The sequence below is a fragment of the Stenotrophomonas sp. TWI169 genome (assembly GCF_039674705.1).
Classification (GTDB): domain Bacteria; phylum Pseudomonadota; class Gammaproteobacteria; order Xanthomonadales; family Xanthomonadaceae; genus Stenotrophomonas; species Stenotrophomonas maltophilia_P.
Genome location: NZ_JBDJOB010000029.1, coordinates 1 through 44,710 on the forward strand (window position 1 = coordinate 1; position 44,710 = coordinate 44,710).

Consider the following 44,710-nt stretch of genomic DNA (forward strand, 5'->3'; position numbering starts at 1 on the left):
GCCAAGCCTACAGGGACGTACTTGCGGCGTCCCCCGCGAACCCAACCCGCCTGGCCAAACCCATGACACGCTCTACGCGGCCAACCCACGAGGGGCTGCGCCGTTGGCCGGAACTCACACCAGCGCGCGCAGCACCAGCGCCAGGATCGCCGGCAGCGCCTGGATCATGAAGATCCGGCGGCTCACGCTGTACGCGCCATAGCACCCCGCCACGACCACGCAGACCAGCGAGAACGTCACCAGCACCGGCTGTGCCATCACCAGCCCCGCCACGATGCCGGCCGCCAGGAAGCCGTTGTACAGCCCCTGGTTGGCCGCCAGCACCTGTGTGGTCTGCGCCTTCTCCGGCGTGTTGCGGAACGTTTTCAGCCCCAGTGGCCGCGTCCACAGGAACATCTCCAGCACCAGGAAGTAGACGTGCAGCAGGGCGACCAGCAGAGTCAGGGCGAGTGCGATCCAGTACATGGGCGGTTCCTTGAACAGGGATGGAGAATGGGGTCAGATCCCTTTCCTGCCGGAAAAGGATCTGACCCCGGAAAATCAGCGGTCGCGGGGCAGCTTCTTCTCTTCGCGCAGCACGCCGAACGCGGCCAGCGTCATGAACGCGGCCACCGCAACGCCTCCGATGAACACCACGTGCGAACCGAACAATGCCAGTCCCTTGTGCACCCAGGTGAAGCTCAGGTCGGCACCACGATAGACCACCGTGTCGATGGCCGCACCGGCCTTGTAGCGCCATTGCCGGTCGACACGGGTATAGATCGTCTCGCGTGCCGGCTTGGCCAGGGCGAACTCGCTGGCCCGGGTCATCACCTGCACCACCGCCACCATCAGCGGCATCGGCGACGCTGCCAGCACCGAGAAGCCGATCAGGATCGCGAAGCCGGGAATCAACAGCGCCGGAGCGATGCCGTGGCGCGACAGCAGCCAGCGGGTCAGGCCCAGCTGCATCAGCAGGGCCAGCGCGTTCACCGCCAGATCGATGCGCGAGAAAAATGCGGTGCTCGCCGCAGGGTCGGTGAACGACGCGCGCACGATGCTGGCCTGCTGGTTGTACAGCAGCGTTCCCACGCCGACGCCAAACACCACCATGATGGCCAGCCAGCGCAGCAGGGGCTCGCGCGCGATCAGCTTCAGGCCATCAAGCACGCTGCCGCCCATCGGCTGCTCGCCGGAGACCAGTTGCTGCTCGCGTTCACGCAGCACCGCCCAGTGCCGCAGGCGCCAGATGCACAGCAGGCACACGATCAGGAAGCCGGCCGAGACCAGCATCAGGTTGGCGATACCCACCCGCTGCACCAGCGCACTGGTGATGATCGGGCCGAGGAACGCGCCGAGCGTGCCGGCCGCGCCGATGTAGCCGTAGTACGCACGGGCCTGCACGTTGGAGAACACATCCGCCATGAAGCTCCAGAACACGGCGACGGCGAACAGGTTGAACACCATGACCCAGAAGAAGAAGGCCATGCCCCGCCCCGGCACGCCACTGTCGAACAGTGCGTAGAAGCCCAGCAGGGTCGCGATGAAGAAGCCATACACGGCCGGCAGGAATACCCGCCGCGGAAAGCGGCTGACCAGCCAGCCATAGACCGGCTGCAGCACCAGCATGATCACGAACACGCAGGAAAACAGGAACTGCAGGACGAAATCCTTCAGTGCGATGCCGTGGCTGGCGAACCAGGCGATCAGCACCGGCGGGAACACCGTCTCCAGGTCGGCCGAAGCCGCCATCGCCTCGCGTACCGGTCGCAGCACGTAGTAGCCGCTCAGCAGGCAGAAGAAGTAGAGGAACGACCACCACAGTGCCGGGGACTCGCGCAGCGCTGCCAGCAGCCCGCGCAACGGCCTCCCGTCCTGCACCGAACTCATGCGGCGCCCCACGCCAGCAGGCAGCGGTTGGACAGCGGCATGGCAGGCTCCGGGGGGCGGCAAAGCGCGTACGTTAGCCAATGCTCTGCAACATCGCCAGCGCGGCACGCAGGTGGCACCGCAGGGGACTCGCACGGGCGACCGCCGACACGTTCGGATACACAATCCGGCAGCGTCAAAATTCCAACTTTTTCAACGAGATGCGCATTCATCTTCGCTTTGTTTGTGCACAGGCGAAAAGCGGCGCTAGAATCGCCATCAGCAGTCGCGCACGGGTCCAACCGATGAAAAAGAACAGCCTGCGTCGTCCGATCCGTTCGGCGGCCACCGGTTTGCTGGGCATGCTGATGCCCGTTGCCTTGTCCACCACCGCGCAGACCCCGCCGGCCTTGCCGCCGATGCCGGCCAACATCGAGACCGCGGCCGCGCCGGCCGTCGCTCATACCCAGCCGGCCGCTTACCGTACCGGCCTGATGCCGCAGGTGCAGGCACCCGCCCCCGGCTTCAACGTTGCCAACATCGAATCGATGGCGCAGCAGCTCACCTATGGCGAGCGCGTGCCGGGCATGGCGGTGGCGATCGTGCAGGGTGGACGCGTGCTGAGTGCGCGCGGTTACGGCGTCACCGACGTCAACAATCCGCTGCCGGTCGATGCCCATACCGTGTTCCGGCTGGCCTCGCTGTCCAAGGCCTTCGCCGGCACCATGGCCGGCCTGCTGGTCAATGACGGAACGCTGCGCTGGGACAGCAAGGTCACCGACTATGTGCCCGGCTTCCGCCTCAACTCGCCGGAAGCCACCGAGCGTCTGACCGTCGCCGACGTGCTCAGCCACCGCGTCGGCCTGCCCTACAACGCCTACGACCGTGACATCGAAGGCAACGCCGAGTACTACGCACTGACCCAGAAGCTGGCCAACACCAGCCTCAAGTGCCTGCCAGGCGACTGCTACGCCTACCAGAACGTGGCCTTCAGCCTGATCGGCGACGTCGTCTACGCCGCCTCCGGCAGCTTCTACGAGCAGGCGGTCGAGCGCCGCATCTTCAAGCCGCTGGGCATGAACGATGCCAGCCTCGGCCTGGCCGGCATCCAGGCCAGTTCGCGGTGGGCACGTCCGCATGTGCGCAGCCGTAATGGCTGGGTGTCGCTGACGCCGAAACCGACCTACTACCGGGTCGCGCCCGCGGCCGGCGTCAACGCCAGTGCCAGCGACATGGCACAGTGGCTGCTGGCCCACACCGGTCATCGCCCCGACGTGCTGCCGGCACCGCTGCTGGCCACCCTGCATTCGAGCCTGATCAACACGCCGGGCGAAATGCGGTCGGGCTGGCGCCGCGAGCGTCTGCATTCGGCCGGCTACGCGCTCGGCTGGCGCACCTTCGATTACGCCGGTCATGACGTGGTGTTCCACGCCGGCGCCGTGCAGGGCTACCGTGGCCTTGTCGCTCTGGTCCCGGAGCGTGATCTCGGCATCGCGATCATGTGGAACGGCGAAAGTGGCCTGCCCAGCGGCCTGCTGCCGACCGTGCTCGACTCCGCGCTTGGCCTTCCCTCGCAACGCTGGCTGGACGTGGATACCGACTTCGGCAGCGACAACCTGATGGCCGAGGGCGCAAGCCCGGCGCAGCAGGACAAGCGCAAGGGCAAGGGTGCATCCAGCAACCGCGCGGTCGCCTCGCCGCGCTGAACCGGCACTCCCTGGCATCACCGGAAGGGCGGCCCATCGGTCGCCCTTTTTTCTTGCGGGCTGCAGGCAGGGGATAAAAAAACCCCCTCCTCGCTGGGCAGCCGAGGAAGGGGTTTCAGGGTACGGCTATCGGGAAGTACTTAGATCAGCGGCGCCGGGGTTGCCGGCAGAGCGACCGGAGCGGCCTTCTTCTTGCGGGCGGCCGGCTTGCGCTTGGCGACCTTCTTCGCTGCCTTCTTCGGGGCAGCCTTCTTGGTCGCCTTCTTGGTCGCCTTCTTCGCAACCTTCTTTACGGCCTTCTTGGTCGCCTTCTTGGCGACCTTCTTGGCCGGCTTGCGGGCAGTGGTCTTCTTGGCGGCCTTCTTTGCAGTCTTCTTCGCTGCCTTCTTGGCGACCTTCTTCACTGCCTTCTTCGCGGTCTTCTTCGCCGGCTTCTTGGCTACCTTCTTTGCCGCCTTCTTCACTGCCTTCTTCGCAGTGGTCTTCTTGGCGACCTTCTTCGCAGCCTTCTTCACCGCCTTCTTGGCGGTCGCCTTCTTTGCGACCTTCTTCACTGCCTTCTTGGCAGCGGCCTTCTTAGCGACCTTCTTCACCGCCTTCTTGGCGGCGGGCTTTTTCTTCGCAGCTTTCTTGGTTGCCATGGGATGGCTCCTCGTCAGTGATAGGGAGTTGAAACGCCCAGGTGGATCAAACCCGCGGATGCTGCGTGCGGGGACCGCCGGCGCGTCAGGCGCGCCGTTACGGATGCGGCAATGCCTGCCTCGATCGGCGGAGCAGGCATCGGAACGGGAGTTGCCTTGCATTTCTCCGGGGGAAGCGGGGCCATGTCCACCGTCTTGGGGATCGCGGTGGCTTTCGAGGGGCTGCTTCGCATCGGACGATTGATTCTGCGCACTCGGTTGGGCAGGCAAGGTCTGCTGAGGCGAAACCTAATCACGCTTTTTTTTACTGTCAACAACCCCCGCGAAAAATTTTCACATTGGCGCCGTCCCGGACACCGCCTCCAGCGTCCTCGTTTCGCTTCCGCAGACACCGCTGGCGTGCACAACACGACCGCCACGCGCGCCACTGCGTGCGCGCGCGCTCAAGAAAAAACACTTGAAATAAGCACTCTGCGTAGATGCGTGCCATTCCTGCGCCACCTCGCGCGCGCACCCGGGCTACGTATCGCAGCGGCCTGCCGCGCCACCACAACGGGGCCGCAACGAGGCAGGAAAAGTTTTCACATTCGAACGCGCCGGCGCGGGGTGGAAACGCGGATTTGCGCAAAACTGCGCGCGTCCGAAGACACCCTTCCGAAGCGTCTGATGCCGCGTCGTGGGTGTGCAGCGAACCGGGCGTCATGAGTCCGGCGCGGTCGCCAGAACGAAAACGGCCACCCGAAGGTGGCCGTTTTCAAACCAGGAAACAACGACTCAGTGGTCGTCGTTCTCCAGGACTTCGGCGTAAGCGTCCGGGTCCAGCAGCTCGTTGATCTCCTCGGCGTTGGACAGTTCGACCACGAACATCCAGCCCTCGCCGTAGGCATCTTCGTTGATGGTTTCCGGCTTGTCGGACAGCGCCGAGTTGACCTCGACGACCTTGCCGCTGATCGGGCTGTAGACGTCCGAGGCCGCCTTCACCGACTCGACGACAGCAATCTGCTCGCCGGCCTTGGCGTCGGCGCCGACCTCCGGCAGTTCGACGTAGACCAGGTCACCCAGCAGGCCCTGGGCGTGGTCGGAAATACCGACGGTAACGCGGCCATTGCCTTCGACACGGGCCCACTCGTGGGACTTGAGGAACTTGAGGTCGCCGGGGATCTCGCTCATGGGACTGCTCCAGGATTTGCAGGGGGTGGAAAAAACGGGGCTAGTGTAACCAACCGGCCGCCACTGCTGTCAGTGACGTCCGGCACGTTCGGATCAGGCGTCGGCGAGCACGCCGGGCTGGGCCTGGCCTTCGCGCACGAAGGGGAACTTGACCACGCGCACCGGCACCTGCCGGCCACGGATATCGACCGTGACCTGGCCGAGGTCACCTGCCGGCACGCGGGCAAAGGCGATGCCCTTGGCCAGCGTCGGCGAGAAGGTGCCGGACAGGATTTCGCCCTGGCCGCCGGCCGTGGTGACTACCTGGCCGTGGCGCAGGACACCCTTCTCGTCCATCACCACGCCGATCATCTGCCGCGCATTGCCGGCGGCCTTCTGCGCTTCCAGCACGTCGCGACCGATGAAGTCACGGCCTTCGTCCAGCGACACCGTCCAGGCCAGTGCGGCTTCGTACGGGCTGATGGCTTCGTCCATGTCCTGGCCGTACAGATTCATGCCGGCCTCCAGGCGCAGGGTGTCGCGGGCACCGAGGCCAGCCGGCTTCACGCCTGCAGACAGCAGGCGGTTCCAGAACCCGACCACGGCCTCCTGCGGCAGCAGGATCTCGAAACCGTCCTCACCGGTGTAACCGGTACGGGCAACGAACAGTTCGACGCCCTCATCGGACCGCACCTGCAGCGCGGCGAAGCGGCCGAGCTTGCCCAGCGCCTCGCGGTCGGCGGCGCCGACCAGACCAATGACGAGCTCGCGCGCCTGCGGCCCCTGCACGGCGAGGATGGCCAGGTCAGGGCGCTGTTCAACGGACACGTTGAACGGAGCGGCCTGCGTACGCAGCCAGGCCAGATCCTTCTCGCGGGTGGAGGCGTTGACCACCATGCGGAAGAAGTCCTCGCCCAGGTAATAGACGATGAGGTCATCGATGACGCCGCCTTCGGCATTGAGCATGCACGAGTACAGCGCCTTGCCCGGCACCTTCAGCTTGTCGATGGAATTGGCCAGCAGGCGGCGCAGGAACGGCTTGACCTGCTCGCCGCGCAGGTCCACCACGGTCATGTGGCTGACATCGAACACGCCGGCCTCGCGACGCACCAGATGGTGCTCGTCCAGCTGCGAGCCGTAGTGGATGGGCATGTCCCAACCCCCGAAATCGACCATCTTGGCGCCGAGGGCGCGGTGGGTATCGTTGAGCAGCGTCTTCTGGGTCATGACCGTTCCGGCAGCAGAGGAAACAAGAACCCCCATTATCCCAGATCGATCGCCCACGGGCGTGCCGCACCGCAGCGGTTCGCGCACGTACCGCCCGCAGGCTCAGCTGGCCGCTTCAACCACCAGCGTGCTGCCCTGCACCGCGACCACCCGCACCCGTGCCCCGGCCGGCAGTTCCGGACCGCTGACCTGCCAGTACGCATCGTCGATGCTGACCCGACCCTGCCCGTCCGTGATGCCCTGCTGCAATGGCACCACCCGACCGATCAGCTGCTCGGCGCGGCGGTTCAGCAACGGCTTGTCGCTGGCGCGTGCCCGCGACCTGCCCCAGCGCCGGTAGCACTGGATCGAAAGCACGCTCAGCACGACGAAGGCGACCACCTGCCACAGCAGCGGGATGCCGGCAAAGATCGCCACCAGCACGAACACCGCTGCAGCGCCGATGCCGATCCACAGCATGAACGCGCCGGGCAGCAGAGCCTCCGCAGCGAACAGGAGCAGGGCCAGCGCCCCCCAGGCGACGACGTCCCAGCGCATGTCAGCCTCCGATCGGCGGCGGTCGCTTGCCGGCCGCCTTGTTGTCCTGGCTGGCCAGTGCCTGCTTGGCCAGCTCGGCCACGCCGGCGATGGAGCCGATCACCCCACTGGCCTCCATCGGCATCAGCACCAGCTTCTGGTTCGGCGAGCTGGCCAGTTCCTTGAACGCTTCCACGTACTTCTGGGCGACGAAGTAGTTGATCGCCTGCACATCGCCCTCGGCGATCGCCGCCGACACCACCTTGGTCGCCATCGCTTCGGCTTCCGCCAGGCGCTCGCGTGCCTCCGCATCGCGGAACGCTGCCTCGCGCCGCCCTTCCGCCTCCAGCACCGTGGCCTGCTTCTCGCCATCGGCGCGCAGGATCTCCGACTGCCGCGAGCCTTCCGCCTCCAGGATCTGCGCACGCTTCTCGCGCTCGGCCTTCATCTGCCGCGCCATCGCGTCGAGCAGATCGCGGGGCGGCTGGATGTCGCGGATCTCGATGCGGTTCACCTTCACGCCCCACGGGTTGGTGGCATGGTCGACCACGCTGAGCAGCTGGGCATTGATCACCTCGCGCTGGCTCAGCGATTCGTCCAGGTCCATCGAGCCGATCACGGTACGGATGTTGGTCTGGACCAGAGCGATCATGGCCACTTCCAGGTTGGCCACCTCATAGGCGGCCTTGGCGGCGTCCAGCACCTGGAAGAACACCACCCCGTCGACGCGCACGGCGGCGTTGTCCTTGGTGATCACTTCCTGGCTGGGTACATCCAGCACCTGCTCCATCATGTTCACCTTGCGCCCCACGCCGTACACGATGGGGATCAGGAAGTGCAGGCCGGGGGTCATGGTGTGGGTGTAGCGGCCGAACCGCTCGACAGTCCATTCATATCCCTGCGGCACCATGCGCACGGCCTTGAACAGGATGACCACGGCCACGAAGGCCAGTACCACGGTAAAGAACATGGTCGGGAACATCAGGCTTTCCTTATCGGTAGACGTCCAACCCCGAGCATAGCGTGTGAATGCGGCGTGCACACGTTCTCACCACCGCACCCGCCCGCGCAGGATGTCGATGAACATCACCCAGTCCCCCAGGAACGAGTACAGCGGATGGCGGAACGTGGCCGGGCGGTTCTTCTCGAAGAAGAAGTGCCCCACCCAAGCGAACCCGTACCCACAGACCAATGCCGTCAACAGCAGCAGCGGCTGGCCGCGCAGGATCGCCGCAGCGACCAGCAGCAGTACGCCGCAGCTGCCGATGAAGTGCAGGCGCCGCGACACCGGATGGCGGTGCTCGCTGAGATAGAACGGATAGAAGTCACGGAAGCTGGAGAAACGGGACATGTGCGCACTCCCAACGCCACGATCCGCCCCATCATGCCCCTTTCCGGCGGGCCTGGCACTGCCGGCGGTCAGCCCGGCTGGCGCGGCCCGAACATGATCACCGCCATGCCCGCCAGGCACAGTGCAGCACCCAGCAGATCCCAGCGGCTGGGCCGGACGCCATCGACCAGCCACAGCCAGAACAGCGCGGTGCCGATGTACACGCCACCGTAAGCGGCATAGACACGGCCACTGGCGGTCGGATGCAGGGTCAGCAGCCAGGCGAACAGGGCCAGACTGGCCGCCGCCGGCAGCAGCAGCCAGACGCTGCCTCCTTTGCGCAGCCACAGCCACGGCAGGTAGCAGCCGACGATCTCGGCCAGCGCGGTCAGCAGGAACAGGCCGAGTGTCTTCATTCCTTCTCGGCGGCCTTGGCGTGCTGCCAGAGCGCTTCCTGCGCGTCCAGGTCCAGCGAGGCGAGGGATGTGCCCTGTGCCTCGGCCTGTGCCTCCATGGCCCGGAAGCGACGCTCGAACTTGTGGTTCGCACCGCGCAGCGCGGCGCCCAGGTCGATGTCGGCGTGGCGGGCCAGATTGGCGCAGACGAACAACAGGTCGCCCAGTTCCTCCTGCAGCCGCGCCTTGTTGCCGGCGATGTCGCCGCGCTCGAACTCCTCGCGCAGTTCCTGCAGTTCCTCGGCGGCCTTGTCCAGGACCGGCAGCGGGCCCGGCCAGTCGAAGCCCACCTTGGCCGCGCGCGACTGCAGCTTCACCGCGCGTTGCCACTCCGGCAGGCCCCGCGAGATTCCAGCCAGGGCGGAATGGTCCTGTTCGCCTTTGGCTGCCCGCTCCGCGCGCTTGATCGCATCCCAGTTGCGCATGACCCCATCGGCATCATCGACGCTGACATCGGCGAAGACATGCGGATGGCGGCGCTGCATCTTGTCGCTGATCGCGCGGGCAACCTCTGCGAAAGCGAACGCCCCCTGCTCTTCGGCCATGCGAGCATGGAATACCACCTGCAGCAGCAGGTCGCCGAGCTCGTCGCAGAGATCATCGAGGTCGCCGCGATCGATCGCATCGGCGACTTCGTAGGCTTCCTCGATGGTGTACGGGGCAATGGTCGCAAAGTCCTGCTCCAGGTCCCATGGGCAGCCGCCCTGCGGATCACGCAGGCGGGCCATGATCGCCAGCAGGCGTTCCAGTTCGGTGCTGGCGGCACTGCCGGCGGTGGGGGTGTCATGCGCGCTCATGCGGCCTCCAGGTCAGTCGGACAACCAGTCGCGCCACGGCAGGCTGGTATCGCCAAGGGCGATGAAATCGCCGTTCAACAGCGTCTCGCGGCGGTTGTAGCGGAAGGGCTTGCCGGTCGCCGCCGAGAGGACCGCGCCGCCCGCCGCGTGCAGCACGCACTGGCCGGCGGCGGTATCCCATTCGGAGGTCGGGCCGAGCCGCGGGTACACATCCAGGCCCGCCTCGGCAATGCGGCAGAACTTCAGCGACGAGCCCTGGGCGATGGTCTCGATGCGGCCCATGCGCGCCAGCAGCGCTTCGGTTTCCGGCGAGCGGTGGGAGCGGCTTGCCGCCACCCGCAGCGGAGCGGTCGCCGGGCTGCGCGTGCGCAGCACGGTGTCGTGCAGTCCCTGCCGGCGGTACGCCAGTTCGCCGCGCATGGCGTGCCACAGAATGCCGGTGACCGGCGCCAGCACGACGCCAAACGCCGGGGCACCCTGGTAGATCAGGGCGATGTTGACGCTGAATTCGCCGTTGCGCTTGACGAACTCGCGGGTACCGTCAAGCGGATCGACCAGCCAGTAGGCGCCCCAATGGCGGCGCAGTTCCCAGGGCACCTGGGCCGACTCTTCAGACAGGATGGGCAGATCCGGGGTCAGTTGCCGCAGACCCTGCTCGATGACCTGGTTGGCGGCCAGGTCAGCGGCGGTCACCGGACTGTTGTCGTCCTTGATCCGCACGTCGAATCCGTCGGCGTAGACCTGCATGATGGCCTGGCCGGCTTCCTGCGCGATGGCGATCGCGGTCTCGCGCAGATCCGTGGTCAGCTTGATCATCGGGCTCCCTGCAGCCACTGGCGGGCGATGAACAACGCCGCCAGCGAGCGGCCCTCGGAAAAGTCCTCGCGCAGCATCAACCGGTCCAGCTCGGACAGCTTCCAGGGCACCACCTCCAGCTCCTCGGGCTCGTCCCCGATCAGCTTTTCCGGATACAGGTCGCGCGCCACCACCAGCCACGACTGGTGGCTCATGTACGTCGGCGCCAGCGTCATGGCGCGCAGCACATCGACCCGATGCGCGCCATAGCCGGCCTCTTCCTTCAGTTCGCGATCGGCGGCCTGCTCGGGGGTCTCGCCGGCATCGATCCGGCCCTTGACCAGGCCAAGCTCGTAGCGATGTACCCCGGCGGCGTATTCACGCACCAGCAGCACCGTCTCGTCGTCGAGCATGGGCACCACCACCACCGCACCGTGGCCACGACTGACCAGACGCTCGAAGCGGCGGCGTTCACCATTGGAGAATTCCAGATCCAGATGCTGGCGCTGGAAGGGACCGCTCTCTTCATCGGTGATCCGATGGATGATCGGCAGGCGACGGCTGGCACGGTCATCGTTCATGCGGAATCTCCGCGGCGGCCGACGCGGGCGCCGGGGCCGATAGAATGTGCAGGCAGCAACATGTTCATGAGCCCGAAATGCTAGCAGACCCAACCCCCTCCCCGCTGGCCCTGCACTGGCGGCAACGCGACCTGCAGGTGCTGTGGCATCCGTGCACACAGATGCGCGAGCATCCCGACACCCTGCCGCTGGTGCCGATCGCGCGCGGCGAGGGTGCGTGGCTGATCGACCATGACGGCAACCGCTATCTGGATGCCGTCAGCAGCTGGTGGACGAATCTGTTCGGCCACGCCGAGCCCCGCATCGGCGGCGCCATCGCGGCCCAGGCCGGCCAGCTGGAACAGGTGATGCTGGCCGGCTTCAGCCATGAGCCGGCGATCACCCTGGCCGAACGCCTGCTGGCACTGGCCCCGCGGCAGGCCGGGCGCGATCCGCTGGCCAAGGTGTTTTACGCCGACAACGGCTCGGCCGGGGTGGAAGTGGCATTGAAAATGGCCTTCCATTACTTCCATAACCGCGGCGAGACCCGGCGTACGCGTTTCATCGCGCTGGAAAACGGCTACCACGGTGAAACGCTCGGTGCGCTGGCGCTGGGCGACATCCCACTGTACCGGCGGGTGTACGCGCCGTTGCTGGCCGAAGGGCTGTTCGCCCCCTCGCCCGACGCCTACCTGGCCGAGCCAGGGCAGAGCGCCGCCGAGCGTGCGCGCCAGGCCGCCGATGGCCTGGCGACGCTGTTCGACCAGCACCCCGGTGAAGTATGCGCGGTGATCCTGGAACCCCGACTGCAGTGCGCCGGTGGCATGCGCATGCATGATCCGGTGTATCTGCAGCGCGTGCGTGAGCTGTGCGACGCGCACGGTGCGTTCATGATCGCCGACGAGATCGCCACCGGCTTCGGTCGCACCGGCACGATGTTCGCCTGCGAGCAGGCCGGGGTGATGCCGGACCTGATGTGCCTGTCCAAGGGCCTGACCGGCGGGTTCCTGCCGCTGGCCGCGGTCCTGGCCACGCAGGCCCTGTACGACGCCTTTCTCGACGACTCCCGCGAGCGTGCGTTCCTGCACTCGCACAGCTATACCGGCAATCCGCTGGCGTGCGCTGCGGCGCTGGCGACGCTGGACATCTTCGGCAGCGACGATGTGATCGCGCGCAACCGCGGCACCGCATCGGTGATGGGCACCCTCGCGGCACCGTTTGCCGACCACCCGCATGTGGCCGATGTGCGCCAGGCCGGCATGGTGGTGGCATTCGAACTGTCGCGCGGCGGCGACAGGCGCACGCCCTTCGACCCCGGACTGCGGCTCGGCCTGCACGCGTACAAGGCAGCACTGAAGCGCGGCGTGGTCCTTCGCCCGCTGGGCGATGTGCTGTACTGGATGCCGCCGTACTGCGTGGACGACGAACAACTGGATCTGCTGGCGCATACCACGCTGGCCGCCATCGACGAGGCGATTGCATGCGCGTGACCCGCTGTCCCATCGACCTGCCGCTGCACAGCGGCCAGACCGTGACCCTGCCCGAGGAGACCGCCAACCACCTGGTGCGGGTGATGCGCCTGCGCGAAGGCGATGGCTGCGTCCTGTTCAACGGCGATGGCCATGACTACGCTGCGACGCTGACCGTGGTCGGCAAGCGCGAAGTGCAGGCACGCATCGACAGCGTGCAGGCCATCGACATCGAATCGCCGCTGGCCATCACCCTGATGCAGGGCATCGCGCGCGGCGAAAAGATGGACCTGATCCTGCAGAAGGCCACCGAACTCGGCGTCAGCAGCATCCTGCCGGTAAACGCGGAACGCACCGAGGTGAAGCTGGACGCGGCCCGCGCGGAAAAGCGCGTGGCGCACTGGAACAACGTCGTGCAGTCGGCCTGTGGCCAGTCCGGGCGCGCGCGCATTCCACGGGTGGGTGCGCCGCTGTCGCTGGCGCAGGCAACCGCTGCGCTGCCCGCCGATACGCTGCGGTTGACCCTGGACCCGATGGGTTCGCACCGGCTGTCGACATTGGCAGCGGCGCCCGCGGGCGGCATCGTGATCGCGATCGGTCCGGAGGGCGGCTGGTCGCCACGCGACCGCGAGCAGCTGGCCGCCGCCGGCTTCCAGGGCCTGCAGCTGGGCCCGCGCATCCTGCGCACGGAAACCGCCGGGCTGGCCGCGATCGCCGCGTTGCAGGCGCGGCTGGGGGATCTCGGTTAGGTCCACCGACAACCTGCACGCCAACGGCAGCGCCGGGCCATGCCCGGCGGCCTGTGTCCGGGGGGCGGCCTCAGGCCGCCAGTGAAGCCAGCGCGCTTTCCAGTGCGTCCAGATTCGGCAGCAGCGCGCTCTGCTCACCCAGCAGTACGCGCATGTGCACGATCTGCGGCAGGGTCTCCTCCGACGCATCGGCCAGCAGACCATCGCGCGGCACCGAGATCAACTGCGGGAAGTTCTGGGTCAGCAACGCGTAATACGGCCGCTGCTGATCGCCGCTGAGCGCCTTCAGTACCACCACCTTGTTGTGGACACCGGCTGCCTCGTCCCCCAGCCCCGAAAGCCGTGCGAATGACACCAGCGGCACCTGCCAGCCATGCCAGGCGATCTCGCCGACCAGCCAGCGGGGGGCGTCGGCCACCGGCTGCACCGGCACCCGCGACATCATTTCAGCCACCGTGGCATTGGGCAGCAGCACGCGTTCGTTGCCGGCCTGGATCAGGACACCACGGATTTCATCGTTGCTGGCGTAACTCATGGAGCTTCTCCGTTGTGGTCACCCTCGCCCCAGCGCGCGGCGATGATCTGCGCCAGTTCCTGCGGTTCGCCAGCGGCCATGCCGGCGGCCACCACGGCGGTGGCGGCGGCCGGGTCGTAGCATCCCTCCCCCACCTGCCCAGCCACCCACGCGCCGGCGGCAGCCAGGTCCAGCGCCGGCCCGACATGGCCCAGATCGGCACCGCTGAGCAGTACCAGTGCGGTGTACTGGGCCGGCAACGCGGCAATCGAGATGCCCTGCGCGTCGGTCAGGAAATGCAGGCCGTCGCTGGCCGCGCGGACGCCGATGTCATCGGCCAGCACATGCACCTGCCCGGGCGTGGCGCGCTGGCCGGCTTCGGCCAGCTGCACCGGCAGCGGCGAGACACGCGCCATCTGCTTGACGAGATTGCCGTAGCGGCCCCCATCCAGGCGCATGTGCACCAGCACCGGCACCGCCAATGCCGAAGGCAGCGCGCCCAGCAGGCGACGCAACGCATCAGGGCCACCGATCCCGGCCAGCACCAGCAGCGCGCCCGCGCGTGCGCCGGGCGGGGCGGCCGCATCCAGGTCGACCAGGCTCAGGTGGTCGGTATCGAACGACGATGAGCGCGCCTCGACCTCCGCTGCGGCGTACGCCGGGGTGGCGGCATCGGCCGACTCGTCCACCAGCGACCACGCGGTGTGATCGAACGTCACCGACGGTGCCGTGGGGGGTTCTGTCCGTGCGACCGGCGCTTCCGGCGGTTCGGGCACGATCGGCTGCAGCGCGGCCAGAGCGTGTTCGAACGCGACCGGTTCATGCAGCTGCGCCGGCGGTGCGTACAGGCCATCGGCTGGCACGTCGTCGGCCCAGCGGTGTGCCTGTTGCAGGTGCGTCTGCAGCGCTGCCTCCTGCGGCGCAGGTGGCGGCGCAGGACGGCCTGGCTCCAGCTGCAGGGCCGGTTCGTCCTCGGCGCCCGGCGGCAGCACCTGCTGGTGTCCATGCAGCTTGGCGGCCAGGTGACGCCCCCAGCGCTGCGCCTCCCAGCCGTTCCGGCGCGCGGCCAGCTCGGCTTCGTCGAACACCAGGGTCAGGCCGGGGGCCGACAGCACGGGCTCCAGGCGTTCCAGTGCGTCCTCGACCGCCGCTTCCAGTGCGATCACCACGAACTGCGGCCGCGCGTCATGCAGCGCCTGCGGTTCAAGGCCATTCGGGTCGTCTTCCAGCACGATCTGCACGTCGGCGTGCGCCAGTGCTTCGCGCAGGCGCTCACGCGCCGCGCCAGGCCGGGCCAGCAGGGCGACGGCCGGGTTGGCTTCACTCTCGGACACGGGCGATCCCCAGCAGGTCGTACACGTTACGCATCAGGTCCAGCTCCTGATAAGGCTTGCCCAGGTAGCGCTGGACGCCGATCTCGAAAGCGCGCTGCCGGTGCTTGTCGCCGCTGCGCGAGGTGATCATCACGATCGGAACGTCCCTGTAACGCGGGTCGGCGCGCATCGCGGTGGCCAGCTCGTAGCCGTCCATGCGCGGCATCTCGATATCCAGCAGCATCAGGTCGGGAACACGCTCCTCCAGCCGCTCCAGCGCCTCCACGCCATCGCGGGCGACGCTGACCTCGAAGTTGTGGCGCTCCAGGATGCGGCCGGTGACCTTGCGCATGGTCAGCGAGTCGTCGACCACCATCACCAGCGGCACCTGCCGTTCCTGACGCGGCGCGTTGACCAGCACCGGCGGCGTCGGGTTGGCCAGGTAACGACGCACCAGCGGCGCCACGTCCAGGATCACCACCACACGGCCATCGCCGGTGATGGTGGCACCGTAGATGCCCGGCACCGATGCGATCTGCAGGCCGACCGGCTTGACCACGATTTCGCGGTTGCCCAGCACCTGGTCGATCGCCACGGCAGCTCGCAGGTCGCCGGCGCGGACCAGCAGCAGCGGCACCTGCGCCTGGCCCTCGGCACGTGCCGGTGCCTGGCCGACCAGGCTGCCCAGGTCGTACAGCGGATAGTCTTCGCCGCTGTAGCGATAGCTGCTGTCGGCGGCCTCGAAGCGCTCGCGCGAGAGGCGGCCGATACCGCTGACCGAAGCCACCGGCACGGCAAAGGTGGTTTCGCCGATCTGCACGAACACGGCCTGGGTAACGGCCAGCGTCTGCGGCAGGCGCAGGGTGAAACGCACGCCCTGGCCACGCACCGACTGGATATCGACCGAACCACCCAGCTGGCGCACTTCATTGCGCACCACGTCCATGCCCACGCCGCGGCCTGCCAGCTGGCTGACCTGGTCGGCGGTGGAGAAGCCCGATGCGAAGATCAGGTTGTCCAGTTCATGATCGGCAGGCTGCGCATCGGCGGCCAGCAGGCCACGGTCGATCGCGCGGCGACGGATCGCCTCCCGATCCAGGCCGGCGCCGTCATCGGCCACGTCCAGCACGATTTCCGAGCCTTCGCGATGCAGGCGGATGGCAATCTCGCCCTCTTCCGGCTTGCCGGCGGCACGGCGCTGCTCCGGCGCCTCCAGGCCATGGGCCACCGAGTTGCGCAGCATGTGCTCCAGCGGCGCGACCATGCGGTCGAGAACGTTGCGGTCCAGTTCGCCATGGGTACCTTCCAGGGTCAGGTGGACCTGCTTGCCGGTGTCGATGCCGGCCTGGCGCACCACGCGGCGCAGACGCGGCACCAGGCCGTCGAACGGCACCATCCGCGCACGCATCAGGCCATCCTGCAGCTCCGAACTGACGCGCGACTGTTGCTGCAGCAAGGCATCGTACTGCCGCGAGAGATCGTCCAGCACGCCCTGCAGGCCGCCCAGGTCGGCGGCGGACTCGTTCAGCGCACGGCTGAGCTGCTGCAGGGTGGAGAAGCGGTCCAGTTCCAGCGGATCGAACTTCTGGTCGGCCTGGTCCTGCTCACGCTGGTAGCGGGCAACGATCTGCGCTTCGGTCTCCAGGTCGAGGCGACGCAGCTGGTCGCGCAGACGCGCGTTGGTACGTTCGAGCTCGCCCATCGCGCCGCGGAAGGCACCGAGCTGCTGCTCCAGGCGCGACCGGTAGATCGCCACCTCACCTGCGTGATTGACCAGCCGGTCGAGCAGATCTGCGCGGACGCGCACCTGCTCCTGCTGGGGACGTGCCAGCGGATCGTCCTCGACCGTGCTTTCGACCGGCAACGGCGCGGACAGCGGTGCATCGACCAGGGCAACGTTCGCGGGTACGACGGTGGTTTCAGTCTCCACCGGGCCAGCCGTGCCGACGGCGGCAGCCGCTGCCGGATCGGTGGCGGTACGTGCCTCGAAAGCATCGACCAGGTCCTGCGCCGGCTCCACCACGCGATGCTCGCCGGTACGGGTCAGCAGCTGGTGCAGGCGATCGAAACCGCGCTCGAGCAGCTGCACGTCGCGGCGCTCGATCTCGGTGCGCCCCGCCGCGACCACCTCCAGCAGCGATTCGATGCTGTGGCCGAGGTCGCCGATGGCGTTGATGCCGGCCATGCGTGCGCCGCCCTTCAGCGTATGCAGGTCACGCTGCAGGCCGGCGAGCACTTCGCGGTCCTGCGGCGCATCGCGCAGCTCGCTGATCAGGCCATCGCAGTGATCAAGCAGGTCCTTGCCTTCTTCGACGAAGATGTCGACCAGCTCGCGGTCATACACAGTGAAGTCAAGCAGATCGGCAGGCTCCTCGCCCACGCTGCCTTCCGGTTCCGGTTCCGGCATCGGATCGATCGGCTCGTGTGCCGGCACGTCATCTTCGGCAACCGGACCCTCGACCGGCGTGGAACCGCCCGGTCCGGCAGCGCCGCTGCCCTGGCCCGGCGCGTCTTCCATCTCGAAGAACGGTGACGGCGGCGCGGCTGCCGGCTGCGGATCGACCGCAGGCTCTGCAAGGGATTCCCTGGCATTCACCGTCGCCGGGGACGGCGGGTCGGCGCTCTCTCCTTCACCGACCGCCGTCTCCCCGCCGACGTCCGCATCCTCGGCAAAGGCATCCGCCTCGCCCGGCGCGAGTTCGCTGGCCTGCAGGCCGAGCACGGACCACTGCCCGTCGTCGGCCGGAGTCTGCTCTTCGTCGATCACATGCAGGCCGGCTTCGAGCGCAGCTTCCAATGTGACCGGTTCCGCAAAACCCGGCGCAGCCATGTCATCCTGCAGGCTCGACAGCGTGCTGTCGAGTGGCAGTGCAGCAGCGTCATCACCCGCATCGAACCCGTCCACGTCATCCCACGACGTATTCAGGTCGATCGTTTCGGTGAACGCGGCGGCGTCCGCCGCCTCATCCGCATCACGGTCGTCGACCGGCAGCGCGCTGGCGTCCAGGTACGGCGACAGGTCGTCCGCGCCTGTCAGCGCAGCGTCTTCGGCCAGCTCGGGGGGCGCATCGGCGACCACCGGCGACACGACCGCTGCGGATTCATCGGCAGCGAGCGCGACCGGCGGCAGCGTGGCTGCGGCCTCCTGTCCGGTACCGCCCAGCGACGGCCAGCCGGCGTCGAAGTAGCGCGAAAGGTCATCACTGGCCGTGAGCTCGGCCACGTCCAGTCCGTCCTTCGCCGGATCGGCTGCGGGCACGTCATGGGTGTCAGCAGGTGCACTGTCGATCCCGGCGTTGGTGTCGGCGTCGATGTCGCTCTGCGCCTCGGCAGGAACCGGCGCGTCCACCTCGTGCGCAGGCTCTCCATCGGTCGCGAGCGCCTCTTCGTCATCCAGCCCCACCAGCGGCCAGCGCGCTTCCGGCAGCTCGCCGGCCAGGGTCTGCAGGCGCTGCACCAGCGCAGGCTGAGGTGCAATGCGCGGCTGCTCCGCCTGCAGTGCTTCCATGGTCGCGGTAATGGCCTGCGCGGTCGCGTCGAGCGCAGCAACGCCCTCGTCGCCCGGCACCACATCGGCAGCCAGGGCCCGCTTGATATAGGATTCGGCGCCGCCCGTGACCGCCGTGATCTCCGGCACCTCGGTCATCGCGAAGGCGCCATTCATGGTGTGCACGGCGCGCAGCAGCGCATCGCTCACCGGCTGTGGTGCCTGCTGCGCCGAGCGCAGCCACGCCTGCAGGGTTGCCTGGTGGACCTCCACCTCGGCTTCGAGGATCTCGCGCAGCACGCTGTCGATATTGGCCGGAGTGCCCTCGACCGCGGTCGCGTTCCCGGCGTCGGCTGTCATCGCCGCTTCCGCTTCGAGAATGCGGCTGATCTCGTCCTCGCCTTCTTCCGCCGCCGGCGCGACCGGTACGGGCGCCGCAGCCGGCAGCGGCACGTAGAACGTCTCTTCGCCGGCACCCACGCGATCAGCAACGGCCTGCATCGCCTGCAGATCGACACTGATGCGCTGGCCATGACGCAGTGCGTCGCTCAGCTGCGGCAGGGCGGCGTGCGCGTGATCAACCATCGCCAGCACCGCCGGCGTGGCCGGACGGCTGCCGTCAAGCACACGGTTGAGCATGCCTTCGATCTTCCACGCGAACTCGCCCAGCGTCCGCGCACCGACCAGGCGGCCGCTGCCCTTGAGGGTGTGGAAGATGCGGCGGATCGGCCGCAGCCGGTCCAGATTGTCCGGCTGCGCGTGCCATGCCGGCAGCAGCGTTCCGAGGTTGGCACGCTCGTCGTCGAACTCTTCCAGGAACACCTCACGGATGTCCTCGTCGATGTTCTCCGCATCATCGTCGAAGCCGGCATCGAAGCCCGCTTCGGACGCAGCCGTGATCGCGACCGGCGCGTCGGCGGCCGATGGCATCGCCCGCGGGTTGAAGTCCTCCGCGGCGGCGCTCAGTTCAGCGAAGAACCGGGCATCGGCCTCGCTGAAATCGATCGGTGCGATGGTGTCAATCTCGATCAGGGCCACCGCCGGTGCTGCATCTGCGGCAGGCGACGCGTCCGCGGCGAGGGTGACCGGATCCGTTGGCTCCGCATCAACGCTGTCCAGCACCGGATGCAGGTCTGCGTCGTCTTCCAGCACCAGCGTTTCCATCGCATGCAAGGACAGCACGTCGTCGGCGTTGTCCAGTGCACCGGCGTCGAAACGGAATACGACCTCATCAGCCGCCACGTCCGCGGCGCCATGCTCGGCGGCCACCGGATCGAATACCGGCGCCGACGTGATATCCGGGGTACCGGATCCGGACGCGAACGTCACTGTGTCGTCGCCGGAGACCGACGGTGCATCCGCCATGTCGTCCACCTGGGACAGCGTCCACTGCGGTGCCTCGGCCGGTGCCGGATCGATCGTTTCGTCGCTGGCCAAGGCAGGCGCATGTGCATCGTCCGCGTGCCCGGCACCGACCTCCACAGCGGCAAGGTCCCATTGCGGCACGGCCGGGGCCGGTGCGCTGGACGCAGCGAACACCAGCGAGCCACCCGCATCGGGCGTCGTCCCCGGTACCGCGACCGGTGCTGACAACCCACCGAACATCAGCCCGTTGTCGGTCACTGGCGGTGCCGGCGGCGGATCGAACACGAAGTCCGGCAAGGCGGCAGCCACACTGCCGACGGCGGGCGCGGCCGTGCTCACATCGATGTCGACATGGCCGGGCTGCAATGGCATCACCTGCAGGTCAACCGCCTCGCGCTCGACCGCCTGCACGCCCTGCGGCGCCTCGTCGATCGCGGCGCGCTCCGGCAGCGGCCAGTAGCGCAGCGCTTCCAGGCTGCTGCGGGTGATCTCCAGAATGTCCTCACGGCCCGGACGACGATCACGCAGGGCTTCGAGGTAGTACTCCAGGCTGGCCATGGCGTCGGCGAGCGTATCCAGCTGGCGCCCGCTGGGCACACGCTGGCGACCGATCAGCTCGGCGTCGATGTACTGCTGCACGCCGCGCAGGTAGTCGGCGGCAGTCCCCAGGTCGAGCATCCGCAGTGCACCGGCGACGTCGCCGAGCAGGCGCGGCACGTCCTGCAGTTCCGCGTGGTTCCAGCTGGTTTCGATGAACGCGACAAAGTGCTCGCGGGCCGCAGCGAAATTGGCGATGGCCTCGTGTGCCAGCACCTCGACGGTACGACGGTTTTCCACGGCGGCAGGGTCATCCTCGCCGCTGCCATCCGCACCCAGATGGGCAACCTGGTCATCCAGCGACGCATCGACGTAGAGCAGCGCGCCGGCGATGTCCAGCAACAGGTTCTCGTCGATCTGCTGGCGGCCCTCGACCACGCCGCGCAGCGCGTCGCGCTGCTGCACGACCACGCCGCGGGCCACGCCCAGGCCCATCATGCCCAGCGTATCGGCCACGGCCCCCAGTTCGTCGGCCTGCGTCTGCAGCTGTTCCGCTGCACCGCCGGTGCGCAGATGCAGGTCCAGCGCATCCTTGATGCGCAGCAGCTCTTCCTTCACCGCGCTGCCGACCGTATCGAGCAGTTCGCGGTTGCGCCCGCTCAGGCTGCCGCGAGCATGGTCGAGCTCGGCTTCGGTGGCGGTGACGCTGTCGGGAGCGAACGCGAACAGGACACTCTCGTTGATGCCGGCCGCACCGCGCGCGGCGCGGATGTCATTGAGCAGCGGCAGCAGCACGATCGGAATGTCGCGGTGGCCGTTCTGCAGGCGCTCCAGATAGTCGGGCAGCAGCACGCTGCCGCGCATCAGCGTGGCGCAGGCCTCGTCGCGATCAGACGCCTGGCCGCTGCCGATCGCATTGGCCAGCTGCTCCAGCTCCTCGGCCACCATTGCCGGGGCGTACAGTTCGACCATGCGCAGGGTGCCCTGCACCTGGTGCAGGTGGCCGGCGCAGATACGCATGCGGCTGGCATCGGACGGATCCTCGGCGTAGTACTCGACCTCGTTGCGCACCTGGCGCAGGGTCTCGTCCAGCTCGGGCTTGACCCAACCCAGCGCTGCGTGGCTCATCGCATCGCGCAGAGTGCTCATTGACAGGCTCCGGTCGCCGCCGCGCGAAGGCCGCGCTGGATCTGGCGTGGGGAATGGAAATGCTTCATCGACGGGTTCCTTGCTCTTCGCCCTGCCCGCGTCACGCCGGCAGCTTGAAGTCGGCGACCGAACGACGCAGGTCGGCAGCCAGCTGCGCGAGGTGGCCGATCGACTCCGCGGTCTGTCCGGCACCCTGTGAGGTCTGGCCGGTGATCTGGCGGATCACGCCCATCGTGCGGGTGATGTCCGACGCGGCTGCGGACTGCTGCTGGGCCGCGATGGAGATGTTCTTGATGAGGGTGTTCAGTGCATTGGACACGCGCTCGATCTCGGTCAGTGCCGTACCGGCGTCTTCGGCCAGACGTGCACCGGACACCACTTCGGCGGTGGTCTGCTCCATCGAGGTGACGGCCTCGTTGGTGTCGGCCTGGATGGCCTGCACCAGGTTCTCGATACGGCGCGTGGCGCCCGATGTGCGCTCTGCCAGGCGCTGCACTTCGTCGGCCACGACCGCGAAACCGCGGCCCGCTTCGCCAGCCGACGCGGCCTGAACCGCTGCATTCAATGCCAGGATGTTGGTCTGTTCGGAAATGTCGTTGATCAGTTCCACGATCGAGCCGATCTCCTGCGACGACTCACCCAGGCGCTTGATGCGCTTGGAGGTTTCCTGGATCTGGTCGCGGATCTGGTCCATGCCCTGGATGGTCTCGCGGACCACGCCGGCACCCTCGGCGGCAATCACCACCGAGCGCTGAGCCACGTCGGCCGATTCGGCCGAGTTGCGCGAAACCTGCTCGATGCTCGCTGCGATTTCGCCGATGCGGTCCGAGGCCGAGGTGATCTGGTTGGCCTGGTGGCCGGCTGCTTCTGCCAGCTGCATGGCCGTCGCCTGGGTTTCCTGGGTGGACAGCGCGACCTTGGCCGAGGTGTCGTTGATGGTCGTCACCAGGTGGCGCAGCTCGTCGACGGCGTAGTTGATCGCGTCGGCGATGGCGCCGGTCATGTCCTCGGTCACCGACGCCTTGACGGTCAGGTCGCCCTCGCCCAGCGAGGAGATTTCGTCCAGCAGGCGCATGATCGCCTGCTGGTTGCGGCTGTTGAACTCCACCTGGGTCTGGTAGCGCAGCTCCTGCTCACGCGAGCGGCTGCGCACGTTGGTGGAGACGAAACCGATGATCGCGATCAGCGACAGCGCACCGGACGCTACACCGATCCAGAAGTTCGGGAACAGGCGGGTATCGGACACCGAGCCGAACGAAGAGAAGGCTTCGAACAGCTTGCGGCTGTCATCCAGCATGTGCGCCGAGCCCTGGCCCAGCGCGGTGGCCGCCGACTGCGCGGCGAACAGCTGGCGCGAGCTGGCCAGGATCGCATCGGCATCGGCCTTCATCGCCTGCCACTGGGTGTGCGACTGCTCCAGCGCGGCCACGGCGGCCGGGCCACGCACTGCGGTGATGCCCAGTTCCTCGTTGCCATTGCGCAGGCCGTCGAGCACCTGCGAGAACACGGTGATGTCACGCGCCAGTGCGTCGCCCGCGGCGGCCGCCGAAGAGCCGCCCGCACGCATTTCGGTGACCCGTCGGGCCATCGAGCCGGCCACCACGACCTGCTGCAGCGCGCTGTATACCTGCGCGGCCGGTGCACCCGAAGCCGACATCGCGCGCACCACCTCGTTCAGCTGCGCCTGCAGCCCCGGCACCGCGCCAGTGAAGTTGTTGGCATTGCCGGCCAGGGCCAGCACCGCCGGCTCGCTGGCGACCAGCTGCCCGGCCTGCTTGCCCAGCGGCGCCCAGGTTTCACCCAGCGTCGAGATCGCCCGCGACACGCCCGGTTCCTTGCCGTAGCGCCCCTGCAGCGTCGAGACATTCTGTTCGATCGCGTTGCGGGTGGCCTTGAAGGCAGTGAACGCCTGGGCATTGCCGCCCACCGCGTCACGCCCCTGGTTGGCCAGCTGCTGCGACAGCACCTGCAGGTCCGCGGCCTTGGAACCGGCATCGGCCAGGCGGCTGCCCTGCCAGGTCGCCACGCCGGTATTGACGCCGAACAGGATCATCGATGCCAGCAGCAGGGCCAGCCAGAGGTTGCTGCCGCCCAGCCGAAGCTTGCCGGTCTTGGTGGCGTCCGAAGCAGTACTCATCGTTCAACCTCGATCTTCAGTGCAGGGGGCGATGCCCGGCCTCAGGCCGCGGCTTGCCGGAATTCAGGAGTGCGCGACAGCAGCGAGAGCGAGAACACGCCCCAGTCCTGGCCGTCAGCATGGAAACCGCGCTCGACGAAGTGCCCGTAACGACCCTCGGCCAGGCTGCCGGCCTCGATCTGCTGGTCGGCTTCGAAGCTGCGCTGGCCGAACAGTTCGTCGATGGTCAGTGCGACGTCACCGCCGGCCTGGCGCATGATCAGCACGCGCTGCCCTTCCTGCTGCACGGTGCGTGTGCCTTCCAGGAAGTACTTCAGGTCGACCACCGGGAACAGGTTGCCGCGCAGGTTGCCCACGCCCAGCAGCCAGGGCTGCGCGCAGGGCACGGGCGTGACCGGCGGCATCGGCACGATCTCCACCACTTCGCGGAAATCGGACACCAGCCGGCGCTGGCCGACGCGATAGCCGACGCCTCGCCACAGGTCCTGGACGAATTGCCGGCCCGGCAGCTGCACCGCATGGGCCAGGCTGCGCCGTTCGTAGGCTTCGAGAATGTCGAAAGGCGAGCGCATCAGGCCACCAGTTCGTTGATCCGCGCGATCAGTTCATCCTCGCGCGGCGGCTTGACGATGTAGTCGGCCGCACCCTGGCGCAGCCCCCACGCCTTGTCGGTCTCCATCGCCTTGGTACTGACGATGATGACCGGGATGTGCCGGGTCGCGGCGTCGCGGGCCATCGCCCGGGTGGCCTGGAAACCGCTCATGCCCGGCAGGACCACGTCCATCAGCACCAGCTGCGGCACCTGGTCGCGGACAAGCTGCAGGCCATCCTCGGCGTTGTCCGCTTCCAGCACCTCGTGGCCGGCACGGCGCAGCCACTGGGTGAACACCGCGCGGTCGGTCGGTGAATCCTCGATCAGGACGATACGAGCCATTGTGCCTTTCCCCCCTGGTCAGGCGTTGACGTATGTGCGGATGGCACCCAGCAGTTCTTCGCGCGTAAAAGGCTTGGTCAGGTACTGCTCCGACCCGACGATGCGCCCCCGCGCCTTGTCGAACAGGCCGTCCTTGGACGACAGCATGATCACCGGGGTCGCCTTGAACAGCTGGTTTCCCTTGATCAGCGCGCAGGTCTGATAGCCATCCAGACGCGGCATCATGATGTCGACGAAGATGATCTGCGGCTGCTGGTCGGCAATCTTCGCCAGCGCTTCAAAGCCGTCGGTGGCGGTGACCACCTCGCAGCCTTCGCGCTTGAGCAGCGTTTCCGCAGTCCTGCGGATGGTCTTCGAATCATCGATGACCATCACCCGGAGTCCTGCGAGTTCCCCGCCCGCAGTCGTGTTTTCAGTCATTGCCTATCCCCAAGCGCACGGCCCGGTCTCAGGCGGGGGCCGCTACGAAAGCGTATCTATATCGCACTTTCCGCGCCCGCTTCAAGGCCGGCCCGTCACGCGGGCCGTGCTACCGGGCTGAACGTGACGGGGTTCGCATACGGTGCGCGGCCCGGCGGACGGACGCAGCGTTGCATCGCGGCAGGGAGGCGCACGGCGGGCGTTGCCGCTACCATCAACGCCTTGCCTGACAGGTGCGCCCATGCCGTTGAACGTCATCGTGGTGATGGACCCCATCGCCCACATCAAGATCGCCAAGGACACCACCTTCGCCATGCTGCTGGAAGCCCAGCGCCGCGGCCATGCCCTGCACTACGTGCGGCCGGGCGGACTGGCCCTGGAAGGTGGCGTGGCGGTGGCCCAGACCGCCCCGCTGCGGGTCCGCGACGACCCCGCCGGCTGGTACGAGCTGGGCGGGTTCAGCCGGACCGAGTTCGGTCCCGGCCAGATCGTGCTGATGCGCAAGGATCCGCCGGTCGATGCCGAATACGTCTACGACACCCAGGTGCTGGACGTGGCCGCTGCGGCCGGCGCCTGCGTGGTCAACAATCCGCAGGGCCTGCGCGACTACAACGAGAAACTGGCCGCGCTGCTGTTCCCGCAGTGCTGTCCGCCGACCCTGGTCAGCCGCGACGCCAAGGCATTGAAGGCCTTCGCGCTGGAACATGGCCAGGCCGTGCTGAAGCCCCTGGATGGCATGGGAGGGCGCTCGATCTTCCGCAGCGGCCAGGGCGACCCGAACCTGAACGTGATTCTGGAAACGTTGACCGATGGCGGACGCAGGCTGGCGCTGGCACAGAAGTTCATCCCGGACATCAGTGCTGGCGACAAGCGCATCCTGCTGATTGACGGCGAGCCGGTCGACTACTGCCTGGCGCGCATTCCGCAGGGCGACGAGTTCCGCGGCAACCTGGCCGCTGGCGGGCGCGGCGAAGGCCGTCCGCTGAGCGAGCGCGACCGCTGGATCGCCGCGCAGGTGGGACCGGAAATGAAGCGCCGCGGCATGCGCTTCGTTGGCCTGGATGTGATCGGCGACTACCTGACCGAAGTCAACGTCACCAGCCCCACCTGCGTGCGCGAACTGGACGCGCAGTACGGCCTGAACATCGCCGGCACGCTGTTCGACGCGCTCGAGGCCGGCCTGCGCTGATGCCCGCCGCACCCGCCGTCCTGCCACCGCCGCCGCGCGAAGCGCAGCGGCTGGGTGCCACCCTCACCCTGTCGGTGCTGGTCCACGTCCTGCTGATCCTGGGGGTGGGTTTCGCCGTGAAGGGCGAGGCCCCACTGGTGCCCACGCTGGAAGTGATCTTCAGCCAGACCCGCACCGCGCTGACGCCGAAGCAGGCGGACTTCCTGGCCGCCGCCAGCCAGGAAGGCGGCGGTGACCACGACCGCGCGCAGCGTCCGCGCGACAACCAGGCCGGGATCGTGCCGCAGGCCCAGGCCGGGGTCAGCCCGGTGCCACAGCAGCAGCAATCCGCAGCGCCCGTGCCACCGCCGCAGGCCCGCGTGGTCAGCAGCCGCAATGGCCAGGACACGGTGGCACGTGCGCAGGCCCAGCCAACGCCACTGGAACCGGTGCCGGACGCACCGATGACCGCACGCGAGCAGCGCGATGCGGAGATGGCGCGACTGGCGGCCGAGGTCCACCTGCGCTCGGCGCAGTACGCCAAGCGACCGAACCGCAAATTCGTCTCGGCCAGCACGCGCGAGTATGCCTATGCCAATTACCTGCGCGCCTGGGTCGACCGCGCCGAGCAGGTGGGCAACCTGAACTATCCGGACGAGGCACGGCAACGCCGTCTCGGCGGCCAGGTGGTCATCAGCGTTGGCGTGCGTCGCGATGGCAGTGTGGAAAGCAGCCGCATCCTGCGTTCAAGCGGAACACCGCTGCTGGATGAGGCCGCGCTGCGGGTGGTGACGCTGGCACAGCCGTTCCCGCCGCTGCCGCGTACCGAGGACGGGATCGACATCCTGCAGGTCACCCGCACGTGGGTGTTCCTGCCCGGCGGCGAACTGCGCGACGACCGGTAGGGATATTGCCCGGGCCTGCGGCCCGGGACCCGCTGAAGGCAACGGCAACAGCAACGTCAACAGCAAAAGCGGCGGTCAGTGTAGTGACGCCTGGCGGGGCGGTGCCGGGCGGTGGGGACGCCGCAGGTACGTCTGTGCAGGCTCAGCCGTTGGCCTTCGCCTTGGCCTCGCGCGCGGCCTGCTGCTCGACCAGGGTCAAGGCCACGTTGTCGCGCAGGTAGGCCGGTTCCACCCTCTCCGGCGCGATGCCCTCGCCACGTGCCAAGGCCGGCACCGCCAACGCCAGCACGTCCGATGCCCGCGGCAGCGCCGCGGCGTCGAACCCCCGCAGGCCCGCCCCCAGCTGCGTGACCAGCGCGCCCTCGGCCGCACCAAATCCAGTGCCGACACCGAACACCGACAGATCGTCCGGCAACGCTACTGCGGCCGGTGCGCACACCCGCTCTGCATCGCACGGCATCGGCAGGCCGTCCACGCGCTCGAAACGCGCGACGTAGAGTTCGCCCATCCGTGCATCGATCGCCGACAGGATCTGCCTTTCTTCTGCCGGCGCACGCAGCGCCAGCACCTGCAGGGTCGATACCGGCAGCAGCGGACGGTCCAACGCCAGTGCGATGCCCTGGGCAAGGGCGATCGCCAGGCGCACCCCGGTGAAGGCACCCGGACCACGACTGAGTGCGATGCCATCGAGCTGGCGGCGGCTGATACCGGCCTCGGCCAGCAGCGCGTCGGCCCACGGCAGGCTCAGCTCGGCATGCCGACGCGGGGCGATCTCGAAGCGTTCCAGGACCTGCCCGTCCACGTGCAGGGCAACGGAACAGGCTTCGGTGGCGGTTTCAAAGGCGAGCAGTTTCATCGGGTCGGATCAGAACAGGGGGAACGTGCCACCCGGGGCAGGGTGCGTGGCCGCCACAGGGACGTCCGGCGCCCCAGCATCGGTGGCGGGGTGCCATTGTGGCGCAAAGAAGGACTGCACATCGGCCAGACTGCGGGTACGGCGGAAAGGTGGCAGCGAGTCGAGGAAGACCCGGCCATAGCCACGGTTGAGCAACCGCGGGTCGCACAGCACCAGCACGCCGCGATCACTCTCACTGCGGATCAGCCGGCCGACGCCCTGCTTCAGCGCGATCACGGCCTGCGGCAGCTGCTCGTCGCGGAACGGATTGCCCCCCTGGCTGCGGATCGCCTCCAGCCGCGCCTCGTAGACCGGATCGTCCGGCGCGGCAAAGGGCAGCTTGTCGATCACCACGACGCTCAATGCTTCGCCGACCACGTCCACCCCTTCGCGGAAACTGGCCGAGCCCAGCAGCACGCCGTTGCCGGAATCGCGGAACTGCTGCAGCAAGGTGGCGCGTGGCGCCTCGCCCTGCACGAACAGCGGCCACGGCCCATCGCGCAGCGCCTCAGCCGCTTCGCGCAGGGCCCGGTGCGAGGCGAACAGCAGGAATGCACGGCCCTGCGAGGCCTGCAGCACCGGCCGCAGGACCTGGATGAGCGAGGTGCCGAACCCCCGCGCGGCGGGATCGGGCAGGCCTTCGGGCAGGTAGCACAGTGCCTGCTCGGGCCAGTTGAATGGACTGGACTGGACCAGTGTCTGCGGATCATCCAGGCCGAGCCGGCGGGCGATGTGATCGAAGCCACCACCGACGGTCAGCGTCGCCGACGTGAAGATCCATGCGGCACGACTGCGCTCGCGATGCTCGCGCAGCGGACCGGACACATCCATCGGCGTGCGCTGGCAGCGGAATCCGCGCGGGGTAAGTTCGTACCAGAGCACATCGGCGCTCGCCGCCTGCGCAGGGTCGGCATCGAAATCAAGCGCCGGTTCGTCATCGCCCAGCCAGCGCCCCAGACGCGATACCGCCTCGCGCGCCCGTGCGTGGCAAGCGTCGAGGCCTGCGGCGGCTTCGCGCAGCGGCTGCAGCGCCTGCTCCAGATTCACCAGACCGGTCATGACCGCATCAAAGCCATCGCGCACCTGCGGCATCGCCAGTGCGCGCCACTGCGTGCCACGGGATGGCAGGCCATCCATTGCCGAGCGCAGCGCACGCAGTGCCTCCTGCAGCTGATCGACCGGCGCCTGCAGCGCTGACTGTGCGCCACCGACACCGCGCGCCTCGGCCAGACAGTCCCGGCCCAGCTCCTGCCAGGGTCGCATGCCGAAGCCCTCACCGAAGAACTGCGCTGCCAGTTCAGGCAACTGGTGCGCCTCATCGATGACGAAGGCCTGTGCGCCCGGCAGCAGCTCTCCGAAGCCCTCCTGCTTCAGCGCAAGATCGGCCAACAGAAGATGATGGTTGACCACCACCACGTCCGCAGCCTGAGCGCGTTGCCGCGCGCGCACCACGAAGCAGTCATCCCAGAACGGACACTCGGTGCCCAGGCAGTTGTCGACGGTGGAGGTAACCATTGGCAGCAAGGGTGAGTCATCGGCCAGGCCTTCCAGTTCCGCGATGTCGCCATGTTCGGAACGACCGGACCAGGCCAGGATGCGCTGGAACTGCGCCGCCTGCTCCGGGCTGGAGAAGCGTGGCTCGCCACGCGCCTGCTGCAGGCGGTAACGGCACAGGTAATTGCTACGCCCCTTCAGCAGCGCGCTGCGCAGGCCGACCCCCAGTGCCTGGCGCACGCGTGGCAGGTCGCGATGGTAGAGCTGGTCCTGCAATGCACGGGTACCGGTGGAAATGATCGTACGCAGGCCGGACAACAGCACCGGCACCAGGTAGGCGAAGGTCTTGCCGGTGCCGGTGCCGGCCTCGGCCAGCAGCAGGTCGCGCTGCTGCAGCGCATCGGCGATGGCCTCGGTCAGGCGCAGCTGTGCCGGACGCGGGACGAAGGCATCCAGGTGCGAGGCAAGCGCGCCGCCTGCGCTGAGTGCTTCGCGGCTGGCGTGGACAAGGTCGGACATCAGACGGAAAGGATACCGGGCCGGGCGCTGCCCGGCACCCGTTTGTAGCGTCGAGCTTGCTCGACTGAACTGGAAGGGGTCAGAGCCGTTTCCTTTCGGAAAACGGCTCTGACCCCATCGCGAGCGCGCGACCGGCTTCTGATCTTCCTGTTCTCGCCCGCGGCCCGCGCGGCGTGTGACGCGCCCGATGGAGGGGAATACCTCAGTACCGCTTGATGCCCGGTACCGTGCACCCTTCCAGCTGTGCATGCGCCGACACCGCGTTCTCCTTCTCCCCGCGCGCCAGCCGTGACTGCTCGATCGTCGCCCAGTGGCGCCGGCACAGCGGCCCGGTCTTCGACCCCAGATCGATGGCCTTGCGCGCGAACGTCTCCGCCTCCGACCACTTGCCCTGCAGCAGGGCGATTTCGGCCCGCTCCTGCAGCACTGCGGGGTCTGCGGCGACGATCTGCAGCGCCTGATCCAGGCTGGCGGCGGCGGCCGGCAGATCGTTGGCCTGGCGCTGCGTCAGCGCGGTCTGGCGCAGATCCTCAACCTGTGGATCGCGCAGCGGCTGCACCGACAGTTCCTTGTCATCCGGTCCCGCCGCCGCTTCGACCGCAGCCAGGCGCTGCACCGGCGTGGTGGTAGCGGCGACCGGCTTGACCACCGGCGGCGCGCTGCTGACACAGGCGGCCAGCACCACAGTGAGGCCGGCCAGGGTGAGCGGATGCAGGAAAGTTCGAAGCGTCATCGGATTCATCGACTCGGAGGAGGAGTGGTCGCCGCCGGCGCGGCTGCGGGTTCTTCCGCCGGTTCCGGCTTGCGATCCAGGCCGAACCAGCTGCGCCAGCCACCGCCTTCGCTGCCGGCGCCGTCCTGGGCTTCGGGCGAAACCGCCGGCGCGCAGGGCGCATATGCCGGCGCATAGCCGACCACGAACGGGAAGCGCCGCGCGCCCGGACAGCCCTCATCGGTACTGTTGGTGCCGCTGGCGGCGATCGGCTGCCAGTCCAGCCCCTTGTTGCTGACCCGCAGCGGCGCGCTCGGCAGGCGCTGGAAGATGCCCGACCACACGCGCATCGCACCGGTGGCGCCATACAGCCCGGCCTGCTCGTTCTGGTCGTTGCCCATCCAGATCACCGCCAGGTGGTCGCCGGTGTAGCCGGCATACCAGCTGTCGCGGCCATCATTGGTGGTACCGGTCTTGCCGGCCGGCTGCAGGCGGCCCAGGCCGTCTGCGTTGAGGCGCTGCGCGGTGCCGCTGGCAACCACCTGCTGCAGGCCGATGCTGATCAGGTTGGCCGCGATCGAATCGCCTTCCTGTGCCGGCGCAGGCGACTTGTCATAGCGCTTGAGCAGCTTGCCCTGCGGATCAAGCACGCCACGCACCGCGTGCAACGGCTGGATCTCGCCGCCCGAGGCCAGGAACTGGTACAGCTGCGCCATCGCATACGGGCTCTGGTCGGTCGAGCCGAGAATCACGGCCGGATTCGGTTCGGCCTTGATGCCGGCCAGCACGTGGATCAGCTGGGTCACACGCTCTGGACCGACCTGCATGCCGACCCGCACCGTGGCCTGGTTGTAGGAATTGGCCAGCGCATCGATCAGCCGCACGGTGCCATGGCTGCGGTTGTCCGCATTGCCCGGGCTCCAGTTGCGGCCACGGCTCAACTGGACGGTCACCGGCGAATCGTCAACCCAGCTCGCCAGCGAGTAGCGGTCCGGCTGGGCCAGCGCCAGCAGGTACACGAACGGCTTGAGCAGCGAGCCGACCGGGCGCTGCGCCTCGATGGCGCGGTTGAAGCCGACCTCGGAGACCTCGCGGCTGCCGATCACTGCCAGCACGTCGCCGTTATGCACGTCGGTCAGCACCATGCCGGCCTGCAGCTCGGGACGGCGCTTGCTCTCCAGCGACTTGATGGTACGGGTCACAGCGCCTTCGGCGTAGGCCTGCGCGGACGGCGACATGCCGGTCATGACGCTCAGGCCCGCGCCCTGCAGTGCGGACTCGGGATAATCGTGGCCGAGCTGGCGACGGACCAGATCGACATAGGCCGGGAAGCGGTTGGCGGCGACCAGGCCCGGTGTCTTCGGCACCCCCAGCGGAGCCTTCAGCGCCCGCTGGTATTCGGCATCGTCGATCAGCGCCGCTTCGCGCAGCTTGCCCAGCACGAAGTTGCGACGATCCAGCGCCCGTTCCGGGTTGCGCCGCGGGTCGTAGTAGGACGGGCCCTTGACCAGGCCGATCAACAGCGCGATGTGCTCGGTTTCCAGCGACGACAGGTCGCGGCCGAACCAGAATTCGGCGCCGGAGGACATGCCATGGATCGCCTGGCTGCCGCGCTGGCCCAGGTACACCTGGTTCAGATACGCCTCGAAAATGGTGCGCTTGTCGTAACGCGCTTCCATGATCAACGCATACAGCACTTCATTGAACTTGCGGGTGAGGGTCTGCTCCTTGCCGATGCCGAGCAGGCCGCTGCGGGCCAGCTGCTGGGTCAGCGTGGACGCACCCTGCCGGCTCTGCCCGCCGGAACGGACGGTCACCCAGACCGCACGGGCGATGCCCGACAGGTCGATGCCGTGATGGCGGTTGAAGTCCTTGTCCTCCACCGCCTGCAGGCCGGTCACCAGCAGGTCCGGCGCCTCGTCCATGCGGATCAGGCGACGCTCTTCCTGCTTCTGGCCGTACAGCGTGGCGATGCGTGCCGGATCCAGGCGGGCGGCCTTGAGCGCCTTGCGGCTGTCGGCATCGCGCAGCGACGCGACGGTGCCGCCAGCGAGCGACAGCTCGACGCGACGTGCGGCCACCCGGCCATCGACGTCGGCGTAGCCACGGCTGGCAATGACGAAGCGGCCACCCTTCACCGCGTAGGTGGCCGGCTCCCTGCCTTCGCCGTCATCGCGGTAGGCGGACGCGGCCAGTTCGGTCTTCAGGGTCGCCGCATCCATCGCCTTGCCGGGCGTCAGCACCAGCGGGCGGGCGTAGACACGGGTCGGGATCTGCCAGCGCAGCTCTCCGAAACGCTGGGTCACCTGCTGGTTGAGGTACAGGGTGTACGGGATCAGGAAACCCAGTCCCAGTGCGACCGCTGCCATGCTCCAGGTGATCAGCCTGCGTCGCCAGGGCGAGCTGCCGCCCTCCTGGTCGTCGTCGTCGAAATCGTCGTGGTCGTCGGAATCGTAGCGTCGGGGCACGGGAAAAGCATGGCAGGGGCGTCAGCGGAGTCTACCCCAGCCCTTTCCCCAAGACAGGTTCGATCGGTCGTCCGTTCAGCGATGGCCCGGCGGCAGCGGACCGGCCCGGCCGCGGATGCCGTCCCACAGCCCCTTCAACATGAACCGCAACCGAATCCAGCGCGGCGCCAGGAACAGCCCGTTGCCCACCAGCTTCAGCAGCAGGCGTGGCACGTCCTGCGCGATCCAGACCCGCGGCGTATAGGCGCGCCCGTAGAGCAGCACGCGGTTGCGCATGATGAAATACAGGCGGAACGGCTTGTGCACGATCACGCCGTCCGGCTTCGCCCGCGACGGCAGCAGTTCCTCGCCGATGCTGTGGCTCATCTGCGCATCGCAGATTCCGTACAGCGCGTGGCCACTGCGTTTGGCGCGGAAGCACCAGTCCATGTCCAGGTTGTCGATGAACAGGCTTTCGTCCATCGCACCGATGTCACGCAGCGCCGACATCGGCACCAGCGATCCGGACGTGATGAGGAAGTCGCAGGAGATGCGCTGGCCCGGGCCGCCACGCAGCTTGTGGTTGAAGGGGAAGCCGAAGCGGACGAACGGGGCCAGCATGCCGCTGCGTGCGTCGCGGAACTGCGGTCCCACCGCAGCGATCCGCTCATTGCCCGCCAGCTCGACCAGCGCGGTGCCCAGCACGTCGACCATGCCTGGCTCCAGCACACTGTCCTGGTCCATCAGCAGCACGTAGTCGAACCCCAATGACTGCGCCTGCTCATACGACCGGTTCAGCGCACTGCCGAGCCCGACGTTGTGCGGCGAGGCCAGCAGGCTGATGCCGGGCGCCGCGCCCAGCAGCGCTTTCACATCCACACCTCGGCTGCCGTTGTCGAACACCACCAGATGCCCGACCTGCTGCAGCACGCTGTCGACCACCCGCCGCAGCAACTCCGGATCGGGGCCATAAGTAACGATCACGGCGCAGACGCGGTGCGCGTCGAAGGCAGCACGCGCTGCCGGCATCTGCGAAGTCATTGGATTCCCTGCACGAGGTCGCTGGCCGCCGAACGCAGGCCGTTGGAAAAACGATGATAGCGGCCACTGCCCAGCTCACGGGCGATGTGCAGCATGCGGGACGGCAGCCGGGTTGGCGCGCAGGCCCGCGCCTCGGCATGGCGCAGACGCTGGTCCAGTGTCGCCAACTGTGCGGCATCCAGTGCCGGCCGGCCCAGCCGCGCCTGCTCCTGCAACGAGCGCAGGCGGGCCAACGCCGCCGCGAGGTAGGTGCGGCGCGCGGAACCACTGCCCACGGCCCGCTCCAGCAGCCCGCGCTGGCGCGCGCCCACCTGGTTGTCGCCATGCTGCCGGTAGTCGGTGGTGATCGCTTCGATGCTGTCCAGGCCACCGCTTGCCGCCGCCACCAGCGCCAGCCATTCGTCGTGGATCCAGCCCTTGGCCACCGGCAGCGCCTGCGTGATCAGGCCACGCCGCAGCGCGGTCACGGCGCCGGTCACCAGATTGCGGCCCATCAGCAGCTCGAAGCCTTCACCGCGGTGTTCACGGTCCAGGTCGCGGCGGCTGATCGACAGCGCCTGGAACAGGGTTGCCGGCAGCGGCCGGCCCTGCGCATCGACCAGCCGTGCATCGCTGTGCAGCAGTTGTGCCGTGGGCCGCGCGGCGAACGCCTGCAGGAAGGTGGCGACCTTGTCCGCATGCCACACATCGTCCTGGTCGCACAGGAAGACGATGTCGCCGCTGCAGGCCGACAACGCGGTTTCGAAATTGCGCACGTAACCGACGTTCTGCTCCTGCTGCCGCAGCACCACCTCGATGCCGGCCGCACGCAGCGCTTCAGCCTCGTGCAGGAGCACGGCCCAGGTACCATCGGCAGAAGCATCGTCGACCACCACCACCTGTGTCGGCAGTACGCTCTGCGCGGCGATGCTGCGCAGTTGGGCGGCGACATGGCGCTCACCCTGCCAGGTACACAAGGCAACGGAGACGGTGGGTGCGACGCTGGACATGATCTGGGGAGCGGCCGGAGCGGCTGGACTATACCCGACTGGCACCACCGGCACGAATGGTCGTCGCATCAGCGCGGCTGCGGCTCGCCACCTGCGCGCCGCAGCCGCTCCTCGAATGGCGGCAGTTCGGCCAGGTCCGGTTGCAGCCGCCGCGCCTGCTCGGCGGCATGCGCGGCAAATGCCAGATCGCCGCTTCCCAGCCGTTCGCTGCCGATCGCCAGCCAGCGCTGGGCCAGGCGCAGCCGTGCGGGCGGCAACCCGGCGTCGGTCGGCGCCAGCGTCTGCCACGCCTGCAGACAGGCACCGGCGGCCTGCACCCGGTTCTGGCGCAGGTTGTCGTCGAAGCACTGGCGGCTGGCCGGCAGCAGCCGCGTGGCAGCCGCTTTCACGCGGGTGTCGCGTGGGGCCAGCGACTGCGCTTCGCGCAGCGCATCGAAGGCACTGTGCCCGGGCGGACTGATCCATTGCCCTGCACGCTCGGCGCGTTCGACCTGGCGCAGGTGATCACGCAGCAGACGCTCACGCTGGCTGCTGCTGATCGACGGCTGCTGCAGGGCCTGCTGCGCCTGTCGTGCACGCTGCAGGCGCTGCTCGAGCTGCTGCCTGGCCGCTGCCGAGGCACCCAGCGACGCTGCCAATGCGGCATCGCGCTGCGCCGCCTCGAACTGGAAATCATCGGCCCGCTTCTGGCTGCGTGCGAGGACCGCCTGCAACGTCTGCTCCCGGCCGCGCTGGGCACTGGGATCGTCCGCCGCCACCGCCAGGACCGCCTGGAAGCCCGCCGCCGCCGCTTCAAGCTGCTGTCGTTTCAACGCACGCTGCGCCTGCCGCAATCGCTGATCCATCGCCTGCGCCAATGCTTCCTGGCTGGCCGGCAGGTCGGCGTGCCCGGCATCGAACTGACGTGCCCGCTGCACCACCGCGGCCGCGTCGGCCAGATCACCTCGCGCGGCCAGGGCACGCGCCTGCTGCAGCAGGTCACTCAGTGCATCCTCGCGACCTTCCAGCGCCGATAGGTTGTCCGGCTGCAGGGCCAGAATGCGCTGGAACATCGGCAGGGCGCTGCTGTCGCCGTCATCCAGGCGCCCGGCGGCGAGTGCGTTGCGCGCCTGCGCAAGCATCGCGCCAATCCCTGCCCCGGCCGTGCGACGTGCCTGCAGCTGGCGCGCCAGCGCATCGGTCTGGCTCTGCGGCACCTGCAACTCGCGTGCCAGCGCCAAGGCCTGCGCACTGGCGTCCAGATCCCCGGCCTGCAGCCGGTCCCGCGCCTGCTGCAACGCAGCGGCACCGGTCCGTGCCAGGCCCTCGCGCGCCTGCGGGCGATCGCCGTCGAGCGCAAGCGCGGCCTGGTAGCGCTCGCGCGCACCACTGCCATCAATGGCGCTCAGCCGTCCCGCCGCCAGCGCACGATCACCTTCGGCCAGCAGCTGTTCGATCTGCGGTTCGTCCCAGAACCAGTCCGCCAGCGGCTTGCGCAGCAGCACCAGCAGCACGAACACCGCCATCGCCGCCACCAGCGCCCAGCGCCAGACCCGGCGCGCATGCCGCGCCTGCAGCCACCACCAACGGCCTTCACGGCGGACGCGGTCCAGCGCAGGATGTTCGGCGCCGTGAGGGCGATGCGGAGGCTCGCGTTCCATGCGTGCAGGGTAGCCGGGGTGGCGTGAAGCTCAGCCGAGGCGACGTGCCTCGCTGACACCGGGCAAGGCATCGAGCTTGCCCAGCAGGGTCGACAGCTGGCCGTAATCGCTCACCTTCAGCCGCAGGCGCAGGTGGGCGCGGCCGCTGTTGCGCACGTTGTCGCTGTGGATGTCGAGCACGTAGGCGTCTTCCTGGGCGATCAGGTTGGTGATGTCCTTCAGCAGCCAGCGGCGATCGACCGCATCGACCACCACGTCCACTTCGTAACCGCCACCCGCCTGCCCCCATTCCACCGGCAGGATGCGTTGCGGGCTGGCCGCGGCAAGGCGGGCCAGCGCTGCACAGTCTGCGCGATGCACCGTGACACCGCGGCTACGGGTCAGGTAGCCGACGATGGGTTCGCCCGCCACCGGCTGGCAGCAGCGTGCCAGCTGCACCAGCAGGTTGCCCACGCCCTGTACGGTGAACTTGGACTTGCCCAGGTTCTCGCGCCGTGCGGTCGGGCGTGGCAGGGTCGGCGGCGGCGCTGGCTGGCTGGCCGCACGTTCGGCCTCCAGCAGCGCGCGGCTGATCTGGTTGGGGCCGGTATCGCCCAGCGCGACCTGGATGTACAGGTCGTCGACGCTGTCGGCATGGAACTTCTTCGCCGCGGCCGCCAGATCCGAATGCTGCAGCCCGAGCCGCTTGAGCTCGCGCTCCAGCAGTTCGCGGCCGGCCTGCACGTTGCGCGCGCGGTCAAGCTTGTGGAACCAGCTGCGTACCTTCTCGCGCGAGCGGTTGCTGGCCAGGAAGCCGTTGGCCGGTATCAGCCAGTCGCGGCGCGGATCGGCCTCCTTGCCGGTAAGGATCTCCACCCGGTCGCCGCTGCGCAGGCGGTAGGTCAACGGCACGATGCGGCCGTTCACCTTGGCGCCGCGGCAGCGGTGTCCCACCATGGTGTGCACCTGGTAGGCGAAGTCCAGTGGCGTGGCCCCCTGCGGCAGATCCAGCACTTCGTCCTTCGGGCTCAGCGCATAGACGCGGTCCTCGGTGAGCTCCGCATCCAGTGCCCCGGCCAGTTCATTGCCCTGCCCGTCCTGCGCCTGCTCCAGCAGCTGGCGCATCCAGGTGATCTTGCGGTCGAAGGACTTTTCGGCGCCCTTGCCACCTTCCTTGTACTTCCAGTGCGCGGCCACGCCCAGTTCGGCCTGCGCATGCATCTCGTGGGTACGGATCTGCACTTCGATGGTGCGCCCTTCCGGGCCGACCACGGCGGTGTGCAGCGAACGGTAGTCGTTGGCCTTGGGTCGGGCGATGTAATCATCGAACTCGCTCGGCACCGGTGCCCACAGCGCGTGCACCACGCCCAGCACGGCGTAGCAGGCCGCGACGTCGTCGACCATCACCCGCACCGCACGGATGTCATACAGCTGGTCGAACGCCAGCCGCTTCTTCTGCATCTTCCGCCAGATGCTGTAGATGTGCTTCGGCCGCCCGCTGACCTCGGCCTTGATGCCCTGGGCCGACAGTTCGCGCGAGAGCACCTTCTTGACGTTCTCGACGTAACGTTCGCGGGCGATGCGCGTTTCATCCACCTCGCGGGCGATGCGTCGGTAGGTGTCCGGCTCCAGATGGCGGAACGCCAGGTCTTCCAGCTCCCACTTCAGCTGCCAGATGCCCAGGCGGTTGGCCAGCGGGGCATGGATGTCGCGGGTCAGCTGGGCCAGCGCGCGGCGCTGCTCCTCCTCCAGCCTGTCGGCCGCGCGCATGCGCGCCAGCTGCCGCGCCAGCAGGATCGGCACCACCCGCAGGTCGCGGATGATCGCCAGCAGCAGCCGGCGCAGGCCCTCACTGTTGCGTCCGGCCTCGCGACCGGCGTGCAGCGCCCATACCGGGTCGGCCGCGTCCTGGCCGTCGAGCAGGCCGATCACCGCCGCCCGGTGGCTGCCAAGCGGCAACTGCTCCAGGTGGGCGCGCAGGCCGGGCAGGTCGAACAGCAGGGCCGCGACCACCGCGCCTTCGTCCGCCGAGAGCATTGACAGGGCATCGAGGGTGTCGCCCAGCACCGACCAGCTGGCGCGCATCTGCGTGTCAGTCCCGGCAGCTTCCCAGTACTCGCGCAGGGCCTGGCGCAGCGGAGCGGGCAGCACCGCTGCCGAGGGACGGTTCAACAAGGCATCCAGGCCGGGGACGGAAGCGCGGTTCACAGCATCGAGCAGGCAAGACAGAGGCCCCCTACACTAGCGCCGGCACCGTTCAGGGACAATCGCCACCGCTGCATCGCCGGGCATGAGCACATGCCGCTACACTCGCGGGCAAACCCCGGAGAGACCTGTCATGCCTTCCATTGTCCTGCGCGCCCGTCCACGGCTGCTGGCCTGTGCCGCCGTGCTGTTGTCCCTGTCCGCGCCCGCCCTGGCGCAGCGCGTGGTGGAGGGCGATCTGCAGCAGCAGATGTCACCGGCCGAGTTCAAGGCCGCCGGCCTGGACAAGCTCAGCGCCGCCGAACTGGCCTCGCTCAACCGCTGGCTGCAGGGCAAGGTCGAAGCCGCTGCCACCGAGGCGGTCGCCGCCGTGCGCGAGGAAGCGCGCGAGGAGGGGCGACAGGAAGTGATCCGCAAGAACCGTGGCTTCTTCGACTTCGGCAGCAATGAGCCGATCACCGGTGTGCTGCAGGGCGAGTTCCGCGGCTTCGGCAAGGGCCGCGTCTATTCGCTGGACAACGGCCAGCAATGGGAACAGACCGACACGACGTCAGTTTCCGGTGTCCGCAGGCAATCGCCCAAGGTCAGCATCACCCCGGGCGTGATGGGTGTGTGGTACCTGAAGGTCGAGGGCGTCAATACCCAGCCCAAGGTCCGTCGCACCAAGTAACGCGCAACCCGTCCGAATGCAGCCGGGCACTGCCCGGCTGCACGCTTCATGCCTGGCGCAGTGCCGCCACCCGCTGCGCCAGCTTCTTGGCCGAGATGCCGGTGCGCGCCCCCAGTTCCTGGGCGAACAGCGAAACCCGCAGCTCCTCCAGATCCCAGCGCAGCGCCTGCCACTGTGGCCGCTCGCGCAGGCCCTGCTGTTCACCGGCCGCCAGCGCCTCCAGGAACGGATGCAGTTCCAGCATGCGCGCCTGGTCACGTGGCGGGTCACGCTTGGCACGTTCGGTGCGAAGGATCATCGCCTTCAGGTAACGGGGATACTGGGCCAGCGCATCAGCCGGTGTGTCGCGCAGGAAGCCGGGGTGGATCAGTCCCGCCAGCTGCGCTTCCATGTCGTCCAGGTTGCCCCGTGCCCAGCCCATCAATGGCGCTTCCAGCATCGGCTTCAGTTCCGCCACCAGCGCCAGGATGGTCTCGGCCAGCTTCAGCCGCGACATCGCCTCGCCGAACAGGGCCTTGGCTGCATGCTCGCGGCGCTGTTCGAAGGCCGCCGCATCGCGGATGCTTTCCAGTCCTTCGGCCAGCACGGCGTTCATCGCCGCATCGACCAGATCGCCTCGGAGGCGCTCCTGCGATTCGATCGCCGCATACAACAGGCCCGTCTTGGCAGCGACCGGCAGCTGCTTGCGGGCCTGCTTGACCTTGTCGGCCAGCGCGATCTCCAGCAGGCGGCGCACGCCCAGTGGGTGGGCCTCCTCGGCCTGCTGGCGGTCGGCGAAGATGCGCAGGGCCACACTGTCACCCTCGTCCAGCAGCGCCGGATAGGCGGGCACGCCCGCCTCACCGGGTACCTGCAGTGGAATCGGCGCAGCCGGGAAGGTGCGCAGCCCATCGGCCGCCATCTCGCGACCGGCACGCGCGGCAAAGGCATCACCGGCTCGGCCGCCGAATCGCGCCCGCAACGCGTCGAGGTCACGTGAGGTGGCCAGCACCTTGCCCTGCTCGTCGCGCAGTCGCAGATTCATGTGCAGATGCGGCTCGATGGAATCCGGCTCGAAATCAGTCGCCGCGACCGGGGCGCCGGTCGCGCGCGACAGGAAGCGTGCCAGTTCGCCGGTGATCGCATCGGCACTGGCATTGGGGAACGCCTCATGGAACGCACGGCCGAAATCCGGGGCCGGCACATAATTGCGGCGCATCGCCTTGGGCAGGCTGCGGATCAGCGCTGCCGCCTTGTCGGCGACGAAGCCTGGCGCCAGCCAGCCCAACTGCACTGGATCGAGCGCGTTGAGCAGGTGCAGCGGCACCTCCAGGGTGACACCATCATCTTCGGCACCCGGCTCGAAACGGTAGTGCAGCGGCAGCCTTGCCTGGCCCAGCGGCAGATACTTCGGATAACGCTCCTGTTCGCTGCCTTCGCCCGGCAGCAGGTCCGCCAGCGTCCAGTGCAGCCCCTTGCGCTGTGCGGGCGGCAGTTCCTTCCACCACGCGTCCAGGCCGGATGCCGAATGGATGTGGGGGGGAACCCGGTCCAGATACCAGCGCGCCTGCCAGTTTTCATCGGCAACGATGCCAGCCCGGCGCAGCTTCGCTTCTTCCTCGCGCGCCACCTCCAGCACCTTCTGGTTGTCTGCCACGAAACTGGCGCGGGTGTTGATCTCGCCGGTCACCAGCGCCTGCCGCACGAAGATGTCGTGCGCCTCGCCGGGTGCGATGCGTCCGTAATGCACCGGCTTCTTCGGCGCCAGCACCAGACCGAACAGGCTGATCTGTTCCGATGCCAGCACCTGGCCCTGCGCACGCGACCAATGCGGGTCGAAGTGCTTGCGCAGGAGCAGGTGCGGCAGCTCGGCAATCACCCAGTCCGGCTCGATCGCCGCCAGGGTCATGCCCCACACCTTCTGCGTGTCGAGCAGGTTGGCCACCAGCAACCAGGGGGGTGGCCGCTTGGACAGCACGGAACCGGGGAACGGCAGGAAGCGGCGCTGGCGCGGCGCGAGGAAATACCCCTTCTCGGTGCGATGGCCGATCTGCGTAGGCAGGCCCGCCACCAGTGCACGATGCAGCGTCTGATAGGCCGAAGCCCGCACGCGTTCACTGAAGCCGCCGCCGGCAGGCGCCTGCTCTTTCTGCGCCCGCGCCGCCACCGGCGCCGGCACGGCGTCTGCCTTGCCCTCGCGGGCCAGGCGGGCAGCGCGGTGCAGCTGGCCCCGCGTGGCTTTCACCGCTGCCGCGTCATCACGTGCGGCCGCCGGCGCACTGCTGCCCGCCAGCAACGGTGCCATCGATGCTTCCACGGGCTCTTCCTTCCAGCCCAGCTCCTCGCACAGCAAGCGTAGTTGGCGATGCAGCTCGCGCCACTCGCGCATGCGCAGGAATCCAAGGAAATGCCGCCCGCACCAGTCGCGCAGCTTGGACTGGGTCAGATCTTCATGGGCCTGCCGGTAGGCATCCCACAGGCGCAGCACGCCGACGAACTCGGAGCGGCCGTCGGCGAACTGGGCATGCGCGGTGTCGGCGGCCCCCCGTGCCTCGGCCGGTCGCTCGCGCGGGTCCTGGATGCCCAGGAACGAGGCGATCACCAGCATCGGCCGCAGGCAGCCGGCCGCCTGTGCCGCCACCAGCATGCGTGCCAGCTTCACATCCACCGGCAGGCGCGCCATCTGCTTGCCGATCGCGGTCATGCGCCGCTCGCTGTCGATCGCGCCCAGCTCGGTCAGCTGCTGCCAGCCATCGGCCACCGCACGTTCGTCCGGTGCTTCCAGGAAAGGAAAATCCTCGATGCGGCCCAGACCCAACTGCAGCATGCGCAGGATCACCCCGGCCAGGCTGGAGCGGCGGATTTCCGGATCGGTGAACTCCGGCCGGGCCTGGAAATCGGCCTCCGCATACAGGCGATAGCAGATGCCCTCGGCGATACGGCCGCAGCGGCCCTTGCGCTGGTTGGCGCTGGCCTGCGAGATCGGCTCGATGTGCAAGCGGTCAAGCTTGTTGCGCGGGCTGTAACGCTTGACGCGGGCGAAGCCCGGATCGACCACATAACGGATACGCGGCACCGTCAGCGAGGTCTCGGCCACGTTGGTGGCCAGCACGATGCGCCGGTTCGGCCCGGGGTTGAACACCCGGTCCTGGTCCTGGTTGGACAGCCGTGCATACAACGGCAGCACCTCGGTATTGCGGTACCGGCGTCGCTCCAGCGACTGGTGGGCGTCGCGGATCTCACGTTCACCCGGCAGGAAGATCAGCACATCGCCCCGCGCGTCCAGGCGCGTGATCTCGTCGATCGCCGACACGATCGCATCGTTGACGGTGCGTTCGCCCTCCTGCTCGCCCTCGCCTTCCAGCGCGCGGTAGCGCACCTCGACCGGATAGGTACGGCCCTCTACGCTGATCACCGGCGCGTCGTCAAAATGCTGGGCGAAACGGTCGGTGTCGATGGTGGCCGAGGTGACGATCAGTTTCAGGTCCGGCCGCTTGCGCAGCAGCTGCTTCAGATAGCCGAGCAGGAAGTCGATGTTGAGGCTGCGTTCATGCGCTTCATCGACGATGATCGTGTCGTAGTTCGACAGCCAGCGGTCGCTGGCGATCTCCGCCAGCAGGATGCCGTCGGTCATGAACTTGATGCGGCTGTCCTCGCTGACCTTGTCGTTGAAGCGCACCTGGTAGCCGACCAGCTGGCCCAGCTCACTGTGCAGCTCCTGTGCCACGCGGCTGGCCACCGCGCGTGCGGCGATCCGGCGCGGCTGGGTGCAACCGATCATGCCGGCCTGGCCACGGCCGGCGGCCAGGCACAGCTTGGGCAGCTGGGTGGTCTTGCCCGAGCCCGTTTCGCCCGCGATCACCACCACCTGGTGATCCCGGATCAGCGCGATGATGGCATCGGCTTCACGCGCAATCGGCAGCTGGGGGTCCAGAGTAATGGCTGGTTGCTGCTGCGCCCGTTTCTGCCGGCGCTGCACCGACGCCTGCAAGGCCTGCTCGAAGGTAGCAGCCAGTGCCGCATCCTGTGGCTTGGCCTGGCAACGCGAGAGCATCCCCAGCAAACGGCCCCGGTCGCGGCTCATTGCGCCGTCGATGGCGGCGCGCTGTTGGCGCAGGCGGGACTGCGGCATTTTGTCGATAGCGTTCATCAATCGGTTCGTTTAAAACTTTGAAAGCAAACAGTCGTCAAGACTGATTTATTGTGAAGACCAACGATTCCACAAGGAGGAACCCCATGGCGAAGACCAAGAGCCCGACCAAGGCCAAGACCGGCAAGCAGAAGCTTGCCGCTGCGGCGCCGTCGGCCCCCAATATCGATATCGGGATCACCCAGGGCGACCGCAAGAAGATCGCCGACGGTCTGTCGCGCTTCCAGGCTGACGCGTTCACGCTCTACCTGAAGACGCACAACTTCCACTGGAACGTGACCGGGTCGATGTTCAACTCGCTGCACACCATGTTTGAAACACAGTACACCGAGCAATGGGCGGCCCTGGACGATGTGGCCGAGCGCATCCGCGCGCTGGGCTTCAATGCCCCGGGCTCCTACCGGGAGTTCGCTGCGCTGACCTCGATCGCCGAGGAGCCGGGCCTGACCGACAGTGCGGACTGGCGGGAAATGGTACGCCAGTTGGTGGTCGCCAACGAAGCGGTCTGCCGTACGGCGCGTGAAGTGCTGGAGGTGGCGGCCAAGGGCGATGATGCCCCGACCGAGGATCTGATGACCCAGCGCCTGCAGACCCACGAGAAGTATGCGTGGATGCTGCGCTCCCTGCTGCAGTAAGGGTTGGGGGGTGTTCGGCAGGGCTGCGCCCTGCACCCGCAGAAGCAACTGCAACGGCAACGGCCGGAGCAAAAGCGGGTTTCCTGTGGGTTGGCGGGGTGGGTCCGGTTGCGGGGGACGCCGCAAGTACGTCCCTGTAGGCTCGGTCGCGCCATCCATGGCGCTCACGCCCCCGCAACCGGAC

General features: G+C 68.1%; 35 protein-coding genes. 7 read left to right on the forward strand and 28 right to left on the reverse strand.

The window, feature by feature from the left end; genetic code table 11:
- Window positions 1–114: 114 nt before the first annotated feature.
- Both ABE543_RS16990 and ABE543_RS16995 read right to left on the reverse strand, forming a co-directional pair.
- A complete protein-coding gene (locus ABE543_RS16990; RefSeq protein ID WP_128989749.1) occupies window positions 115–465 on the reverse strand; it encodes a DUF1304 domain-containing protein in 351 nt (116 codons plus the stop codon).
- Window positions 466–540: 75 nt separating this feature from the next.
- Window positions 541–1,869 (reverse strand): MFS transporter, encoded by a 1,329-nt coding sequence (locus ABE543_RS16995; RefSeq protein WP_053520263.1) that lies wholly within the window; start codon window positions 1,867–1,869, stop codon window positions 541–543.
- Between the two features lie 284 nt (window positions 1,870–2,153).
- Between ABE543_RS16995 and ABE543_RS17000 the strand changes: the two genes are divergently transcribed.
- Window positions 2,154–3,554, forward strand: a complete 1,401-nt coding sequence (locus ABE543_RS17000; RefSeq protein ID WP_053520262.1) for a serine hydrolase domain-containing protein — start codon at window positions 2,154–2,156, stop codon at window positions 3,552–3,554.
- Between the two features lie 140 nt (window positions 3,555–3,694).
- On the opposite strand, the gene ABE543_RS17005 is transcribed toward ABE543_RS17000, so the two are convergent.
- From ABE543_RS17005 to nudE, 10 genes are all read right to left on the reverse strand, one after another.
- Entirely contained in the window at window positions 3,695–4,195 is a 501-nt protein-coding gene (locus ABE543_RS17005; RefSeq protein ID WP_346475931.1) for a hypothetical protein, read from the reverse strand.
- Window positions 4,196–4,969: 774 nt separating this feature from the next.
- Complete coding sequence (gcvH, locus tag ABE543_RS17010; protein ID WP_053520260.1) at window positions 4,970–5,365, reverse strand: glycine cleavage system protein GcvH; 396 nt, start codon at window positions 5,363–5,365, stop codon at window positions 4,970–4,972.
- A gap of 93 nt (window positions 5,366–5,458) precedes the next feature.
- A complete protein-coding gene (gene gcvT, locus ABE543_RS17015) occupies window positions 5,459–6,571 on the reverse strand; it encodes a glycine cleavage system aminomethyltransferase GcvT (RefSeq protein ID WP_346475932.1) in 1,113 nt (370 codons plus the stop codon).
- Window positions 6,572–6,673: 102 nt separating this feature from the next.
- On the reverse strand, window positions 6,674–7,108 hold the full coding sequence (locus ABE543_RS17020) for an NfeD family protein (protein WP_053520258.1): 435 nt from the start codon (window positions 7,106–7,108) through the stop codon (window positions 6,674–6,676).
- A gap of 1 nt (window position 7,109) precedes the next feature.
- The gene (locus tag ABE543_RS17025; protein ID WP_053520257.1) at window positions 7,110–8,069 is read right to left on the reverse strand and encodes an SPFH domain-containing protein; all 960 of its coding nucleotides are present in this window, start codon (window positions 8,067–8,069) and stop codon (window positions 7,110–7,112) included.
- Between the two features lie 66 nt (window positions 8,070–8,135).
- Entirely contained in the window at window positions 8,136–8,438 is a 303-nt protein-coding gene (locus ABE543_RS17030; RefSeq protein WP_053520256.1) for a DUF962 domain-containing protein, read from the reverse strand.
- Between the two features lie 68 nt (window positions 8,439–8,506).
- Window positions 8,507–8,833, reverse strand: a complete 327-nt coding sequence (locus ABE543_RS17035; protein WP_065182615.1) for a YnfA family protein — start codon at window positions 8,831–8,833, stop codon at window positions 8,507–8,509.
- Window positions 8,830–9,669 carry a nucleoside triphosphate pyrophosphohydrolase gene (gene mazG / locus ABE543_RS17040; protein ID WP_053520254.1) on the reverse strand — a complete coding sequence of 280 codons (840 nt, stop codon included), beginning with the start codon at window positions 9,667–9,669 and terminating at the stop codon, window positions 8,830–8,832. Before mazG ends, ABE543_RS17035 begins: the two co-directional genes overlap by 4 nt.
- A gap of 12 nt (window positions 9,670–9,681) precedes the next feature.
- Complete coding sequence (gene cysQ, locus ABE543_RS17045; protein ID WP_279942215.1) at window positions 9,682–10,485, reverse strand: 3'(2'),5'-bisphosphate nucleotidase CysQ; 804 nt, start codon at window positions 10,483–10,485, stop codon at window positions 9,682–9,684.
- A complete protein-coding gene (nudE, locus tag ABE543_RS17050) occupies window positions 10,482–11,045 on the reverse strand; it encodes an ADP compounds hydrolase NudE (protein WP_346475933.1) in 564 nt (187 codons plus the stop codon). The genes cysQ and nudE overlap by 4 nt, the downstream gene beginning before the upstream one ends.
- A 77-nt stretch (window positions 11,046–11,122) precedes the next feature.
- Here nudE and bioA point away from each other — a divergent pair, with 77 nt between their 5' ends.
- Together bioA and ABE543_RS17060 are read left to right on the forward strand one after the other, a co-directional pair.
- Window positions 11,123–12,514, forward strand: a complete 1,392-nt coding sequence (gene bioA / locus ABE543_RS17055) for an adenosylmethionine--8-amino-7-oxononanoate transaminase (protein ID WP_065174790.1) — start codon at window positions 11,123–11,125, stop codon at window positions 12,512–12,514.
- Complete coding sequence (locus ABE543_RS17060) at window positions 12,505–13,242, forward strand: 16S rRNA (uracil(1498)-N(3))-methyltransferase (RefSeq protein WP_111186719.1); 738 nt, start codon at window positions 12,505–12,507, stop codon at window positions 13,240–13,242. The genes bioA and ABE543_RS17060 overlap by 10 nt, the downstream gene beginning before the upstream one ends.
- Before the next feature lie 70 nt (window positions 13,243–13,312).
- Here the strand turns inward: ABE543_RS17060 and ABE543_RS17065 are convergent, their stop codons facing one another.
- The 7 genes from ABE543_RS17065 to pilG form a co-directional block, all read right to left on the reverse strand.
- Window positions 13,313–13,777, reverse strand: coding sequence for a chemotaxis protein CheW (locus ABE543_RS17065; RefSeq protein WP_053518915.1), 465 nt, complete (start codon window positions 13,775–13,777; stop codon window positions 13,313–13,315).
- A complete protein-coding gene (locus ABE543_RS17070; RefSeq protein WP_346475934.1) occupies window positions 13,774–15,090 on the reverse strand; it encodes a chemotaxis protein CheB in 1,317 nt (438 codons plus the stop codon). The genes ABE543_RS17065 and ABE543_RS17070 overlap by 4 nt, the downstream gene beginning before the upstream one ends.
- Complete coding sequence (locus ABE543_RS17075) at window positions 15,077–21,607, reverse strand: Hpt domain-containing protein (protein ID WP_346475935.1); 6,531 nt, start codon at window positions 21,605–21,607, stop codon at window positions 15,077–15,079. Before ABE543_RS17075 ends, ABE543_RS17070 begins: the two co-directional genes overlap by 14 nt.
- Before the next feature lie 100 nt (window positions 21,608–21,707).
- A complete protein-coding gene (locus tag ABE543_RS17080) occupies window positions 21,708–23,744 on the reverse strand; it encodes a methyl-accepting chemotaxis protein (RefSeq protein ID WP_053518921.1) in 2,037 nt (678 codons plus the stop codon).
- Window positions 23,745–23,785: 41 nt separating this feature from the next.
- On the reverse strand, window positions 23,786–24,316 hold the full coding sequence (locus ABE543_RS17085) for a chemotaxis protein CheW (RefSeq protein ID WP_053518924.1): 531 nt from the start codon (window positions 24,314–24,316) through the stop codon (window positions 23,786–23,788).
- A complete protein-coding gene (locus ABE543_RS17090) occupies window positions 24,316–24,678 on the reverse strand; it encodes a response regulator (protein WP_053518925.1) in 363 nt (120 codons plus the stop codon). Before ABE543_RS17090 ends, ABE543_RS17085 begins: the two co-directional genes overlap by 1 nt.
- Before the next feature lie 18 nt (window positions 24,679–24,696).
- Entirely contained in the window at window positions 24,697–25,098 is a 402-nt protein-coding gene (gene pilG / locus ABE543_RS17095; RefSeq protein ID WP_005418455.1) for a twitching motility response regulator PilG, read from the reverse strand.
- Between the two features lie 241 nt (window positions 25,099–25,339).
- On the opposite strand from pilG, the gene gshB reads away from it, so the two are divergent.
- Entirely contained in the window at window positions 25,340–26,287 is a 948-nt protein-coding gene (gshB, locus tag ABE543_RS17100; protein ID WP_053518927.1) for a glutathione synthase, read from the forward strand.
- Window positions 26,287–27,171 carry an energy transducer TonB gene (locus ABE543_RS17105; protein ID WP_053518928.1) on the forward strand — a complete coding sequence of 295 codons (885 nt, stop codon included), beginning with the start codon at window positions 26,287–26,289 and terminating at the stop codon, window positions 27,169–27,171. Before gshB ends, ABE543_RS17105 begins: the two co-directional genes overlap by 1 nt.
- A 142-nt stretch (window positions 27,172–27,313) precedes the next feature.
- Here the strand turns inward: ABE543_RS17105 and tsaB are convergent, their stop codons facing one another.
- The 8 genes from tsaB to ABE543_RS17145 all read right to left on the reverse strand — a co-directional run bounded on the left by tsaB (window position 27,314) and on the right by ABE543_RS17145 (window position 39,095).
- Entirely contained in the window at window positions 27,314–28,027 is a 714-nt protein-coding gene (tsaB, locus tag ABE543_RS17110; RefSeq protein ID WP_065174785.1) for a tRNA (adenosine(37)-N6)-threonylcarbamoyltransferase complex dimerization subunit type 1 TsaB, read from the reverse strand.
- A 9-nt stretch (window positions 28,028–28,036) separates the two neighbouring features.
- Window positions 28,037–30,079 carry an ATP-dependent DNA helicase gene (locus tag ABE543_RS17115; RefSeq protein WP_253118623.1) on the reverse strand — a complete coding sequence of 681 codons (2,043 nt, stop codon included), beginning with the start codon at window positions 30,077–30,079 and terminating at the stop codon, window positions 28,037–28,039.
- Between the two features lie 202 nt (window positions 30,080–30,281).
- Window positions 30,282–30,821 carry a hypothetical protein gene (locus tag ABE543_RS17120; RefSeq protein ID WP_065174783.1) on the reverse strand — a complete coding sequence of 180 codons (540 nt, stop codon included), beginning with the start codon at window positions 30,819–30,821 and terminating at the stop codon, window positions 30,282–30,284.
- Window positions 30,818–33,259 carry a penicillin-binding protein 1B gene (gene mrcB, locus ABE543_RS17125; protein WP_065174782.1) on the reverse strand — a complete coding sequence of 814 codons (2,442 nt, stop codon included), beginning with the start codon at window positions 33,257–33,259 and terminating at the stop codon, window positions 30,818–30,820. Before mrcB ends, ABE543_RS17120 begins: the two co-directional genes overlap by 4 nt.
- A 75-nt stretch (window positions 33,260–33,334) precedes the next feature.
- Entirely contained in the window at window positions 33,335–34,279 is a 945-nt protein-coding gene (locus tag ABE543_RS17130) for a glycosyltransferase family 2 protein (protein WP_111186726.1), read from the reverse strand.
- The gene (locus ABE543_RS17135) at window positions 34,276–35,268 is read right to left on the reverse strand and encodes a glycosyltransferase family 2 protein (RefSeq protein ID WP_263175385.1); all 993 of its coding nucleotides are present in this window, start codon (window positions 35,266–35,268) and stop codon (window positions 34,276–34,278) included. The genes ABE543_RS17130 and ABE543_RS17135 overlap by 4 nt, the downstream gene beginning before the upstream one ends.
- 68 nt (window positions 35,269–35,336) lie before the next feature.
- Window positions 35,337–36,908: a hypothetical protein gene (locus ABE543_RS17140; protein WP_346475936.1), complete on the reverse strand. Its 1,572-nt coding sequence runs from the start codon at window positions 36,906–36,908 to the stop codon at window positions 35,337–35,339.
- A 30-nt stretch (window positions 36,909–36,938) separates the two neighbouring features.
- A complete protein-coding gene (locus ABE543_RS17145; RefSeq protein WP_053518941.1) occupies window positions 36,939–39,095 on the reverse strand; it encodes a bifunctional (p)ppGpp synthetase/guanosine-3',5'-bis(diphosphate) 3'-pyrophosphohydrolase in 2,157 nt (718 codons plus the stop codon).
- A gap of 130 nt (window positions 39,096–39,225) precedes the next feature.
- Here ABE543_RS17145 and ABE543_RS17150 point away from each other — a divergent pair, with 130 nt between their 5' ends.
- Complete coding sequence (locus ABE543_RS17150; protein ID WP_346475937.1) at window positions 39,226–39,762, forward strand: hypothetical protein; 537 nt, start codon at window positions 39,226–39,228, stop codon at window positions 39,760–39,762.
- A gap of 46 nt (window positions 39,763–39,808) precedes the next feature.
- On the opposite strand, the gene hrpA is transcribed toward ABE543_RS17150, so the two are convergent.
- Entirely contained in the window at window positions 39,809–43,891 is a 4,083-nt protein-coding gene (hrpA, locus tag ABE543_RS17155; protein WP_346475938.1) for an ATP-dependent RNA helicase HrpA, read from the reverse strand.
- Between the two features lie 86 nt (window positions 43,892–43,977).
- On the opposite strand from hrpA, the gene ABE543_RS17160 reads away from it, so the two are divergent.
- Window positions 43,978–44,526: a Dps family protein gene (locus ABE543_RS17160; RefSeq protein ID WP_053518946.1), complete on the forward strand. Its 549-nt coding sequence runs from the start codon at window positions 43,978–43,980 to the stop codon at window positions 44,524–44,526.
- Window positions 44,527–44,710: the final 184 nt, after the last annotated feature.

Excerpts from the sequence above, each read along its gene's own strand:
- ABE543_RS16990 (WP_128989749.1), bottom strand. The coding sequence starts at position 465 with ATGTACTGGATCGCACTCGCCCTGACTCTGCTGGTCGCCCTGCTGCAC.
- ABE543_RS16995 (WP_053520263.1), bottom strand. The coding sequence starts at position 1,869 with ATGAGTTCGGTGCAGGACGGGAGGCCGTTGCGCGGGCTGCTGGCAGCG.
- ABE543_RS17000 (WP_053520262.1), top strand. The coding sequence starts at position 2,154 with ATGAAAAAGAACAGCCTGCGTCGTCCGATCCGTTCGGCGGCCACCGGT.
- ABE543_RS17005 (WP_346475931.1), bottom strand. The coding sequence starts at position 4,195 with ATGGCAACCAAGAAAGCTGCGAAGAAAAAGCCCGCCGCCAAGAAGGCG.
- gcvH (WP_053520260.1), bottom strand. The coding sequence starts at position 5,365 with ATGAGCGAGATCCCCGGCGACCTCAAGTTCCTCAAGTCCCACGAGTGG.
- gcvT (WP_346475932.1), bottom strand. The coding sequence starts at position 6,571 with ATGACCCAGAAGACGCTGCTCAACGATACCCACCGCGCCCTCGGCGCC.
- ABE543_RS17020 (WP_053520258.1), bottom strand. The coding sequence starts at position 7,108 with ATGCGCTGGGACGTCGTCGCCTGGGGGGCGCTGGCCCTGCTCCTGTTC.
- ABE543_RS17025 (WP_053520257.1), bottom strand. The coding sequence starts at position 8,069 with ATGTTCCCGACCATGTTCTTTACCGTGGTACTGGCCTTCGTGGCCGTG.
- ABE543_RS17030 (WP_053520256.1), bottom strand. The coding sequence starts at position 8,438 with ATGTCCCGTTTCTCCAGCTTCCGTGACTTCTATCCGTTCTATCTCAGC.
- ABE543_RS17035 (WP_065182615.1), bottom strand. The coding sequence starts at position 8,833 with ATGAAGACACTCGGCCTGTTCCTGCTGACCGCGCTGGCCGAGATCGTC.
- mazG (WP_053520254.1), bottom strand. The coding sequence starts at position 9,669 with ATGAGCGCGCATGACACCCCCACCGCCGGCAGTGCCGCCAGCACCGAA.
- cysQ (WP_279942215.1), bottom strand. The coding sequence starts at position 10,485 with ATGATCAAGCTGACCACGGATCTGCGCGAGACCGCGATCGCCATCGCG.
- nudE (WP_346475933.1), bottom strand. The coding sequence starts at position 11,045 with ATGAACGATGACCGTGCCAGCCGTCGCCTGCCGATCATCCATCGGATC.
- bioA (WP_065174790.1), top strand. The coding sequence starts at position 11,123 with ATGCTAGCAGACCCAACCCCCTCCCCGCTGGCCCTGCACTGGCGGCAA.
- ABE543_RS17060 (WP_111186719.1), top strand. The coding sequence starts at position 12,505 with ATGCGCGTGACCCGCTGTCCCATCGACCTGCCGCTGCACAGCGGCCAG.
- ABE543_RS17065 (WP_053518915.1), bottom strand. The coding sequence starts at position 13,777 with ATGAGTTACGCCAGCAACGATGAAATCCGTGGTGTCCTGATCCAGGCC.
- ABE543_RS17075 (WP_346475935.1), bottom strand. The coding sequence starts at position 21,607 with ATGAGCACTCTGCGCGATGCGATGAGCCACGCAGCGCTGGGTTGGGTC.
- ABE543_RS17080 (WP_053518921.1), bottom strand. The coding sequence starts at position 23,744 with ATGAGTACTGCTTCGGACGCCACCAAGACCGGCAAGCTTCGGCTGGGC.
- ABE543_RS17085 (WP_053518924.1), bottom strand. The coding sequence starts at position 24,316 with ATGCGCTCGCCTTTCGACATTCTCGAAGCCTACGAACGGCGCAGCCTG.
- ABE543_RS17090 (WP_053518925.1), bottom strand. The coding sequence starts at position 24,678 with ATGGCTCGTATCGTCCTGATCGAGGATTCACCGACCGACCGCGCGGTG.
- pilG (WP_005418455.1), bottom strand. The coding sequence starts at position 25,098 with ATGACTGAAAACACGACTGCGGGCGGGGAACTCGCAGGACTCCGGGTG.
- gshB (WP_053518927.1), top strand. The coding sequence starts at position 25,340 with ATGCCGTTGAACGTCATCGTGGTGATGGACCCCATCGCCCACATCAAG.
- ABE543_RS17105 (WP_053518928.1), top strand. The coding sequence starts at position 26,287 with ATGCCCGCCGCACCCGCCGTCCTGCCACCGCCGCCGCGCGAAGCGCAG.
- tsaB (WP_065174785.1), bottom strand. The coding sequence starts at position 28,027 with ATGAAACTGCTCGCCTTTGAAACCGCCACCGAAGCCTGTTCCGTTGCC.
- ABE543_RS17115 (WP_253118623.1), bottom strand. The coding sequence starts at position 30,079 with ATGTCCGACCTTGTCCACGCCAGCCGCGAAGCACTCAGCGCAGGCGGC.
- ABE543_RS17120 (WP_065174783.1), bottom strand. The coding sequence starts at position 30,821 with ATGAATCCGATGACGCTTCGAACTTTCCTGCATCCGCTCACCCTGGCC.
- ABE543_RS17130 (WP_111186726.1), bottom strand. The coding sequence starts at position 34,279 with ATGACTTCGCAGATGCCGGCAGCGCGTGCTGCCTTCGACGCGCACCGC.
- ABE543_RS17135 (WP_263175385.1), bottom strand. The coding sequence starts at position 35,268 with ATGTCCAGCGTCGCACCCACCGTCTCCGTTGCCTTGTGTACCTGGCAG.
- ABE543_RS17140 (WP_346475936.1), bottom strand. The coding sequence starts at position 36,908 with ATGGAACGCGAGCCTCCGCATCGCCCTCACGGCGCCGAACATCCTGCG.
- ABE543_RS17150 (WP_346475937.1), top strand. The coding sequence starts at position 39,226 with ATGCCTTCCATTGTCCTGCGCGCCCGTCCACGGCTGCTGGCCTGTGCC.
- hrpA (WP_346475938.1), bottom strand. The coding sequence starts at position 43,891 with ATGAACGCTATCGACAAAATGCCGCAGTCCCGCCTGCGCCAACAGCGC.
- ABE543_RS17160 (WP_053518946.1), top strand. The coding sequence starts at position 43,978 with ATGGCGAAGACCAAGAGCCCGACCAAGGCCAAGACCGGCAAGCAGAAG.